This is a genomic window from Actinomadura sp. BRA 177 (genome assembly GCF_013372625.1).
GTDB lineage: Bacteria > Actinomycetota > Actinomycetes > Streptosporangiales > Streptosporangiaceae > Spirillospora.
In genome coordinates this window covers 1-46,340 of sequence record NZ_JABXFD010000358.1, presented here as the reverse complement: position 1 = coordinate 46,340, position 46,340 = coordinate 1, and the positions used below count along the sequence as shown (strand labels likewise).

At 69.6% G+C, this 46,340-nt stretch carries 42 protein-coding genes and 1 pseudogene; 27 read left to right on the top strand and 16 right to left on the bottom strand.

The genetic code is table 11. The features are described 5' to 3' along the window. Positions 1-78: 78 nt before the first annotated feature. Complete coding sequence (locus HUX53_RS20245; protein ID WP_176404785.1) at positions 79-1,071, top strand: hypothetical protein; 993 nt, start codon at positions 79-81, stop codon at positions 1,069-1,071. An 11-nt stretch (positions 1,072-1,082) separates the two neighbouring features. Here the strand turns inward: HUX53_RS20245 and HUX53_RS20240 are convergent, their stop codons facing one another. Continuing rightward, complete coding sequence (locus HUX53_RS20240; protein WP_176404784.1) at positions 1,083-3,464, bottom strand: hypothetical protein; 2,382 nt, start codon at positions 3,462-3,464, stop codon at positions 1,083-1,085. A 55-nt stretch (positions 3,465-3,519) separates the two neighbouring features. Beyond that, positions 3,520-5,139: a hypothetical protein gene (locus tag HUX53_RS20235; RefSeq protein WP_176404783.1), complete on the bottom strand. Its 1,620-nt coding sequence runs from the start codon at positions 5,137-5,139 to the stop codon at positions 3,520-3,522. A 96-nt stretch (positions 5,140-5,235) separates the two neighbouring features. Between HUX53_RS20235 and purS the strand changes: the two genes are divergently transcribed. The 5 genes from purS to HUX53_RS20210 all read left to right on the top strand — a co-directional run bounded on the left by purS (position 5,236) and on the right by HUX53_RS20210 (position 10,752). Beyond that, positions 5,236-5,478 carry a phosphoribosylformylglycinamidine synthase subunit PurS gene (gene purS / locus HUX53_RS20230; protein ID WP_083946837.1) on the top strand — a complete coding sequence of 81 codons (243 nt, stop codon included), beginning with the start codon at positions 5,236-5,238 and terminating at the stop codon, positions 5,476-5,478. Between the two features lie 226 nt (positions 5,479-5,704). Continuing rightward, a complete protein-coding gene (locus HUX53_RS20225; RefSeq protein WP_217919652.1) occupies positions 5,705-6,148 on the top strand; it encodes an ATP-binding protein in 444 nt (147 codons plus the stop codon). Between the two features lie 100 nt (positions 6,149-6,248). After that, on the top strand, positions 6,249-6,929 hold the full coding sequence (gene purQ / locus HUX53_RS20220) for a phosphoribosylformylglycinamidine synthase subunit PurQ (protein WP_176404781.1): 681 nt from the start codon (positions 6,249-6,251) through the stop codon (positions 6,927-6,929). A 1,193-nt stretch (positions 6,930-8,122) separates the two neighbouring features. Beyond that, on the top strand, positions 8,123-10,417 hold the full coding sequence (gene purL, locus HUX53_RS20215; RefSeq protein WP_176404789.1) for a phosphoribosylformylglycinamidine synthase subunit PurL: 2,295 nt from the start codon (positions 8,123-8,125) through the stop codon (positions 10,415-10,417). 113 nt (positions 10,418-10,530) lie between these two features. Next, positions 10,531-10,752 carry a PLD nuclease N-terminal domain-containing protein gene (locus HUX53_RS20210; RefSeq protein WP_176404780.1) on the top strand — a complete coding sequence of 74 codons (222 nt, stop codon included), beginning with the start codon at positions 10,531-10,533 and terminating at the stop codon, positions 10,750-10,752. Between the two features lie 94 nt (positions 10,753-10,846). Here HUX53_RS20210 and HUX53_RS20205 read toward each other — a convergent pair whose 3' ends face one another. The 3 genes from HUX53_RS20205 to HUX53_RS20195 form a co-directional block, all read right to left on the bottom strand. Then, complete coding sequence (locus tag HUX53_RS20205) at positions 10,847-11,821, bottom strand: hypothetical protein (RefSeq protein WP_176404779.1); 975 nt, start codon at positions 11,819-11,821, stop codon at positions 10,847-10,849. A gap of 190 nt (positions 11,822-12,011) precedes the next feature. Further along, positions 12,012-13,172, bottom strand: coding sequence for a S8 family peptidase (locus HUX53_RS20200; protein WP_176404778.1), 1,161 nt, complete (start codon positions 13,170-13,172; stop codon positions 12,012-12,014). Between the two features lie 168 nt (positions 13,173-13,340). Next, on the bottom strand, positions 13,341-15,152 hold the full coding sequence (locus HUX53_RS20195) for a serine/threonine-protein kinase (RefSeq protein WP_176404777.1): 1,812 nt from the start codon (positions 15,150-15,152) through the stop codon (positions 13,341-13,343). 70 nt (positions 15,153-15,222) lie between these two features. On the opposite strand from HUX53_RS20195, the gene HUX53_RS20190 reads away from it, so the two are divergent. The 4 genes from HUX53_RS20190 to purM all read left to right on the top strand — a co-directional run bounded on the left by HUX53_RS20190 (position 15,223) and on the right by purM (position 19,318). After that, complete coding sequence (locus tag HUX53_RS20190; RefSeq protein ID WP_176404776.1) at positions 15,223-15,666, top strand: sterol carrier family protein; 444 nt, start codon at positions 15,223-15,225, stop codon at positions 15,664-15,666. Positions 15,667-15,701: 35 nt separating this feature from the next. Continuing rightward, positions 15,702-16,337 carry a LamG domain-containing protein gene (locus tag HUX53_RS20185; protein WP_309237331.1) on the top strand — a complete coding sequence of 212 codons (636 nt, stop codon included), beginning with the start codon at positions 15,702-15,704 and terminating at the stop codon, positions 16,335-16,337. A 504-nt stretch (positions 16,338-16,841) separates the two neighbouring features. Then, positions 16,842-18,296, top strand: a complete 1,455-nt coding sequence (purF, locus tag HUX53_RS20180) for an amidophosphoribosyltransferase (RefSeq protein ID WP_176404774.1) — start codon at positions 16,842-16,844, stop codon at positions 18,294-18,296. Beyond that, positions 18,293-19,318: a phosphoribosylformylglycinamidine cyclo-ligase gene (gene purM / locus HUX53_RS20175; protein ID WP_176404773.1), complete on the top strand. Its 1,026-nt coding sequence runs from the start codon at positions 18,293-18,295 to the stop codon at positions 19,316-19,318. Before purF ends, purM begins: the two co-directional genes overlap by 4 nt. 408 nt (positions 19,319-19,726) lie before the next feature. Here purM and HUX53_RS20170 read toward each other — a convergent pair whose 3' ends face one another. Together HUX53_RS20170 and HUX53_RS42585 are read right to left on the bottom strand one after the other, a co-directional pair. Continuing rightward, complete coding sequence (locus tag HUX53_RS20170; protein WP_176404772.1) at positions 19,727-19,933, bottom strand: DUF3073 domain-containing protein; 207 nt, start codon at positions 19,931-19,933, stop codon at positions 19,727-19,729. Positions 19,934-20,256: 323 nt separating this feature from the next. Continuing rightward, the gene (locus HUX53_RS42585; RefSeq protein ID WP_176404771.1) at positions 20,257-21,339 is read right to left on the bottom strand and encodes a Glu/Leu/Phe/Val dehydrogenase; all 1,083 of its coding nucleotides are present in this window, start codon (positions 21,337-21,339) and stop codon (positions 20,257-20,259) included. 84 nt (positions 21,340-21,423) lie between these two features. On the opposite strand from HUX53_RS42585, the gene HUX53_RS20160 reads away from it, so the two are divergent. Both HUX53_RS20160 and bldC read left to right on the top strand, forming a co-directional pair. Further along, positions 21,424-22,341 carry a hypothetical protein gene (locus HUX53_RS20160; protein ID WP_176404770.1) on the top strand — a complete coding sequence of 306 codons (918 nt, stop codon included), beginning with the start codon at positions 21,424-21,426 and terminating at the stop codon, positions 22,339-22,341. Positions 22,342-22,614: 273 nt separating this feature from the next. Further along, positions 22,615-22,818, top strand: a complete 204-nt coding sequence (bldC, locus tag HUX53_RS20155; RefSeq protein ID WP_012850682.1) for a developmental transcriptional regulator BldC — start codon at positions 22,615-22,617, stop codon at positions 22,816-22,818. Positions 22,819-23,003: 185 nt separating this feature from the next. Here bldC and HUX53_RS20150 read toward each other — a convergent pair whose 3' ends face one another. Next, positions 23,004-23,693, bottom strand: coding sequence for a TetR/AcrR family transcriptional regulator (locus tag HUX53_RS20150; RefSeq protein ID WP_309237330.1), 690 nt, complete (start codon positions 23,691-23,693; stop codon positions 23,004-23,006). A 378-nt stretch (positions 23,694-24,071) separates the two neighbouring features. Between HUX53_RS20150 and HUX53_RS20145 the strand changes: the two genes are divergently transcribed. From HUX53_RS20145 to HUX53_RS20130, 4 genes are all read left to right on the top strand, one after another. Next, positions 24,072-25,106, top strand: coding sequence for a LacI family DNA-binding transcriptional regulator (locus tag HUX53_RS20145; RefSeq protein ID WP_176404768.1), 1,035 nt, complete (start codon positions 24,072-24,074; stop codon positions 25,104-25,106). A 166-nt stretch (positions 25,107-25,272) separates the two neighbouring features. Further along, positions 25,273-25,524 carry a hypothetical protein gene (locus tag HUX53_RS20140; RefSeq protein ID WP_217919645.1) on the top strand — a complete coding sequence of 84 codons (252 nt, stop codon included), beginning with the start codon at positions 25,273-25,275 and terminating at the stop codon, positions 25,522-25,524. Between the two features lie 85 nt (positions 25,525-25,609). Beyond that, on the top strand, positions 25,610-26,434 hold the full coding sequence (locus HUX53_RS20135; protein WP_309237329.1) for an N-acetylmuramoyl-L-alanine amidase: 825 nt from the start codon (positions 25,610-25,612) through the stop codon (positions 26,432-26,434). A gap of 185 nt (positions 26,435-26,619) precedes the next feature. Then, positions 26,620-28,056, top strand: a complete 1,437-nt coding sequence (locus tag HUX53_RS20130; RefSeq protein WP_176404766.1) for a class I SAM-dependent methyltransferase — start codon at positions 26,620-26,622, stop codon at positions 28,054-28,056. Here the strand turns inward: HUX53_RS20130 and HUX53_RS20125 are convergent. Continuing rightward, on the bottom strand, positions 28,049-29,293 hold the full coding sequence (locus tag HUX53_RS20125) for a sodium:proton exchanger (RefSeq protein ID WP_176404765.1): 1,245 nt from the start codon (positions 29,291-29,293) through the stop codon (positions 28,049-28,051). The genes HUX53_RS20130 and HUX53_RS20125 overlap by 8 nt on opposite strands. Before the next feature lie 105 nt (positions 29,294-29,398). Then, positions 29,399-30,469, bottom strand: a complete 1,071-nt coding sequence (locus tag HUX53_RS20120; protein WP_176404764.1) for a quinone-dependent dihydroorotate dehydrogenase — start codon at positions 30,467-30,469, stop codon at positions 29,399-29,401. Positions 30,470-30,716: 247 nt separating this feature from the next. Here HUX53_RS20120 and HUX53_RS20115 point away from each other — a divergent pair, with 247 nt between their 5' ends. Further along, positions 30,717-30,911, top strand: coding sequence for a DUF6243 family protein (locus HUX53_RS20115; RefSeq protein WP_176404763.1), 195 nt, complete (start codon positions 30,717-30,719; stop codon positions 30,909-30,911). 38 nt (positions 30,912-30,949) lie between these two features. On the opposite strand, the gene HUX53_RS20110 is transcribed toward HUX53_RS20115, so the two are convergent. Further along, positions 30,950-32,131 carry a hypothetical protein gene (locus HUX53_RS20110; RefSeq protein WP_176404762.1) on the bottom strand — a complete coding sequence of 394 codons (1,182 nt, stop codon included), beginning with the start codon at positions 32,129-32,131 and terminating at the stop codon, positions 30,950-30,952. A gap of 186 nt (positions 32,132-32,317) precedes the next feature. On the opposite strand from HUX53_RS20110, the gene HUX53_RS20105 reads away from it, so the two are divergent. The 7 genes from HUX53_RS20105 to HUX53_RS20075 all read left to right on the top strand — a co-directional run bounded on the left by HUX53_RS20105 (position 32,318) and on the right by HUX53_RS20075 (position 40,620). Beyond that, on the top strand, positions 32,318-33,262 hold the full coding sequence (locus HUX53_RS20105; protein WP_176404761.1) for a hypothetical protein: 945 nt from the start codon (positions 32,318-32,320) through the stop codon (positions 33,260-33,262). Positions 33,263-34,234: 972 nt separating this feature from the next. Continuing rightward, on the top strand, positions 34,235-35,602 hold the full coding sequence (locus tag HUX53_RS20100; RefSeq protein ID WP_217919644.1) for an extracellular solute-binding protein: 1,368 nt from the start codon (positions 34,235-34,237) through the stop codon (positions 35,600-35,602). A gap of 11 nt (positions 35,603-35,613) precedes the next feature. After that, positions 35,614-36,552, top strand: a complete 939-nt coding sequence (locus HUX53_RS20095) for a carbohydrate ABC transporter permease (protein ID WP_176404760.1) — start codon at positions 35,614-35,616, stop codon at positions 36,550-36,552. Next, positions 36,552-37,382, top strand: coding sequence for a carbohydrate ABC transporter permease (locus HUX53_RS20090; RefSeq protein WP_176404759.1), 831 nt, complete (start codon positions 36,552-36,554; stop codon positions 37,380-37,382). The genes HUX53_RS20095 and HUX53_RS20090 overlap by 1 nt, the downstream gene beginning before the upstream one ends. A 9-nt stretch (positions 37,383-37,391) precedes the next feature. Beyond that, the gene (locus tag HUX53_RS20085; protein WP_176404758.1) at positions 37,392-38,636 is read left to right on the top strand and encodes an ABC transporter ATP-binding protein; all 1,245 of its coding nucleotides are present in this window, start codon (positions 37,392-37,394) and stop codon (positions 38,634-38,636) included. Beyond that, on the top strand, positions 38,636-39,868 hold the full coding sequence (locus HUX53_RS20080) for a DUF4032 domain-containing protein (protein ID WP_176404757.1): 1,233 nt from the start codon (positions 38,636-38,638) through the stop codon (positions 39,866-39,868). Before HUX53_RS20085 ends, HUX53_RS20080 begins: the two co-directional genes overlap by 1 nt. A gap of 11 nt (positions 39,869-39,879) precedes the next feature. Further along, complete coding sequence (locus HUX53_RS20075) at positions 39,880-40,620, top strand: class I SAM-dependent methyltransferase (protein WP_176404756.1); 741 nt, start codon at positions 39,880-39,882, stop codon at positions 40,618-40,620. On the opposite strand, the gene HUX53_RS20070 is transcribed toward HUX53_RS20075, so the two are convergent. Continuing rightward, the gene (locus HUX53_RS20070) at positions 40,575-41,489 is read right to left on the bottom strand and encodes a helix-turn-helix transcriptional regulator (RefSeq protein WP_176404755.1); all 915 of its coding nucleotides are present in this window, start codon (positions 41,487-41,489) and stop codon (positions 40,575-40,577) included. The genes HUX53_RS20075 and HUX53_RS20070 overlap by 46 nt on opposite strands. 373 nt (positions 41,490-41,862) lie before the next feature. Between HUX53_RS20070 and HUX53_RS20065 the strand changes: the two genes are divergently transcribed. Both HUX53_RS20065 and HUX53_RS20060 read left to right on the top strand, forming a co-directional pair. Continuing rightward, positions 41,863-42,444 (top strand): hypothetical protein, encoded by a 582-nt coding sequence (locus HUX53_RS20065; RefSeq protein ID WP_176404754.1) that lies wholly within the window; start codon positions 41,863-41,865, stop codon positions 42,442-42,444. A gap of 205 nt (positions 42,445-42,649) precedes the next feature. Then, positions 42,650-42,757: pseudogene (locus tag HUX53_RS20060) on the top strand (DUF664 domain-containing protein); the annotation flags it as partial. A 3-nt stretch (positions 42,758-42,760) separates the two neighbouring features. Here HUX53_RS20060 and HUX53_RS20055 read toward each other — a convergent pair. Together HUX53_RS20055 and HUX53_RS20050 are read right to left on the bottom strand one after the other, a co-directional pair. Then, positions 42,761-43,285, bottom strand: coding sequence for a GNAT family N-acetyltransferase (locus HUX53_RS20055; RefSeq protein ID WP_217919648.1), 525 nt, complete (start codon positions 43,283-43,285; stop codon positions 42,761-42,763). A gap of 37 nt (positions 43,286-43,322) precedes the next feature. After that, entirely contained in the window at positions 43,323-43,808 is a 486-nt protein-coding gene (locus tag HUX53_RS20050) for a nuclear transport factor 2 family protein (RefSeq protein ID WP_176404752.1), read from the bottom strand. Positions 43,809-43,907: 99 nt separating this feature from the next. Between HUX53_RS20050 and HUX53_RS20045 the strand changes: the two genes are divergently transcribed. Next, on the top strand, positions 43,908-44,870 hold the full coding sequence (locus HUX53_RS20045; RefSeq protein WP_176404786.1) for an alpha/beta fold hydrolase: 963 nt from the start codon (positions 43,908-43,910) through the stop codon (positions 44,868-44,870). On the opposite strand, the gene HUX53_RS20040 is transcribed toward HUX53_RS20045, so the two are convergent. Beyond that, entirely contained in the window at positions 44,867-45,403 is a 537-nt protein-coding gene (locus HUX53_RS20040) for a TetR/AcrR family transcriptional regulator (protein WP_176404751.1), read from the bottom strand. The genes HUX53_RS20045 and HUX53_RS20040 overlap by 4 nt on opposite strands. 18 nt (positions 45,404-45,421) lie before the next feature. Beyond that, positions 45,422-45,982 carry a hypothetical protein gene (locus HUX53_RS20035; protein ID WP_176404750.1) on the bottom strand — a complete coding sequence of 187 codons (561 nt, stop codon included), beginning with the start codon at positions 45,980-45,982 and terminating at the stop codon, positions 45,422-45,424. Positions 45,983-46,340 lie beyond the last annotated feature (358 nt).

Here is a 46,340-nt window from a genome sequence, read left to right as displayed (position 1 = left end):
GGCCTCACGGGGTTTTAACCTTGCCTTTTCGTCGGCGGCGGCGAATGTGGATAAGAGGCCGGCCCCGGCCAGGTCGTGGTGATCGCCGGGGACCGTGAGACCAGCCGGTCTCCTCGGGACGGCGAGTACGCGGTTCGGGTCAACATTCGCTCTAACGGCGGCCTGACGGTCGACCAGGAGACGGGCAGGATCTACGTTCCGGTCGCCGGAGCCGGTGGGCGGCGAATCGCACGGATTGAGGGCGATGGACGGATCACGATGCTCTCGGTCGGTATGGCCGACGCGCAATTGGCCGTATCGGGCGATCGCCTTTGGCAGCTGGCCTCGTACGCCGGGCTCCAGTTGTCCCGGACGTCGCTTTCCAGCTTGCAAACGACGGACGTGCTGGGCTCGGATGAGGTGACGTACCCTCGGCTCAGGATTCTTGACCGACATGGAAAACCGCTTCCCCGGTCAAAGGTGGATCGGCTTAACAAGTACTGGAAGGGATCCCAGTTCGCCTTGAAAGGTGACGGGGATCCCATCGTGCTCTCTCGGGCCGGAGAGCTGTTCGAAGTCGTCGGGCGAGACGCGTTGAAGCGTTGGGAGCCATCGGGTTATGAGGCTGCTCTGCGAGGATTGGGCGGCGCGGACGACTTTCAAGCGACTGATCTCGTCGCTGACGGCGCACACGGTGTCATCGTCTTGGGCAAGGGGGGCCTTCTCCGTGCGGGCGGCAACGGCGACGTACGCGGCGTAGGGTTTCCCAGTTCGGTAAGGGAGGCGCCGCCATGGACGGCGGCGTTGCCACTGAGCGGCGGTGCCGTCCTCCTCCTGGGCGGGGTGTCCCCGCTCCAGGGAACGCCGCGACCTGCCCTGATCACAGCGGACGGCGAACTGCAAGCGCTGTCGTTCGGCCCGCAGAAGGAGTGCGACGAGTTCGACGGCACGATGGCGGACGTCGCCTCCGCTGACCCGGGCGGTGTCTCCAAGGCGCGTGACGGAAGCTACATCATGCTGAACAAGTTCTGTGGGCTCGTCTACTCGTTCCGGCTGCCCAGCCCTCTCTCCGGCGCTCCCTATCGTCAGTGACCGGGCGGGTGTCACTCATTCGGAGCATTGTGTCCGACAGCTCCTTCTGCCTCGCCGACGAGGTCTTCCCCGCTCAAGTGTGGTTTCACTCCGGGAGGGGTGAGCCAGGCCTCTTTGATCGCTTTCATTACCTGCTTGGAATCACGCCCGGCAAGGGGCCAGAGCAGTAGAGCGGCGTCAAGGTCCTTGTCTCCGGTGTGCGTTCCCTTCCAGAGTTGGACGGCATGTGCGAGGTCAAGGTAAAGCTGGTCGGTGTAGGTCGCGTACTTGCCCCTGATCGCTTCGACATTCTTTTCGTAGTCGCTGTACTTTATCTTGTCCAGAGCGAGGTCGGTACCTATGGCGTACCCATCGGTGGCGCCGGGGACCGCCGCCACCGTCGTGGCGCCGAGCATGCTTCCGGCAACGTCGCGCAGAATGCCGAGGTGCTTCTTGGCATCCTCGAATTCCTGTTGAGTGAGCTGCTCTCGCTTGAGCCTTTCGAGTCCGTAGGCGGCGATGAGGTTACCCTCCACTTGCCCGGCACGTTTTGCGGCGAGCGGCCACTTGTCCGTACGCAGGCCCCAAGCGAAGATGAGTTGGCGATACACCTCGGTGTCGGCGGCGATTTGTGTCCAGGCGCGGTCGTCTGCGGCGAAGGTGCGGAGGAACTGTTGTACATCGTTACCGTCGATGTTCACGTAGGTTCTGCCCGTCGCATGATCCCGGGTCGGCAGGCCAGTGCCGCCGCTCGTGCGGTTGGCGTCGGCGAGAGCCGGGATGTACATGCGTGTCATCGCCAGTAGTCCGGAGTTGAGGCCGGGGCCGAGTTCGAGGGTGTAGTGCTGGCTATGGGTTGTGCCGGGAGGGGCCTGGTCCATTCGCGGCAAGATGTTGAACCATGGAATCAAATCGAGCGGCGCTCCGCTCTTCAGGGGCTTTTCGACCTTCTCGCGGCCTTTGTCGTTCCACCAGCCGACTGACTTCATGATCTCGGCAGCGTTCAATGCGGCCTGGTCCTCGTGGCCCTTTGCTGGAGCGGTCGCCAGCCGGACGACCGAACCGGCGACGGTACCGCCGTCGGGCCAATCGGGGGCTACGAGCAGGGAGGCGTACGTGCCCCCGGTGCCGCGAGTCAACCAGGTGATGGCGGGTGCCTTGTCAGGGTCCTCGATGATGAACGCGTCGTCCAACTTCATCGAGGCCAGGTTGCGGGCGGCGGTGAGATCCTTCTGGCCGGAGATGCGGCTGAGGACGGCGAGTGCGGGGTCGTACTCGCGCAGCGTCTTGGCGTCGGGGTACTTCCCGGAAGGGCCTGAGATGCCCCATGACCTCCACCAGAGTCCATGAGGCTGGTTGAGTACCTTGGTGTGCCCCCGGTCGCCCTCGTCATAAGTATGCGTGATCTCATAGGACGGATGCTTCTGGCGCCAGCGGAGGGCGGCCTTTCCCAGGTCGGTCAGGATGGCGCTGCTCCATTTGATGTTGGGGGCGCTCAGTTTGACCAGGAGGGCTTGGCCGGGCATGTCTGTGCCAGCGGGGCCTAGGGCCTTGGCGGCTATTCCTTCGGTTTCTTTTTTGCGGGATATGGCGGCTACGGCTGTGCCCAGGTTGCCTACTGTCTTCTTGTCTTCCGGGGATAGGCCGCTGGTTTTGGTCAGTTGGTGTAGGCGGTAGGGGAGTTTTCCTGCGGAGCCCGGTGGGATGTTGGCGAAGAAGGTTGCCAGGTAGGTGGTGTTCTTGCTGTTCTCGGCCAGGGTGCGGGCTATCTCCGACATCAGGGCCGGGGTCGCGTTGCCTGGGTGGGTTGTGTGCTTCAGCCAGGCGCGAGCCTGGAGGCGGGCCAGGTCGGTCATTTCCTTGGAGCCGAAGCGTTCCGTGTCTGGGATTTCGATGACCGGGCCCTGGATCAAGGGGGTCGCCGTCACCTCGTTCTCGGCCAGGGCGTACATGGTGCGGGTGCGCATGCGGGTCGCCTGGGTGCGGCACCAGGCAGCGGTGTTGTCGCAGGCCGTGGTGCTCGGGATGTCGGGGTAGGCGAGGGCTAAGTGGCCGCGGATCATTTTGGCGCGGTGGGGGAGGTCGGCGGCGGCGCGGGTCAAGGCCGTTTCGAGGCGTTCCAGGGCGGACGGGGAGACTGAGGCGATGCCCGGTTTGCCGGTCGCGGGTGTTACGCGGGGGATGTCGGGTGGGTCCAGGACGAGGGGGAGCTGGTTGTAGCGGGCGACCGTGCGTTCTACCTCTAGCATCAGGCGGTTCAGTGACCGGTTGTGGCCTTGCAGGTCGGTGGTGAAGGCGGCGGCGGAGCCGCCCTGCCAGGTTTGCGGGCCCATCTGGCGGGTCACTTCGGACATTGCCGTGGAAATCGCCTGGAGTTCGGCGTGTACGGCGCGAGCGTCGATCTTGAGGGTCATGACCCGCCTCCTTTCGCCGTGTGAACGGTAATGAAAGGGAGGCGGGGGCGGGGGGTTATTCGCGGGAGAGGGCCCTCGTGGCGCCGGCGGCTACGGTCAGGCCGAGGACGAGGCCGGCGGCGACGATGAAGTTCGCTATCCACTGGTAGACGCCCTTGGGGGCGAACTCGATCTCCTGGCCGAGGCTGCCGATGGGGAGGAGCAGGTCGAGGGTGTAGAAGAAGGCGTTGAAGTGGGGTTTGTGGCCGTCGTCCAGGACGTCCGGCTGGTGGATGGAGAAGACGATCGTGCCGAAGGCGAGGAGGCCGATCAGCCAGCTGGCGGCGCGGAACGGGCGGTAGCCGTAGCCGACCAGGGCGTCCTGCAGCCAGCCGACGATCTTGCGGGGGAGGCCCTGGGTCTGGCGGCGGTCGCGGGCCTTGGCGAGCAGGACGGAGCGGCCGTCGGCGTCCAGGCCGAGGGTGCGGTAGGTCTGGGCGAGGCGCTCGTAGGGCTGCGGGGCGTAGCCGTCGGTGTCGCGGCGCAGCCAGTCGAGGCGCTCGCGGGCGGTGAGGGGCGGTTCGAGGGTCTCGTACTGGAGGCCGTCGAGCTGGAGGCGCTCCGGCCAGGAAGCGGCGTCGTCGCGGAGCAGGTTGATGCGGGCGTAGGAGAAGTCAGCGGTGCCCCTGATCGGTTCGGCGGTGCGCAGGAGCAGCTCTTCGGCCTGGACGCGCTGGAGGCTGAGGGCCGTCCCGTTGTCGTGGCGCAGGCGGGCGTCGCGCAGGCTGAGCTGGCCGGTGACGCGGGCGCCGGAGAAACTGACGGCGCCGACGGCGGTGAAGCCGTCCGAGCAGTAGATGTCGGTCTCGACGGTGAGGTCGTCCGCGTTGAGGGCGGTGCGTTCCGGTGCGGACAGGTTCGCGCCGACGAAGGAGAGGTAGCCGCCGACGCTGGCGCCGCGGAGGCGGATCTCGCCTTCGGCGGTGAATCCGCCGTCGCAGAACACGTTCGCGGCCACGTCCAGGCGGCTGGCGTACAGGGCGACGCCGGACGGGTTGTAGAGCCGCGCGCCGCGGAAGATCAGCTGTCCGCCGATGTGGGCGCCGGGCAGCCGGACCTCGCCGTTGGCGATGAACCCCTGGTCGCAGTAGACGTTCGCCTCGACGGAGAGGCGGTCGGCGAGCAGCGCGTCCCCGCCCGGGTTGGTCAGCTGGACGCCCGACATGTTCAGGATTCCGGTGATGTTGGCGCCGTCCAGCCAGAGGCCGCCGTTGATCCGGCTGCCCTCCAGCCACAGGTGGCCGTCCACCCGGGTGCCGGACGCGACCAGGCCGGGCAGGCGGCAGCGCATCAGGTGGACGCTGGTCATGCTCGCCCAGTACAGGTGCGGTGCGTCGTCGAACGCGCAGCCGGTGAGGGCGAGGGGGACGGTGACCTCCGCGTGCCCGAGGTTCAGCGAGCCGGTGATGCGGGCGCCGGCGAGCCGGACGGCGGCGACCTGCCCCGGCTCGGGGTCCACCGCGCCGACGAGGAGTGCGACGAGGACCTCGGCTCTGACCACCCGGTCGTGTCCCCACCGGTCGGACTGCCCGATGTCGTCGAGCGCCGGGTCGCCGGTCGACAGGTCGACCGCTTCGCCCTTCGGGAACGCCTTCCACAGGCGGCGTTCCGAGGGCGTCAGGTCCTCGATGTTCATCGGGTGGCTCCGGGGGGATGCGGATGGCTCGTGCAGAGCCATGGTGCCGTACGCTTCAGATCGTAAGGAAAGGTGCAGATCAGTGAGGGGGCGGTCGTGGCGCGTGTCGTCGTGGACGTCATGCTGAAGCCGGAAATCCTTGACCCGCAAGGCCAGGCGATCGCCAGGAAACTGCCGCAGATGGGGTTCGACGGCGTGGTGGCCGTCCGGCAGGGCAAGCGGTTCGAGGTGGAGCTGGAGGGGGACGCCGACGAGGCGGCGCTGGAGCGGGTCGGGAAGATCGCCGAGACGCTGCTGGCCAATCCGGTCATCGAGAACTACGAGGTGCGCGTTCTCTGACCGGCATCGGCCGGAAATAGTGCGGAATACCATTCGGTATCCGTGCGGAGCCGGCTCGTTCCGCACCGTTGCGCGGGCCGTGAGATTTCCCGGAAAGACCCGTGAGTATAGCGATTACGGAGTATTCCGCCGGGGAAGTGTTAGCTCCGTCGAGTCGTCGAGCGCGCTCCGGGACCGGGGGAACGATCGGGAAGCCCGGGGCATGACACGAGGTGTCCGGGTGGATATGAGGTTCTCGCTCGCGCTGCCGCGCGAGGCGCTGACCATCCCGGTGATCCGGCGGGTGGTGGGGGACGCGCTGCGGGGGCTCGGCGTATCCGCCGACTGCGTCGACGACGTCCTGGTCGCCGCGTCCGAGGCGTGCACGAACGTCGTCCAGCACGCCCGCGCGTCCGGGGAGTACGAGGTGACCGGGCACGTCGACGACGGTACGTGCCTGCTCACGATCACCGACTGGGGCCGCGGGCCGCGGCCGGCGCCCGCCGCAGACCGGGGCGCGTTGAGCGAGTCCGGCCGCGGGCTTAAAATCATGCGGGCGCTGGTGGACGAACTGGACATCGACTCCGTCCCCGACCGGGGCACCGTCGTTCACCTGCGGAAGCGGCTGACCTGGAGCGACGGGGCCCTGGTACGCCGCCTCGACGCCCGCCTCATGCACAACGCCGGGTAGATTAGGACGCGCGCGGGGGGTATGCGACGCGCAGCGGGGTGATCGGCGGAGGAGATCCCGACCGTCCCGGCCGCCGCCTTCTTTCGGAGGAACAGAACAGATGGACGCTGCCCGGGTAGGCATCATCACCTTTCCCGGTTCTCTGGACGACAAGGACGCCGCACGTGCCGTCCGGCTGTCCGGCGCCGAGCCGGTCGCCCTCTGGCACGGCGACCACGACCTGCAGGGCGTCGACGCCGTCGTGCTGCCGGGCGGGTTCTCCTACGGGGACTACCTGCGGGCCGGGGCGATCGCCCGGTTCGCGCCACTCATGACCGAACTGGTGGCCGCCGCCGGCAAGGGGCTGCCCGTGCTCGGCATCTGCAACGGCTTCCAGGTGCTGTGCGAGTCGCACCTGCTGCCGGGCGCGCTGCTGCCGAACGCCGGCCTGCACTTCGTGTGCCGCGACCAGCGGCTGCGGGTGGAGAACGCCGACACGGCCTGGACCAGCGAGTACGGAGAGGGCCAGGAGCTGGTGATCCCGATCAAGAACCGGGACGGCCGCTACACCGCCGACCGGGAGACGCTGATCGAACTGGCCGACACCGGCCGGATCGTCGCCCGCTACGTCGACCTGAACCCGAACGGCTCCCTCGACGACATCGCCGGCATCTGCAACGAGGCCGGCAACGTGGTCGGGCTCATGCCCCACCCCGAGCATGCCGTGGAGTCGCTGACCGGACCGTCCACCGACGGGCTCGGTTTCTTCACGTCCATTGTCAAGAGACTGGTCAACGCATGAGTGAGCAACGGCCCCACGCTTCCGGACGAGCCACCCGGGACGCCTCCGACGAGCCGTCGATGGAGTGGCTCGGGGAGCTCAAGTCCGACGCGGACGACCCCGAGCTCCAGCCCGTCAGCCCTTCGGTGACCCAGGGTTTCAAGGCCATCATCGACGAGGACCGGAACGCGGGCCCGGCCGCCCGTCCGGCGCAGCAGGACCCCGCCGCCCCCGCCGCCTCCGGGCCGTTCACGGGCCCCATCCCGGTGCTAGACGGCGAGCAGCCGCCCGCCTCCGCCGGGACCGTCGAAGGGCCCGAGCAGGAGTTCGCCCGTGCCCTGGAAGAAGAGCGCGCTGTCGGTGACCCCTCGTCCACCGTGGTGGACCCCTCTTTGACCATGCCTGACGTGAACGGGCTCGCGGGGCCTCGGCCGCCGGCGCAGCCCGGCGGCTCGGGCACGGGGCCGCAGCCCGCGCTCGGTACCGGTCCGCAACCGGCCGCCGTGACGGGCACCGGCCCGCAGCCCGCCGTCGGTTCCGGGACGGGCCCTCAGCCCGCTGTAGGTGCGGGGACGGGGCCGCAGCTGATCGTCGACCTCAACACGGGGCCGCTGGCGCGCCCAGAGGGCTCTGGGACGGGCCCGCAGCCGACCGTTGGGCCCAGCAGTGGTCCGCAGCCGATCGTTGACTTGAACGGCGGTCCGCTGGCGCGTCCGGAGGGCCCCGGGACGGGTCCGCAGCCGGTTGTCGGGACGGGTACCGGTCCCCAGCCTGCCGTCGGTTCCGGGACGGGCCCGCAGCCGGCCGTAGGGGCGGGTACGGGTCCGCAGCCGATCGTTGACTTGAACAGCGGCCCGCTGGCGCGCCCGGAGGGGCCTGGCACTGGTCCGCAGCCGGTCGTCGGGACGGGCACCGGTCCGCAGCCTGCCGTCGGTTCCGGGACGGGCCCGCAGCCGACCGTCGGGTCCGGCACCGGCCCGCAGCCTGCGGTCGGGCCTGACAGCGGTCCGCAGCCCATCGTGCACACCGGTCCGCTTCTGCCCGTGCGTGCGGAAGGCCCCGGGACGGGCCCGCAGCCGCGCATCGGCACCGGGCCGCAGCCCGCCGTGGGCCCGGGGACGGGTCCGCAGCCCGCGCTCGGTCCGGGCACCGGCCCGCAGCCGACGGTGGAGACCGGCACCGGTCTTCAGCCCCTCCCGCGGGGAACCGGGCCGATGCCGGCCATCGAGGGCGGCGGCCACGGCACGGACACGGTCGCCATCGCCGCCGCGACCCCCGACCGTCCGCAGCCCTATGTCGAGCTTGGGATGAACGACGAGGAGTACCGGCGCGTCCGGCACATCCTCGGACGTCGCCCCACGTCGGCGGAGCTGGCGATCTACTCCGTCATGTGGAGTGAGCACTGCTCCTACAAGAGCTCCAAGGTGCACCTGCGCCAGTTCGGTGACAAGGCCCCGAAGACGGACAAGCTCCTAGTCGGCATGGGCGAGAACGCCGGTGTCGTGGACATCGGCCAAGGCTGGGCGGTCACCTTCAAGGTGGAGTCGCACAACCACCCGTCCTACGTGGAGCCGTACCAGGGCGCCGCTACCGGCGTCGGCGGGATCGTCCGCGACATCATGTCGATGGGTGCGCGCCCCATCGCCGTCATGGACTCGCTCCGTTTCGGCCCGGCGGACGCTCCCGACACGCAGCGCGTCCTGCCCGGTGTGGTGGCCGGTGTGGGCGGCTACGGGAACTCCCTTGGCCTGCCCAACATCGGCGGCGAGACGGTCTTCGACGCCTGCTACGAGCAGAACCCGCTCGTGAACGCCCTGTGCGTCGGCGTGATGAAGCACGAGGACATCCAGCGCGCCATCGCTTCGGGCCCCGGCAACAAGGTGATCCTGTTCGGCGCCCTCACCGGCCCGGACGGCATCGGCGGTGCGTCCGTCCTGGCCTCGGCGACGTTCGATGAGGAGTCGCACCAGAAGCGGCCGTCGGTCCAGGTGGGCGACCCGTTCATGGAGAAGCTGCTCATCGAGTGCTGCCTGGAGCTGTTCAACGAGGACCTCGTGGTCGGCATCCAGGACCTCGGCGCCGCCGGGGTGTCCTGCGCGACGACGGAGCTGGCCGCGGCCGGCACCGGTGGCATGCACGTCGACCTCGACACCGTCCCGCTGCGCGACGAGACGCTCCTCCCCGAGGAGATCCTCATGAGCGAGTCGCAGGAGCGCATGATGGCGGTGGTCTCGCCCGACAAGGTCGACCGCTTCATGGAGATCTGCGGCCGCTGGGAGATCCCGGCGACGGTCATCGGCCAGGTCACCGACACCCGTCGGCTGGTCATGACGTGGCGGGGCGAGACGATCGTCGACATCCCGCCGACCACGGCCGCCGACGAGGGCCCGGTCTACAACCGCCCGCTGGAGCCCCCGCACGACCTCGGAGCCCTACAGGCCGACACCCCCGGGCACCTCACGCGTCCGTCCAACGGCGACGAGCTGCGCCGGACGGTCCTGTGGCTGGCCGGCTCACCGAACCTCGCCGGCAAGACGTGGGTGACCTCGCAGTACGACCGGTACGTGCTGGGCAACACCGTCATGGCGATGCCCGAGAACGCGGGCGTGGTGCGCGTCGACGACGAGTCCGGTCTGGGCATCGCGCTGTCGCTGGACGGCAACGGCCGCTACACGCGCCTCGACCCGTACTCGGGCGCGCAGCTCGCGCTGAGCGAGGCGTACCGCAACGTCGCCGCCACCGGTGCGCGGCCCCTGGCCGTCACGAACTGCCTCAACTTCGGCTCCCCCGAGGACCCGGGCGTCATGTGGCAGTTCGCGCGCGCGGTCGAGGGCCTGGCGGACGGCTGCCAGTACCTGGGCATCCCGGTCACGGGCGGCAACGTCAGCTTCTACAACCAGACGGGCGAGACCCCGATCAACCCGACGCCGGTGATCGGTGTCCTGGGCGTCCACGACGACGTTCGCCGCCGGGTGAACATGTCGCTGACCACCGACGGCGCCACGATCGCGCTGCTCGGCGAGACCCGCGAGGAGTTCGGCGGCTCGGAATGGGCGCACGTCGTCTACAACCACCTGGGCGGCCTGCCGCCGCTGGTGGACCTGAAGGCCGAGGCGGCGCTGGCGTCGGTGATGGTCGCCGCCGGTCGCGAAGGCCTGGTGACGGGCGTCCACGACCTGTCGGACGGCGGCCTGTCGCAGACGCTCGTGGAGTCGTGCCTGCGCGGCGGGCTCGGCGCCCGAATCACGCTGCGGGGGGACCCGTTCACGGCGCTGTTCAGCGAGTCGGTGGCCCGCGCCATGGTCGTGGTCAGGCCGGGCGCTGAGGGACGCCTGCAGGCCCTCTGCGAGTCCGCCGGGGTTCCGGTCGCCCAGCTCGGCGTGGCGGGCGGCGACGCCCTCCACGTGACCGGACGCGGCCCGGACGGCGACCAGCAGGAGCTGTTCAGCATCGGCCTGTCGGAGCTCCGCGAGGCCCACGAGCGCATGCTCCCGAGCTACGCCGACTGATCGACGCGCAGACGTTCAAGCGCAGACGAAAGGGGCGCCCCACACGCGGGGGCGCCCCTTCCGTCTCGTCCGGCCCCGTCTAGCCTGAGAGTGCAACCGGTCTAGGGGGAGGCATGGTGGGTTCCAAGCAGCGCTGGTCCGAGCTCAGCCGAACGGAACGCTCGGTCATCGCGGGCGCCACGACGGTGCAGCTGTCGCTGCTGGCGGCCGCTCTGGTCGACCTTCAGCGCCGTCCCAGCGACCAGGTGAAGGGCTCCAAGCGACTGTGGCGGACGCTCGCCTTCGTCAACTTCGTGGGCCCGATCTCCTACTTCCTCTTCGGCCGCCGGAAGTAGGCGCCCGAGCCGCGTCCGGCCAGAAGACGTCCGGCTAGAAGACGTCCGGCTAGAAGACGTCCGGCTAGAAGACGTCCGGCTAGAAGACGTCCGGCTAGAAGACCGAGACGTGGACGTGGTCGTAGTGGTTGGCGGTCACGCCGCCGCGGTTCTCCATCATGCGCCAGCCGGGGCTGCGCATGTCGTAGATGCGCTGGCGCCAGATGACGTACTTGATGCCGAGGGCGCTCGCGTGGGAGATGGCGTACTCGGCGGTGCGGTCGCCCTGGGCCTTGGCGCTGCCGCCCGCCATCACGCCGCCGGTCGTCACCATGAAGTCGCAGGCGTGGCCGGTGCCGTGGTCCTGCGGGTCGCCGGTGTGCCGGACGCAGCCGATAGTGGGGAAGGGGCCCATCTCCAGGTCGAGAGTGTTCTTGACCTTCAGCATGCGGGGCGTGACGCCGCCCATGCCGATGCTCGGCGACTCGGGCTTGTACTTCTTGACGAGCTGCTGGATCTGGGCCTTGCGGCTCTTCAGGTCCTTGATCTCCTTCTTCAGCTCCGTCATCTTCAGCTGGGCCTTCTTGCGCGCCGCGAGCTGGTCGTCGACGAGCTTCTGGATCTGCGCGACCTTCGCCGCCTTGTTCTGCGCGAGGTGGCTGACCAGGGTGGCGTTGCTGAGCATGTCGCTCGGGTTGGCGTCGGCCAGGAACGAGACGGTGGGGTCCTCCCCGCCGGTCATGTACTGGGTCGCGGCCAGCTGGGCGACGAGGTTGCGGGCCTCGACGAGGTCCTTCTGCAGGTCGTTGGACTTGCTCAGCGCCTTCTGCGCGGCGTACTGGGCGTCCTTCAGCTTGGCGAGGTCGCCGCCGTACTCCTTGTCCAGCTTCTCGATCTGGCGGTTCAGCTTGGCGAACTTGGCGCTGTCGCCCGGGTCCATGGGGACGGACATGGGCGGCGCCGCGCTCGCGGACGGGGTGGCGGTCCCGATCAGCGGCAGTGCGGCGGCGATGGCCACGAGAGCCGTGGCGGTGCGGCGCCCACCTCGCCGGCGCGCGGTGGGCCGACAGGTGGAGGCGGGGGTCTCCACGTGTTCTCCTCTCGTCATGGCCGTAGGTACGTCGTTCGTTGGTACGAAGGTCCAGGGGCCCGAAGGTCAATGAAGGCTAAAGAACGTCTCAGCCTCGCCAAGGGTAGACCCCAAGGGACGGGTGGGACGGTCTGGTACGCGAGAAGCCCGGCCCCCTTGCTGGGAGCCGGGCCATCTTACGTGACAGGTCTCACAGCGTGCCCTTGTAGAGCAACCGGTTGGCCTGCGAGCGCAGCCGCTTGAGGCTGTGCGTGGAGTTGTCGTTCAGCCACTTCTGCACCTGCGGGAAGGTGGCCGTCTTGTGGGTGGACAGGTAGAGCGCCGCGACACCGCTCACGTACGGGGTCGCCATGGACGTCCCGCTGAGCTTCTCGGAACCGCCGCCGGGCCACGTGGACCAGACGCCGTAGCCGGGCGCGTTGATGTCGATGCACTTGCCCCAGTTGGACCACGTCGCGCGGTTGTCGTAGGTGGTGGTCGCGCCGACCGCCATGACCCAGCCCGCGCTGGACGGCGAGAACTTGCAGGCGTCCTTGTTGTCGTTGCCCGCGGCCACGGAGACGAACACACCGGACTTCGACAGGTTCGTCACGGCGGTGTTCAGCGCCGTGGACTTCGGCCCGCCGAGCGACAGGTTCGCGACGGCCGGCTTGGCGGCGTTCGTGCGCACCCAGTTGACGGCGGCGATGACGTCCGACACCGAGCCGTAGCCGTCGCAGTCGAGGACGCGGACGGCGCGCAGGTTCACGCCCTTGGCGGCGCCGTAGGTCTTGGAGCCGAGGATGCCCGCGACGTGGGTGCCGTGGCCGTTGCAGTCGCGCCCGTCGCCGCCGAACGGCGCCGCCCAGGCGACGGTGGCGCGGCCGCCGAAGTCCGGGTGGCCGACGTCGATGCCGCTGTCGATGATGTAGGCGTTGACGCCGCTTCCGGTCGACTTGTAGTAGTAGCTCTTCGAGAGCTTCCTGGACCGCTGGTCGATCCGGTCCAGCCCCCAGGGCAGGGGGTACTTCTGGGTCGTGTTCGCCTTGACGACCTGGTCCTGCTCGATCGCGGCGACACGGTGGTCGTTGCGCAGCTTGTTCAGCTGGTCGCCGCTCAGCTTGGCGGCGAAACCGTTGAGGGCGCCGTCGAAGCGCTTGACGCCCGTGGCCCTCACCTGCTTGGCGGCGGCGTCGGTGGACGCTCCGGGCTTCAGCGTGACGATGTACTGGCCGGGCACCGGGGTGCCCTGTGCCGCCGTCACCTTCACCAGGGACGACGAGTCGTCGGCGAGCACGGGGAGCGCCGCAGCGGCGCCGAGGCACGTCGCGACCGCGCCGGCCAGCAGCAGCCTTCGGTGGACAGCCCGCAAGGCTTCTCCTTCTGCAGGGGGGACCACGCGCGGACGGGCCCCATCACAAGATCGATGATCTCGACCGGAAGGAAACCTTAGCGGAACTGTCCTGATTTGAGGTGACAAATTGGACGTGGTGCCAGATGTGGCTTTTCTGTTGCCAAACCGAGTCTGTCGGGGGCGGGGTCAGGCGCGGCTGAGCCTGCCGCCGTAGCCGAGGCTCGTCCCCGGCCTGCTCCACGTGTACTGCAGCGTCCCGTCCGGCTGCCGGGTGATCTCGACGACCCCGCTCGTGCACGGCTTGCCGATCGCCAGGTTCATCTTCAGCGCGCTCTCCGTGCCCCGGGTCAGCGTCAGCGTGCCGGTGCACTTCTCACGCGGATACACCGCGCGCGCGGTAGTGCCGCCTGCCTCGAACGTGACCTCGACTGGGAAGGACACATTGCGGTTGGTGTTGACCAGATTGCCCTTCCAGGTCCCGGCGAAAGAAGCGGGGATGGTCGTCACCGGACGGTTGTTGGACGCGTTCGCGCTGTCCGGGGGCGCACCGTTGTCGTCCTTGAGCTGGGGCCACAGCACCAGCGCGATGATGGCGATACCGACGCCCACACCGATGAACAGTGAAAGGGCGACACCGAGCACATGGTTGCTGGGGCGCCGCATTCGCGCGATGGACGACAGCGGTGAGGAACGTCGCTCGTCGCCGTCCCGCGCACGGCCGAGCCCAGGGATGAGGTGCGGCTCGGTGAAGTTCGGATGGTCATGCAGGTCGGCGGCGTCGAAAATCGCCGTCGAGTCGTGGCCGACCGCGTCGAACCTCGTGGTCTGGTCCGCCTGGGGATGCTCGTCTCGCTTGCCTGAGGCGCCCGGACGTTCCGCGTCCAGGCCGATCGCGCCGAAGGTCGCCGTCGCCTCGAAGGCCCCCGGGTCCAGATCGGCCGCGATCGGCTCAGGCTCGGACGTGGGCTCGAGGCGGGGCCGGCGGGTGCGGGACAGCTTCCCGAGGAAGGGGAGGGACGGCGGCGACGGGGGGTCGACCGGACCCTCCGCCATAGGGGGCGCTGGGGTTCCCATAGGCGGACGTGGCGGCGGCACCGTCGGGGGGACGTTCTGCTGGGCGGCCGGACCTCCGGCCAAGGCGCGCCCTTCCTCAACCATCGAAGGCGGCATGCGGCTGGGGAGCGGGCTGGACGCCCCCAGAAGCCGGTCAAGAACCTGCGGCGCCGTAGGACGCTCTGCCGGATCCTTGGAAAGAGCACTCGCGAGGACGTCGCGCAAAGAATCCGGGACGGCCGACAGGTCCGCCTGGTCGTAGACGACGCGCCGCATCACCTGCTGCGACGAACCCTCGCCGAACGGCGGCTTGCCCGTTGCGGCGAACACAAGGGTCGACGCCCAGGCGAACACGTCGGCGGCCGGGCCGATGCCCATACCGCTCAGCTGCTCTGGAGCCTTGTAGGACGGGTCTTCGGTCATGTGTCCGGTGAAGGAGACGTTCACCGCCTCCAGAGCGCGCGCGATGCCGAAGTCGCTCATCCTGGGGCCGTCCCGTCCCAGAAGGACGTTTCCGGGCTTCAGATTGTGATGAAGCGCACCCGCCCGATGGACGGCCGCGAGCGCGACCGCCATACCGACGGCCAGACGCTCGACGACGGCGCCGCCGCGCACGCCCTCCTCGTCCACGAGCTGCTGGAGGGAGGGACCGTCCACCCACTGGCTGACCACATAGGGGCGGTCGCCGTCCACGTCAGCGGCCAGGATCGCCGCCGTGCAGAACCCGGACACCTTCCGGGCGGAGGAGAACGCGCCGGCGAACCGGGACCTCGCGACGGGCTCGCCGCTGAGCCGCACATGCAGGACCTTCACGGCGACGTGGCCGCCGGCCTGGTCCCTGCCGAGGAAGACGGCGCCCTGCTCACCGACGCCGAGCCGGCCCGTGATCTCGAACGAGCCGAGTCTCAGCGGGTCACCCGGCTGCAGGGGCAGCGCCTCGGGCATCTGACGAACCTCCGTGTCCTCCGGGACGGCGTCCCATTCTGCCGTGGCCGACGGGGTAGCTTCGTTCGCGATGCCGCGAACTCCGCTTTCCCTGGCCGTCCTGAACGAGCAGCGCGCCGCGCTGGGCCTGCCGCCCCACCCGGGTCCGGACGAGCCCGCCGCGCTCCGTCGCGCGGCTCTGGACACGGTCCTCGCCGCCGCCGAGGCAGGTGGCGCCGAACCGTCCCGTCCGGTGGTCAAGGGCGCGGTGCGGTTCCTGCTCGACCGGCTCGCCGAGCTGGCCCCGGGTCGTTCCGTGGAGGTCCGGGTCCCTCCGCACGCCGCCGTTCAGTGCATCGACGGCCCGCACCATACCCGTGGTACGCCACCGAATGTGGTGGAGATGGACGCCGCGGCCTGGATCGCGCTGGCCACGGGCCGGTTGGCCTGGGCCGACGCGGTCATGGACGGACGGGTAAGGGCCAGCGGCGCGCGCGCGGACCTCTCGGACTATCTTCCACTGCCCATCGACTGAGAGCCTGCTGTGCGGGAGTATCCGCCTTGCTGGAGGTGATCCCCGTGCTGATCGCGCATTGGACGTTCGACGTCGCCACCGTGGACGGCCGCAGGGTCGCGGAGGCGACCGGCGCCGGACCCGCCGCCGAGCTGGACGAGACCGCCGGGATCGTGCCGGGCCGGGACGGTGAGGCGCTGTCGCTCAACGGCCACGACCGTGCCGTGATCCCTGCCACACCCCAACTCGTCCTGAGCCAGGTGTTCGGGTTCAGCCTGGCGTTCTTCGTCCAGGTCTCCGAGCCGCCCACCGGAGAGTGGCGCAGCCTCGTCTACAAGCCGGTCGCGGAGAACGATGCGCGCGGCCTCGGCCTGTGGCTGTATCCCGACGAGATGCGGCTGCGGGTCCAGTTGTTCACGGTCAAGGGGCCGGACTACGTCGACAGCCGCACAAGGCTGACGCTGGGGGAATGGGCACATGTCGTCGTCGGTGTGAACACCCAGGGGATGTTCCTCTACGTCAACGGCAAGCTAGATGTGACCTTCCCGCTGGAACATCCCGTCGTCACACCGGCCGGACCCATCTACCTGGGCAGCGAACCCACCAAGCCGGGATTCGGCGGCCTCATGGACGACTTCCGCGTGTACGCGTCACCGCTCAACGAGGAAGCCGTCCGCGCGCTGTCTGAGTGAACGTCGTCTGAGTGAACGTCCGTCTTGGCGAACGGGAACTCGCGTTCGACGCAGCCCCGGCGGGACGGCTCGTCCGGGTACCGCGCCTCGTCCCCGCAACGCGCGGCCTTGCTCAGCAGCCACAAAAGCGACCCCGCGCCTATGACGAGGGCAAGGGCCGAACAGACGACCCCCACGACGGCGGGCCGCCGGTCAGCGTCGCGCCGGACGAGAGCGACCGTCCCCAGAACGAGCCCCACGACAGCGGGGAGCACGCCCAGGAAGCAGAGCGCGAGCCCCACCAGCCCGACGATTCCGAGCACCTGCGAGGCCCTCGCCAGACCGCTCCGCCGGGGCGGCGCGGGGGGCGAGTAGGTCTGGTACCCGGGCAGCGTCATGTGTCCCTCCACGTGTCGACCCTCAGATTCCCCCGAGCCGTGTGTTGCCTGTGGTTCGGGCGAGTAAAGCTCCGTTAAGACATGCCACCGATCGGAGCAGGTGAACCGGGCATCTAGACTGATTGGCGTGCCTCTCCGTGACGGACGTCTGAGCCACGACATCGATCCCTCCGACCGCGCTCCGCAGGACGCCTGCGGGGTCTTCGGCGTCTGGGTCCCCGCCGACCAGGCGTCGCGGGCCGAGGTGAGCAAGCTCACCTACTACGGCCTGTACGCGCTCCAGCACCGCGGGCAGGAGTCGGCGGGCATCGCCGTCAGCGACGGCTCCCGCATCGTCGTGTTCAAGGACATGGGCCTCGTCGCCCAGGTCTTCAACGAATCGGTGCTGAACACGCTGCGCGGCCACATCGCCGTCGGCCACTGCCGCTACTCCACGACCGGTTCGCCCACATGGGAGAACGCCCAGCCCACGTTCCGGTCGACGGACGCGGGCGGGCTCGCGCTCACCCACAACGGCAACCTCATCAACACGCCGGAACTGGCCGCGAAGCTGGAACCGGGCGTGCTGACCGCGACGAGCGACACCGAGGTCCTCACGGCGCTGTTCGCCCACCACGGCGAGGGCGGCCCGATGGCCGCCGCCCGCGAGATCCTGCCGGCCACGCGCGGCGCGTACTCCCTGGTCTTCATGGACGAGGGGACGCTGTACGCCGCCCGCGACCCGGAGGGCGTCCGGCCGCTCGTCCTCGGCTCCCTGGAGGCCGGCGGCTGGGTGGTCGCGTCCGAGACGGCCGGGCTCGACATCGTCGGCGCCCGCTTCGTCCGGGAGATCGAGCCGGGCGAGATCATCGCGATCGACGACGCGGGCGTGCGGTCCGAGCGGTTCGCCGAGCCGCGCCCGAAGGGCTGCCTGTTCGAGTACGTCTACCTGGCGCGGCCCGACACGGCGATCGCCGGACGCAGCGTCCAGGCGACCCGCGTGGAGGTCGGGCGCCGGCTGGCCCGCGAGCACCCCGTCGAGGCCGACATGGTCATCCCGACTCCCGAGTCGGGCACGCCGGCCGCGATCGGCTACGCGGAGGCCTCCGGCATCCCCTACGGCCAGGGCCTGGTGAAGAACTCCTACGTCGGGCGGACGTTCATCCAGCCGTCCCAGACGATCCGCCAGCTCGGCATCCGGCTCAAGCTCAACCCGCTGCGCGAGGCGATCGAGGGCAAGCGGCTGGTCGTGGTGGACGACTCGATCGTGCGGGGCAACACCCAGCGCGCGATCGTGACGATGCTGCGGGACGCGGGCGCCGCCGAGGTGCACGTGCGCATCTCCAGCCCGCCCGTGGCGTGGCCCTGCTTCTACGGCATCGACTTCGCGACCCGTGCGGAACTGATCGCGGGGAACCTCTCCGTAGAGGAGATCCGCGATTCCATCGGCGCCGACACGCTCGGCTTCGTCTCCCTGGACGAGCTCATCTCCGCTACGCACATCGCCAAGGACAACCTGTGCCGGGCGTGCTTCGACGGCATCTACCCCATCCCGGTGGAGCAGGACGCTCGCGGCAAGCATCTGCTGGAGGTCGGCCGGTGACCTCCTATGAGGCCGCCGGTGTCGACATCGCGGCCGGTGAGCGCGCCGTAGAGCTGATGAAGTCCCGCGTGGCACGTTCACGGCGTCCAGAGGTCGTGGACGACGTCAGCGGTTTCGCGGGCCTGTTCGACGCCTCCGCCCTCGTGAAGTACAGGCGTCCGCTGCTCGCGACGTCCACGGACGGTGTGGGTACCAAGGTCGACCTGGCGCGACGCCTCGGCATCTACGACACGGTCGGGCACGACCTGGTCGGCATGGTCATCGACGACCTCGCCGTGTGCGGGGCCGAACCGCTGTTCATGACCGACTACATCGCCTGCGGGAAGGTCGTCCCGGAACGGATCGCCGACATCGTCGGCGGGATCGCGGACGCCTGCGCCCTGGCCGGATGCGCCCTCATCGGCGGCGAGACCGCCGAACACCCGGGTCTCCTGGAGGCGGACGAGTTCGACCTCGCGGGCGCGGGGACGGGCGTCGTCGAAGCCGACGAGATCCTCGGCCCGGACCGTGTTCAGGTGGGCGACGTCGTGCTCGCCATGGCGTCGTCCGGTATCCACTCGAACGGGTACTCGCTCGTCCGGCACATCCTGGCCACGACCGACCTGACCCTGGAATCCGCGCCGGCCGAACTCGACCGTCCGCTCGGTGAGGAACTTCTCACCCCGACGCGCATCTACGCCAAGGACTGCCTGGCGCTGACCCAGGCCGGTGGTGTGCGCGCCTTCGCGCACATCACGGGCGGCGGACTCGCGGCGAACCTGGCCCGCTCACTGCCGGCGACCATGGACGCCGTCCTGGACCGCTCGTCGTGGGAGATCCCGCCGTTGTTCCGCGTCCTGCAGGCCCACGGCGACGTGCCGCAGGCCGAGATGGACAAGACGTTCAACCTGGGCGTCGGGATGGCCGCGATCGTCGCCCCGGACGCCGCCGACGCGGCCCTTCGCCTGCTGACCGGCCGCGGCGTCCCCGCCTGGCCCCTCGGCGAGATCACCAAGGGCACCGGCCACGCCACCTTCGCCTAGAACCGTGTACTTGACGCACAGAGCCGTGCACCCGGCGGCTGGAGACGTGTGCCTCTGCGACGGCGACCAGAGCCGTATGGCCGGCGGCTGGGGACGTTGTGCGCGGCGACGCGGCGATCGACCGGTGGGACGCGCGGCGGCGAGGCGGCCCGAGGGTGCGGCGGGCGCGGTCATGAAGGCCCCGGAGCGTGACGGGGCGCGTGACGGGCTGAGAGGGGCCGTGGGCGCCTCTCAGCCCTCAGGTGTTACACGGCTAGCGTGAGCCGCCGAAGGCGCCCCAGAGGCGCTCTCGGCGGCCGGCGGAAACCATGACCCACACACCCCCCATAGAGGAAGAACCGCGGCGAACATGCAGAAGTCACGACAAACGCCACCGCCCGTGCGGGGCAGTGGCGTGTTGTCCGCCGGTCAACCGGAGGTGCCGTCCTTGCGGGGCTCCGTACCGTAGTCATCGGCGTAGTCGGCGTACTTCTCGGCGAGCTCGTCGTACGAGTCGTCACCGGAGTCCGGGACTCCCAGTTCGTCCTTCAGGCGGTCGAGGTCCGTGTTGCCGGTGTTGTACTTGAGCTGCCGGGCAACCTTCACCTGCTTGGCCTTGGCTCGGCCGCGACCCATTGGCTCGACCCCCTCGATGGTCAGGGCTTTCGTGGGCCCATCAACGCGCGCGTGTACCACACGAACCGGTGCCTGATGAGCCATGCGTCAGTCACGGGTACAACCGTACCCGTTTTGCGCCTGGCTCGGTACATCGACGGTACGTGGCGGCGCTCCTGTTGCTGATAACAACAGTGTATCCGGTGGTCACGAGTACGTGCCAAGGCCGCCGTGGGACGGTCGTACAGCGCCCCACGGCGGCCCTTACAACGGTCTTGCAACGGTCTAAACGGGTCTAGGAAGCCCCCTGTCCGGACCCGTCGCACAGACCGGCGAAGCGGGTTTCAGAGGAGGATCCCGCGGAGCCTGCCGATCTCGGTCATCCGGCGCTCCGCGAGCCGGTCGGCCGCCGCCGCCGGCGGGACGCCGTCATCGGCGGCCAGCGCGAAGATCTTCTTGGTGGTGTCGTAGATCCCGGTGGCGCGCGCCTTGGCGCGGTCGAAGTTGAAGCCCTCGATCTCGTCCGCGACCTGGATCACACCGCCGGAGTTCACCACGTAGTCGGGCGCGTACAGGACGCCGCGGTCGGCGAGGCTCTTCTCCACGCCCGTGTGGGCGAGCTGGTTGTTCGCGGCGCCGCAGACGACCTTGGCCCGCAGGACGGGCACGGTGTCGTCGTTGAGGGAGCCGCCGAGCGCGCACGGTGCGTACACGTCCAGATCCGCACGGATCATGGCGTCGGCATCCGCGACGACCTTCACCTCGGGGTGCAGTGACCGGACCCGGTCTACCGCGACCTCGTTCACGTCGCAGATCACGACGTCCGCGCCGTCCTCGCGGAGGTGCTCCACCAGCCGGTGGCCGACCTTTCCGACACCCTCTACACCGACCCGCTTGCCGCGCAGCGTGGGTGCGCCCCACACGGTCTCGGCCGTCGCGCGCATGCCCTGGAACACGCCGAACGCCGTGAGGATGGAGGAGTCGCCGGCACCGCCGTGCGCGACCGTCCGTCCGGTGACGAAGCGGCACTCCCGCGCGACGACGTCCATGTCCTCGCTGAACGTGCCGACATCGCACGCCGTGTAGTAGCGGCCGTTCAGCGACTGGACGAACCGTCCGTACGCCCTCAGCATCGCCTCGGACTTGTCGATGGCGGGGTCGCCGATGATGACGGCCTTGCCTCCACCGAGGTCGAGGCCGGCCAAGGCGGTCTTGTAGGCCATCCCCCGGGACAGGTTCAGCACATCGGCGAGTGCCTCCTCCTCGGTGCCGTAGGGGAAGAAGCGGGTTCCTCCCAGGGACGGGCCCAGCGCGGTCGAGTAGATGGCGATGATGGCGCGCAGGCCGCTGGCCTCGTCCTGGCAGAAGACGACCTGCTCGTGTCGGGGTTCGGTGCCCTTGTGGGGCGCCCCGAAGACATTAGGCACGGTAGTGCCCTCCTCTCTGTCTCTAGATCAGACTAGGGCGCCGGATGGCCCACGTCCGCCCCGATCTCGTGTCACGATGCGGTTGTGCTTCCGTACGCCGCGTACCTACGGGTTTATGAACCGGTGACCGCCTTCCCGGAGCCCGCGCGGACCCTGTGGACGGTCTACGCCGACTCCCGGCGGCGCCCGCGGCGGATCCACGCGCTCGGCGTGGAACACCGCGACGCCGCGCTCAGGCTGACCGGTTCGCCGCCCGAGGTCGCGCCGGAGCGGGAGAGCAGGGACGCCTACGTGCGGCGCCTCGACGACATGATCTACATCTGCCCGTGGGCGACGAGGCTGCGCTCCTGGCTGGCCTTCGAGCGGTTCAGGAACGAGCACGCCGCCGGTGTCGCGGCCGCGTTCGTCCCGCCGCCGGTCGCGGAACGGGCGATGAGCGACTTCGAGCAGTGGAAGAACGCCGGCCGGCCGCTGCGCCCGCACATCCTGACGAGCACCTGGCACGTCCCGCTGGACTGGTTCGTGCCGTTCGCGCGCGGTGAGCGGTGCCTGATGCTCGGCACCCCCGGGACCGGGTACCGCAAGTCCGACGACGCGTCCGAGGAGGCCGCCGGCCATGGCTCGGCCACGGCCGCGCCCGCGCGTACGCTCATCTACGTCACCTCCATGGGCGAGGCGCGTCGCCGGGTGGCGGCGGCGCTGCCGGTCGTGCGCGAGAACCTCGGCGACGGGACGGAGGAGGTCTACCTCCTGTCGGCCGGACGGCTGGAGACGCTCGCCCGGTGGCTCGGTGAGTTCCACCCGAGCGCGCTTGTGGAGCTCGACTACGGAGGGCTCGTCCACCTGATGGACGACCGTGCCCTGCGCGCGGACGAGTCGGTCGCCGAGATGACCGTGGCGCTCACCGGGATGGAGCGCGGCGAGGTCGAGCTGACCGTGGCGATGTACAAGCGCCTGCTGGCCCGCTGGCGGCCCGTCCGGGCGCTCGAGGCGGCGAACTAAAACAAATTTCCCGAATCCGCGCGCGATACGACTATACGTGTCGCTAGAATCACGCAGCGTGACCCAGTCGCCATCGCTCGGGTGTGGCACCCCGCGGCCGCGGGGATGTTTGCACGCAACTACCGCCAGGAACTTGCTTGTTGCGCTGAGTGGTGGCAAGGTTACACGTTGTGATGTCATAGTGGCTCTTTCGGGCCATAGGGGACATCAGTGACCACGCGAGGATCAATCGCAGGATCGCTGTCATCGGTCCACGAAGGAGAGGCCGCAAACATGTCAGCACGTACGCCAGAGGCCGAGCCCCTGTTGACGCCGGCGGAGGTGGCGACCATGTTCCGCGTCGACCCCAAGACCGTCACACGGTGGGCGAAGGCGGGAAAGCTCACGTCCATCCGGACGCTGGGGGGGCACCGCCGCTACCGCGAGGCGGAGGTGCGGGCACTGCTCGCGGGAATCCCGCAGCAGCGCTCGGAGTAGGAGCACGACCAAGGGGGGACGGCCGGGGACCACGGTCATCCGAGAACGGTGGGTCCCGGGCCGGTCGCCGTCCGGCCGGCATCCCGCCCGCGGATCCCGCGGGCGGGATCTGGCCTGCGCGGAATTTCGGACACCCTAGGCTCAATCGTCCACAACCGGACAGGTGCCCCCGGCAGCCCCAGGGGTTACTTGCTCAACTCCTCCTGGGAGAGGCGCTCGAACAGGGCGCCGGTGCCCGGATCGTGCCGGCCGGCCGTCTGCATGATGGCCACGAGCTGGTCGACGAGCAGCAGCTCCAGCTCGGGCCGGGGGACGTCCCGGTTCTCCAGCCAGTCCAGGCCGGCGGTCTCCACGACCGCCATCCAGCAGCGCAGCGTGATGCGCAGGACCGGCGGCGGGACCTCCACGTCCAGCGAGTGCAGTATCCGGTCCAGCAGCAGCTGGCGGATGCCGTCGACGATCTCGCCCGCCTCGCCGGAGCGGTCGGCCGGGCCGCCGCGCAGCAGCGCCGCGTAGCCCGCCGCGTGGCTCTCCACGAAGTCGAAGTACCGCTTCAGCGAGATGCGCAGCCGCTCCATCGGCTTGCCCTCGGTGGGCGGTTCCAGCAGCACCGACAGCTTCTTCGCCGCGCTGCCGAGCGCCGCGATGTACAGCTCGTACTTGCCGCCGAAGTAGTGGTAGACGAGCGCCCGGGAGGCGCCCGCCGCGGCCGCGACGTCGTCGATCGAGATGTCCTCGGGCGAGCGCGCGCTGAACAGCTGCAGCGCCGCGTCGATCAGTTCCTCGCGCCGTTCGTCCACGCTGAGCCGGCGACGCCCCCGTCCGCCGCCCTGCCGGCCCTGCGCCTTGTCACCGGCCACCGCACGATCTGCCACGTGGGAAGGGTATCCGAGGCGGACCCGCGGCAGATCCCGCCGACCGGCGCGCAAGCGCGCTTTGCACCGGGTCGTGATCATCCGCGGACACCCCTGTGATCCGGGACACCACAGGCCTGAACCACCATTCGCGGATGCCCGTTACTCCCTGTTGCGACGGCCCGGGGGGAAGGCGCGGCATCATGGCATCTCCTCCCGAGCGGAGGACGGCGCGCCGGCTTCCCCCGGCGGCGCGCCGTCGCGGCAGGTCCTGCAGGTCCCCCCGGACGGAGTGCCATGTCAGCTGATGAACCGAACCCGTACGACAGGCAGGGAGAGGACGCGGTGCCCCGGCCGCGCAGCGGATCCTCTCCCGCCGGGCGCGGCGAGGGGAGGCCGGTGCCCGCGCCGAAACCGACGATCCGCAACGTCGCCGAGCGCGCCGGAGTCTCCAAATCGCTCGTCTCACTGGTGATGCGGGGGTCGCCGCACGTGAGCGAACGCAGGCGGCAGGCCGTCCTGCAGGCCGCCCGCGAGCTCGGCTACCGGCCGAACGCCGTCGCGCGGAGCCTGGTCGAGGGCCGCACCCGGCTGATCGGCGCCATCGTCGCCGACCTGCACAACCCGTTCTTCGCCGAGTTCCTCGACGGGCTGCAGGAGAGCCTGCACGGCGCGGGCCTGCGGATGCTCGTCGGCAGCGGCCGCTGGGACCCGCTGTTCGAGGCGGAGGCCGTCGAGGCGTTCCTGGAGATGCGGGTGGACGGCCTGGTGCTGCTCAGCGTCGTCCCCGAATCGCTGAAGGAGGCCGCGGCGAGCGTCCCGGTCGTGGTCGTCGGCGAACGCGACGTGCACGGCGTCGACATCGTGGTGGACGACGACGAACTCGGCGCCAGCCTCGCCGTCGACCACCTCGTCGATCTCGGGCACCGGCGGATCGCGCACATCGAAGGGGCGCGCTCCACCACCGCCCACTACCGCCGCGCCGGCTACGAGCAGGCGATGCACCGGCACGGGCTCGCCGCCGAGATCGTCGTCGAACCCGGCGACTTCACCGAGGACGGCGGCTACCGCGCCGCCCGCGCGCTGCTGCGCCGCGGTGCCCGGCCCACCGCGATCTTCGCTCCCAACGACCTGGTCGCGACCGGTGCCCTCTCCGCCGCCGACGAGCAGGGCATGCGGGTGCCCGCCGACCTGTCCATCGTCGGGTACGACAACACCCATCTCGCCGCGATCCGCCACATCTCGCTGACCAGCGTGGACCAGCCGCGCCGCGACATGGGACGGGTGGCCGCCGAACTGCTCACCGCGCGCATCGGCGACCCGTCCCGGCACGCCCGGCAGAACCTGGTCGTCCCGCACCTGGTGGTGCGCTCCACGACGGGGCCCGCTCCCGCACGAACACGCCGCACCTGTGGCCGGTTATGGCCGAGGTAGGGAGACGGTTGATCGTTCCTGGAACCGGTGTCCGCCGGGTAAGGGGCCGGCCAAGCCTGCCGCATTCGCCGGCCCCCGGCCCGCCGCCGGGTGGTTAATGGGACTCACCGTCCGACGGGTGGACCCGGGCGGCCTCGGGGGAGGCCGCCCGGGACGAGGCAGTCTTATGGGGGTTCGGCTCGTGCGTGATCCGGAACTGGTGTCGTGCGCGCAGCGCGCGGCGAGCGAATTGGAGCGGGCGTGGTCGGAGTGGCGGCACGCGCGCGGCCTGGCCGAGCAGGTGTCGGAGTCCGTCGCCAGCTACGTGGCCCACTCGATCGACCACCCGTGGGGGCGTCCCCGCGTCGTCCTCGGCCTGGACGCCGACGAGGCGCGGGCCCTCGCCGCGCTGCTCGACAAGGAGGACCCGCTGCGCTGATTTCCCGGACTTCGTTTGACGAACCCGGATGGCCGTGCAAACTGTCAGGGTCCCGGTAACGAAGTCATCACGGAGGAATCGGCCTGTGCGCATCCATCGAGGCGGCCCGGCGGTCGCCGGTCTCGCGCTGTGCCTCGGCGCGCTCACCGCGTGCGGCGGCTCCTCCGGCCCGTCCGCCGGCGACCCCGCGACCCCGCCGGCGGCGCCGACCACGGATTCCGCGCGCACACCGGCGTCCGCCAAGGACGACGCCGCGCCCCTGGACGGCAAGGTCGTCGTCATCGACCCCGGGCACAACGGCGGCAACGCCGACCACCCGTCCGAGATCAACAAGCAGGTCAAGATCGGCAACGGCAGCAAGGCGTGCGACACGACCGGCACCGAGACCAAGGCCGGCTACGCCGAGCACGCCTTCACCTGGGACGTCTCCAAGCGGCTCGCCAAGCTGCTGCGCGCCCGCGGCGCCAAGGTCACCCTGACCCGCGAGGACGACAAGAGCGTCGGCCCCTGCATCACCGAGCGCGCCGCCGTCGGCAACGAGCTCAAGGCCGACGCCGCCATCTCGATCCACGCCGACGGCGCCGCCGCGTCCGGCCACGGCTTCCACATCATCGAGCCGATCTCCATCGGACGGAACGCCGACATGGTCTCCGGCTCCACCAAGCTCGGCAAGGCCCTGCGCGACGCCTACCACGAGGGCACCGGCATCCCGTACTCCAACTACCTCGGCAAGAACGCCATCGACCGCCGCGACGACCTGGGCGGCCTCAACATGTCGAAGGTCCCCAAGGTCTTCATCGAGTGCGGGAACATGCAGAACAAGTCCGACGCGGCCAAACTCTCCAGCTCGTCCTTCCGCCAGCGCATAGCCGACTCCCTCGCCAAGGGCTTCGAGACCTACCTCAGTTAACTGGGGGAGTCCCCGCCGCCGTTGCGGTTCGTCGTGCCCGTGCGGGCGTGTGCGGCGTCGCTGCGGTCGCCTGCGTCGACGGGCATGCCCGCGCTCCGTGGGTGAGGTTCGAACCCAAGAGCGCACTTTCCGTGTGGAGCTGTGTTGGGTGTGTCGTTGTGCGGGGGGAGCGGGAGGATGGGTGGGTGAGTGATCTTCTTCGGGTGCGTGAGTTGTTGGTCGGGGCCGGTTACACGGTCGGCGGGGTGCGGGAACTGCTGGGGCCGGTTGCGGGTGGAGCGTTGGCTCGGGACGAAGTTGTGCCTGCCTTGCGGACTACGCGGGGTGAGTCGGCCCTTGAGGTGCTGACTCGGCTTTTCTGGTTGCAGGTGCCAGTGCCGGTGGACGCCATTCCGGCGGACGAGTTGGTGGCGGCGAGGCTTGTCGAGGTGTCCGGTGGGGAGATGCGGGCGCTTTTGCGCGTGGAGCCGCTGGAGGGCGTTGGCGGAGACGGGCATGTCGGGTATGTCGTTTCCGATCTGAAAGTGCGTCCGGGGGCGGGTATGCCGGCGGGCGATCATGTGGTGGGGACGGGCGGGGCTTCCGGGAATCTGGCACGGCTGGTTGTCCACAGGGCTGTGGATAACGTGCTCGATCTCGGGACCGGGTGCGGGGTGCAGGCCGTGCATATGGCGGACCGGAATCCGCTCGCGAGGATTACCGCGACGGACGTCAATCCGCGGGCGCTGGAGTTGGCCGCCATGAGCTTCGCGCTCTCGGGGGTCGATGGCGCAGAGCTCGTCGAAGGGTCGTTGCTGGAGCCGGTCCGGGGGCGGCGGTTCGATCTGATCGTATCGAATCCGCCGTTCGTCGTGGCGCCGGACGAGGGGCCGCGGTTCACTTACCGGGAGTCCGGGATGGAGGGCGACGACTTCTGCCGGATGCTCGTCGGCGAGGCGCCGAAGTATTTGAACGACGGCGGATACTGCCAGCTCCTGGCGAATTGGCTGCATATCGACGGTGTTCCTTGGGAGGAACGCGTCGGTGGCTGGGTGGACGGATGCGACGCGTGGGTCGTCCAGCGGGACGTCCAGGATCCGGCCGAGTACGCCGAGTTGTGGCTGCGGGATTCGTGCGAGACCGGCACGCCCGAGTATCGGACGAGGTATGAGGCGTGGCTCGACTACTTCGAGCGGCGGAACGTCGTCGGGGTCGGGTTCGGGTGGATCACGTTGCGGCGGAGCGAGCGTCCGGTGGTCCGGGTGGAGGAGTTGCGGCACGCCGTCGAGGAGCCCGTCGGCGCCTACGTTGAGGACGTTCTGGACGGCCTCTCGAAGGGCGCCGAGTTTTCCACAGGCTGTGGACGACTGGTGGCGGCGGCGCCCGGACTCGTCCAGGAACAGGTCGGTCCGCCCGGTGCCGAGGACCCGGAGCGGATCGTCCTGCGGCAGGCGGATCGGCTGCGCCGTGCGGCCGGAGTCGGGACGGTCGAGGCCGGCCTCGCGGGAGTCTGCGACGGCACGTTGCCGCTTGAGCCGCTGCTCGACGCCATCGCCCAGCTGACGGGCATGGACGCGGACCAGGTGCGTGCGCACGCCGATGCCGTCCTGCCGGAGTTGATCGCGGACGGATTCTTCATCTAGAACGGATGACCGTCGCCATCGCCGCCCCCAGGTCGCGGTGCCGCGCGATCAGCACGGAGAACCCGATCGCCAGGTAGACGCCCGAAAGGACCAGCCGGGCGGTCTCGTCCGGCAGGACGAACTGCACCGCGAACAGCACGAACAGCGCCGCCGCCTCCCACCGCTTGAAGACGAGGTCGATGAGGAGGGCGAGGCCGAGGATGGTCTGCGCGGCGGTCAGCAGCACCTCCTCGATCTGCCGGGAGTCGAGCGGCAGCGACCACGCGCCGCCGCCGATCCGGTAGGCGATCGGCAGGGTGCCGATCAGCAGCGTCCACTGGTTGACCTTGCTGGACAGCAGCGTCCCGATCGCGTCGGCGTCCCGCAGCCGCCACGCGAACATGGTGGCGACGAGCAGTTCCGGCGCCTCGGACGCGAGCGGCGCCAGCCACTGCACCAGCAGGAACTCGTCGATGCCGAGGGACACGCCCGCGTCCACCAGCGCGTTCGCGAACGGTTTCGCCGAGAGGAACACGATGACCGCGCCGAGCGCGAATCCGCCCGCGGTGGCCATGCGCCGTCGTCGTTTCGGCAGCGTGACCAGGCGAGCGGGGACGCCGGCGAGTTCCTCGACGTCCTCTTGGCGGTCGCGCGAGATCCGCACGATGTAGAGGACGTACAGCACGATCAGGACGATGGAGATGTACCACCCGATCTCGCCCGTCAGCGCGGGGATGAAGCCGAGGACGGCGGCGAGCGCGAGGAACCCGAGTTCGATGCGGTGCAGCGGGGTCAGCCGGACGTCCCGCCGCTCGGTCGTGCGCGCCGCGTGTCGTCCCCTGCCCGTTCGTCCGGACACGCGGCGGACGCCGAGCGCGAACGCCAGCACCACCAGGGCCCATCCGACCCCGACGAGCAGCCGGTTCGCGCCGGTCATGTTGGCGGCCGCGTACCCGGCGTATTCCGGTCTCGTTCCGGCGGCGTAGGCGTAGTAGAGGTCCACCGCGTACTCGGGCAGCACCGCGATGAGCGCCAGCAGTGCGAGCGCGAGCGCCCCCGACATGTCGGCGCGCGCCGTCTCCGCCGCCCACATGAGCAGGATCGCCGCCGCCAGCACCCCGATGCCGAACACGACCATCGCCGCCACCGCGGGCAGCTCGAACCCGCCCGCCCGTGTCACGATCGCGGGCAGCGCGAGGACCAGCGTCAACGCCACCCGGACGAGCAGCGTCCTGCGGGACATCAACTCGCCGGCCATACCCGCACCGTGCCCCGCACGCCCGAACCGATGCGGCCACGCACTGCAACCAACGGCAAAGCCCCGCCGGCCCAAGCACTGAACAAGCAGGCGTGCGACAGGCGGTCAGCGGCGGGCTTCGGCCAGGGTGCGGAAGGTGCTCGCGCGGAGGCGGCGGGAGAGTTCGCGGTTGACGCGGTGTGCCCAGAACGGGCCGCCGTAGATCATGCCGGTGTAGCCCTGGACGAGCGTCGCGCCCGCGCGGACGCGTTCCCACACATCGTCGGCCGTCTCGACGCCGCCGACGGAAACGAGCGTGAGCCGTCCGCCGGTGCGGGTGTGCAGGCGGCGCAGGACGTCCAGGGACCGCTCCTTCAGCGGGGCGCCGGACAGCCCGCCGGTCTCCTTCACCAGCGCGGGCGGGCTCAGCAGCGCGTCGCGGCCGATGGTGGTGTTGGCCGCGATGATGCCGTCCAGTCCCAGGTCGAGCGCGAGATCGGCGACCGCGTCGATGTCGTCGTCCGCCAGGTCCGGCGCGATCTTGACCAGCAGCGGGACGCGGCGCGTCGTCACCCGGTCGGCGGCCTCGCGGACGGCCCTCAGCAGCGGCCGCAGATGCTCGACGGCCTGCAGGTTTCGCAAGCCGGGCGTGTTGGGGGAGCTGACGTTGACGACGAGGTAGTCCGCGTGCGGGGCGAGACGCTCGGCGCTCGCCACGTAGTCGGCCGCGGCGGACGCCTCCGGGACGACCTTGGTCTTGCCGATGTTGACGCCGACGATCGTCCCGGCGCGGCGGCCGTGCAGCCTGCGTGCGGCGGCCTCGGAGCCCGCGTTGTTGAAGCCCATCCGGTTGATGACCGCCCGGTCGGGCGGGAGCCGGAACAGCCGGGGCTGCGGGTTGCCGGGCTGTTGCCGCCCGGTCACCGTCCCGATCTCGACGTGGCCGAACCCGAACGCGCCGAGCGCCTCGTAGGCGACGGCGTCCTTGTCGAACCCGGCGGCGAGGCCGAGCGGGCTCGGGAAGTCCAGCCCGAGCGCGTGCACGGCGAGCCCCGGGTCGCGGGTCGCGAGCAGCCGGCGCAGCAGCGGCGCCAGCCCGGGCACGGACTGGATCCCGCGCAGCCCCCGCAACGTCAGGTGATGCGCGGTCTCCGCCGGGACGCGGGAGATGACCAGTGAGAACAGGAGTCGATACATCACCGCGAGTATCTCAGGCCCGCCCCGGCGAAAACCCGTTGAGGACCCCCGAAGGCGATGCCTAGCCTGGCCGCATGCTGATCCAATCCGCGGCCACCGCGTGGTGGCCCGCTCTGTGCCTCGTGTACCGCGAGCGTCCCGCCGCCAGGTCCGGCCGGGACGCGATTCGCGTCTGAGCTGCACGCTCCCGTGCGGCCGGGCCTGGGTGCAGGCGAATCGAGCACACCCAGCCGAACGGGAGAACCCCATGTCCAAGAGCCGCGGCCGAAACGGAATGTCGAGCGTGGGCGGCCAGCGCAAGAAGCTGTCGCGAGGCGACCTGCGCGGCAGGCGGGCGCAGGCGCCCAGCGCCGCCGGCGACCCGGCCGCCGAGAAGAAGGAACTGCTCAGGAAGATGCGCGAACGCGCCGAGCAGCGCGCCGCTTCCGACCGCGACGAATAGCGAGGAACCGCGCCGGCTCCCCTGGGGACCGGCGCGGTTCAGCGTCCGCGAAAGGTGCGGCGGAGGGTGAGCCGGACGTCCTGGCTCGCCTGCCGCATCGTCCGGCGCGCGGCACTCAGCGGTTCGCGCACCGACACCCGCCACATGCCCCGGACACCGCTGCCGATGGGACGCAGCACACTCGTCTTCACCCAACGGGCAGGCGCGACGATCACCACCCTTACCGGGACGACGACCAGCGTCCGCCACATGACCGCGATGCCCGCGACGGCCGGAGCCAGCACATACCGCCACAAAGCCTGAGCGGGGAGAACGAACAGCACGCGTCCGAGCCAGCCAAGGCATCGCCCGAGCAGCCGCCACGACCAGACCAGCCCGGCCACGAAGGCCCGCAACCCGGCCGCAAGGACGGCGAGGGTCCGGCGTCCCAACCAGGCAAGGCCAAGCAGGGGCGGCCACAGGACGTACCGCCACAACAACACGGCGGGCATGACCACGAGCACGCCGACCAGCAACCCGATTCCACGCCGGGTGGCGGACAGCAGCCACGCAAGCCCCCACCCCAACGCCCGCAGCGGCCGAAGCAGAACGAACTCCAGCATCCGCCCGAACGGGACGACCAGCACCCGGTACAACCACCGCCCGAACCGCCCCGACCCGCGTCCGAACCAGCGCAGGAACCCCAGGATCACCACGACGCCAAGCCACCGCAGCGGCCGGACGACGACGAGATCGAAGAGCGCGCCCAACTGCCGCAGGAGCCCCCAGATCGCCACGACGGCGAGCCAGCGCAGCGGCCGGACGATGACGAGATTGAGCAGCGCGACCATCTGGCGCAAGAAGCCCAGGATCACCACGACGCCGAGCCAGCGCAGTGGTCTGACAACAACGAGATCGAAGAGCGCGCCGATTCCGTGTCCGATGGCGGTTGCCAGGCGTCCGAGCGGGGCGAGCAGCCATCTGTAGAGCGCGAGCCAGGTAGCGCGCAGTAGCCGTCCGATGAGTCGCGCCAGTCGACCCGGTGCCCGCGTCAGGCGCTGCCAAGCCGTCCGCAAGCCCCGGCCGATCAGCGCGAACAGGTCGTGGACGAGGCGTAGCGGTAGCACGACGATCAGTGCCACGATCCGGGCCGGGACGATGATCCAGGGCGGGCCCGGGCGTGCCGGGTCCGGCTCCTTGTTCAGGTTGATCGTGCCGCCCGCAGGTTCGTCGCCGGTCACCGCTGCCTTCCTCGCACGTCTTCGCCCTGCTTTGACCCGTTCAGCGGGCGTCCGGTTCCGCGGGCTTGAACCCTTCCGCGCGGCTCACCGTACTCCTCGTCGATCCGGCAGAGCGGTGCGGCGGCTCGACCTGGATCGACGTACGGACCCGGACCGGAGACCGGGCCCAGACGACCTGGAGGACAGATGAAATTCCCACGTTGGGCGATTCCCGTCGTGGCCACGTTCGCCGCGACGGGACTCGTGCTGAGCGCGTGCGGGCAGGAGCGGCCCGGGGCGCAGCAGAACACCGCAGCGAAGCCGCCGGCCGCCGCACCGGCCGCCGACGCGCCCGTGCCCGCGGCCGCGCCGACGACGCTGGAGGTCGCGAGCGTCTCCAAGCTCGGCAAGGTCGTCACCGACGGGGACGGCAGGACGCTGTACCGGTTCGACAACGACACCGCGCGCCCGCCCGCGTCCACCTGCGAGGGCGCGTGCGCCAAGGCGTGGCCGCCGGCGGCGGCCGGCGCGGGGGAGACCGAGGTCCAGGGCGTCGAGCAGTCGCTCGTCGGCAAGGTGAAGCGGCCGGACGGTTCATGGCAGGTCACGCTCGGTGGATGGCCGCTGTACCGGTTCGCCAAGGACCAGAGCCCCGGCGACGTGAAGGGGCAGGGCGTCGGCGGCACCTGGTACGCGGCGGCACCGACGGGCAAGAAGGCCGCCCCGGTCAAGCAGTCGAACCGCCTGAAGGGCTGGACGGTCATCACGGCGAAGCAGGACCCGAAACTCGGCCTGATCTTGACCGACGGCGATGGCCGGACGCTTTACCGCTTCGACAAGGACACCAACAAGCCACCCACGACCAACTGCTTCGGCAAGTGCAAGAAAGCGTGGCCGCCGGCCGTCTTCAAGGGCTGGAAGAAGGTCAAACTCGAAGGCGTCAGCAAGAAGGTCGTCAACTTCATCGAGCGCAAGGACGACGGCAAGTGCCAGCTGACCATCAACGGCTGGCCCATGTACTACTACGAGCAGGACCAGCAGCCCGGCGACACGAACGGCCAGGGTGTCGGCGGGGTCTGGTGGGCGACCACGCCGACCGGTAAGAAGGCCGCCGGCACCGGCTCCAACACGGGCTCGGGCGGCGGCTACTAGCCCCGCCCGCAAAGACGAAGGCGCGGAGGCGTCGCGGGTCGGTCGGGGCCCGCGAAACCTCCGCGCCTTCTCCATGCCCACCGGGCTGCGGAGAGGGAAATGTAGCCTGCTGGAAAGGCGTGCATTAACTGTCGTTCTGCCACCTTGCATAACGGCGGGTGCTGGAGGCGTCCAGACCAGCGAACAGGGCCTTCGTCTGCCGTGCTGAAAGGCGTCCTTTAGTTTGGCCGATGGCGTCGTGCCGCATCTCTTCTCGCCATACGTCATTCTGCTTCCCGCCACTGACCAGATGGCTTTTGACAAGCCGGCCCCGGGAATCCTGGCCGTCCCGGTTGCTGGTCGCCGTCGACATCGAGGGCTACAGCGCCCGCACGCCCCGCCTGCAGTTGGCGGCGCAGACGGATCTGCTGGAGGCGGTGGAGGCGGCCGCCGTCACGGCCGGCCTCGACCGGAGCGGATGGTTCCGGCAGGTCAGCGGGGACGGCTTGCTGGCCGTTCTGCCCGCGGACGCCGACGGCGTCATGGTGGTCGGCGTGTTCACCCGGGCGTTCGAGCGCGCGCTGCACCACAAGGCCCTGGTCACGGGGCGGTCCGCGCTGCTCGGCCCGGCTGGGCCCGCGCCGGTCGTGGTGAGGCGCCTCCTGGACGCGCGTCCCGTGCGGCGGTATCTGACGCTGCGTCCGGAGCGGAATGTCGCGCTGATCGTCTCCGAGCGGATATTCCGGGATGTGGTGGACAGCGGCTTGTGCGCTTTTTCGCACCACCTACCGGGGGCGCCTTTACGATCCCGATCGGACGGAAGTAGTGGAGTGGCTTCTGTGATCGGGGATGCTGCTGTGACGGGAATTTCGCGCCGGTCGAAAGTTGGATCTCGACAGCCTTCGGGTGCGATGTTCGAATGGAGGTCCGTTCCCGCCGGGGTGCGGCCCGCGGAAGTGCTCGCAGCCTGGTGGGAGGCTTCGGGAGGCCCGCATGGTCGAGCGAGTCGGACGAGTGGAGGCGGACGCGCCGGGGCGTGCTCGGCGGCGGGGCAGGGTGACCGGGCGGCACGGCCCGCCGGGCCTCATGCGGACGGCGGTGGCGCTGACCCTGCTTGCGGGGGGACTCGCGGGGTGCGGGAGCAGTGGTGGGACGCCCACGCTCAGGTGGTACATCAACCCTGATGACGGCGGGCAGGCCAAGCTTGCCGCGGCGTGCTCCAAGGCGTCCGGTGGGAAGTACACGATCTCGACGTCGGTGCTGCCGAACGACGCGACGCAGCAGCGCGAGCAGTTGATCCGGCGGCTGGCCGCCAAGGACTCCGGGATCGATTTGATGAGCCTCGATCCGGTGTTCGTGGCGGAGGCCGCCAACGCCGGTTTTCTGCGTCCGTTCCCGGCGAATGAGGCGGGGCAGTTCACCGAGGGCGTGTTCCCGCCGGCTGTGGAGAACTCCACGTGGGAGGGCAGGCTCTACGCGGCGCCGTTCTGGGCCAATACGCAGGTGCTCTGGTACCGCAAGTCGGTGGCGCAGAAGGCGGGGGTCGATCCGGCGGCGCCCGACTTCACCTGGGACAAGATGATCGACGCGGCCGTCCGGACGGGGACGACCGTCGGCGTCCAGGCCAACAAGTACGAGGGCTACATGGTGTGGATCAACGCCCTCGTCGAGTCGGCCGGCGGGCAGATCATCAGCAATGCGGAGAAGGGCGACAACGCGACCATCGAGATCGACTCGCCGGCCGGACGGCAGGCCGCGGCGATCATCTCGAAGCTGGCGCACTCCAAGGCGGCGAGCCCCAGCATGTCGAACGACGACGAGGAGGCGACCCGGTCGCTGCTGAACAGCGCGCGGGGCGGCTTCATGGTCAACTGGGGCTACATCTGGCGGGCGGAGAACTCCGACGCCGACTCCGGGGTGATCTCGAAGGACATCGTGTCCGACCTGGCCTGGGCCAGGTATCCGCGGGTGAACCCCGGGCAGGAGAGCAAGCCCCCGTTCGGCGGCATCGAGATCGGCGTCGGCGCGTACGGGAAGTACAAGGACACCCTGGCCGTGGACGCGGTCAAGTGCATCACGTCCACCGAGCACATGAAGCAGTACATGATCGACTCGGGTAACCCGGCGGCCCGCGCGTCCGTCTACGACGACCCGGAGATCAAGAAGGAGTTCCCGATGGCCGGGCTGATCCGGGACTCCATCGACGCGGCGGCGCCCCGTCCGATCACGCCGTACTACACCGACGTGTCCGGCGCCGTGCAGAGCCGCTGGCATCCGCCGGGCGACGTGAACCCGAACACGACGCCGCGCGAGTCCGAGACGTTCATCCGCCAGGTCCTGCGCGACCAGGCGCTCCTCTGAAGGGACGGGCGATGACCGCAGTGGAGACCGCCCCGGCGAGCGGGCGGCGCGGGACGAGGCGCGCGGAGATCTCCGACCGGAGCCGGGCCGAGCGGCGCCTGGGGCTGATCCTGTCCGTCCCGGCAGTGCTCGTCATGCTGGTGGTGACCGCGTATCCGCTGGTGAACGCGCTGTACCTGTCGCTGTTCCGGTACCGGATCACCGCGCCGGACGACCGCGAGTTCGTTGGCCTCGCCAACTACTGGACGGCGCTGTCCGACCCGCTGTTCTGGCAGGACACCCTCACCACGTTCCTCATCACGTTCATCACGGTCGCGGTGGAACTCGTCATCGGGTTCGCGCTGGCGATGGTGATGCACCGGGCGCTGTTCATGCGGCGGACGGTCCGCACCGCGATCCTGCTGCCGTACGGGATCGTCACCGTCATCTCGGCGTTCGCGTGGCTGTACGCGTTCGACCTGCAGTCGGGGTTCGTGAACTCGTGGTTCGGGCTCGGCGACTACGCCTGGTTCGGCGGCCGCTGGTCGTCCCTCTTCGTGATCATCCTGTCGGAGATCTGGAAGACGACGCCGTTCGTGTCGCTGCTGCTGCTCGCCGGCCTGGCGCAGGTGCCGCGCGACCTCGGCGAGGCGGCCACGGTGGACGGCGCGACGGCGTGGCAGCGGCTGAAGCGGGTGACGATCCCGAACATGAAGGCCGCGATCCTCGTCGCGGTGCTGTTTCGCACGCTGGACGCGTGGCGGATCTTCGACAACGTGTTCATCATGACGTCCGGCCAGAACCAGACCGAGACGCTGTCGTTCCTCACCTACCGGCAGACGATCACCCGGACCGCGATCGGGCTCGGGGACGCCGTCGGGGTGCTGCTGTTCCTTTCCGTGGTGCTGATCGCGGTCGTGTTCATCAAGGGATTCCGCGTGGACCTGTCCCAGGTGAGGGGTGACAAGTGATGGAGAGCGCCCGCTCGAAAGCGCTGTGGGGCGTCGCGACGCTGCTCATTCTCGTCTGGACGGTCTTCCCGATCCTGTGGATCGTGATGCTGTCGTTCAAGCAGCCCGGCGAGGTCGGCAACAAGAAGGGCTTCCTGCCCGCCGACTGGACGTGGGTGAACTACAAGACGGTGTTCAAGACCGACCTGTTCACGTCCGCGCTGATCAACTCGATCGGCATCTCCATCATCGCGACGTTCATCGGCGTGGTCTTCGCGACGCTGGTCGCGTACGCGATCGCACGGCTCGAATTCCCCGGCAAGAAAATCATCCTGTCGTTCGCGCTCGCCATCGCGATGTTCCCTGTGGTCTCGCTCGTCGGGCCGTTGTTCAACCTGTGGCGCGACATCGGCCTGTACGACACCTGGCCGGGGCTGATCATCCCGTACATCTCGTTCGCGCTGCCGCTCGCCATCTGGACGCTGTCGGCGTTCTTCCGCGAGATCCCGTGGGAAATGGAGCAGGCCGCGCAGGTGGACGGCGCCACGACCTGGCAGGCGTTCCGGAAGGTGATCGTCCCGCTGGCCGCGCCCGGCGTTTTCACCGCCGCGATCCTCACGTTCTTCTTCTGCTGGAACGACTTCGTGTTCGGGATCTCGCTGACGTCGTCCGACAGTGCCCGTCCCGTCCCGGCCGCGCTGGCGTTCTTCACCGGCGCGTCGCAGTTCGAGCAGCCCACCACCGCCATCTGCGCGGCGGCGGTCGTGGTGACCATTCCCGTCGTCGTCATCGTCCTGGCGTTCCAGCGCCGCATCGTGGCCGGGCTGACGTCCGGCGCCGTCAAGGGTTGAGGGGAAGCCATGGCCGCCATCACCATGAAGAACATCGTCAAGCGGTACGGCGACGGATTCCCGGCCGTGAACGACGTGTCCCTGGACGTGCGGGACGGCGAGTTCGTGATTCTCGTCGGGCCGTCCGGCTGCGGGAAGTCGACGCTGCTGCGGATGATCGTCGGGCTGGAGGACATCACGTCCGGCGAGATGCTCATCGGCGACAAGGTCGTCAACAGGGTCGCGCCGAGGCAGCGGAATCTGTCGATGGTGTTCCAGAACTACGCCCTGTACCCGCACCTCACGGTCTTCGAGAACATCGCGTTTCCGCTGCGTCTCGCGAAGGTGGCGGACGACGAGGTGGAGCGCCGCGTCAAGGAGACCGCCGACCTGCTGGAGCTGACCGAGCATCTGGACCGGAAACCGGCGAACCTGTCCGGTGGCCAGCGGCAACGCGTCGCGATGGGGCGGGCGATCGTCCGGCAGGCGGATGCGTTCCTGTTCGACGAGCCATTGTCGAACCTGGACGCGAAACTGCGCGGGCAGATGCGCACCGAGATCTCGCGGCTCCAGCGGCGCCTCGGCGTCACGACCGTTTACGTCACCCACGACCAGACGGAGGCGATGACGCTCGGCGACCGCGTCGCGGTGCTGCGCAAGGGTGTTCTGCAGCAGGTCGGAAGCCCGCGCGAACTGTACGAGGAGCCCGTCAACCTGTTCGTGGCGGGGTTCATCGGGTCGCCGTCAATGAACTTCCTGCCCGCGTCGGTGGACGACGGATTCCTCGAAACGCCGCTGGGGCGCTTCGAACTGCGCGACTCGCGCAAGGTCACTGCGATCGGCGACCGTTCGGTGGTGCTGGTGGGCATCCGCCCAGAGCATTTCGAGGACGCTTCACTGGTCGGCGAGGAGAAGAAGGCGAAAGGCAGCATCGTCCGAGCCCGGGTGGACGTCACCGAATGGCTGGGTAACGAGCAGTACGCCTACGTCCCTTACGAGGCGCCCGAGGAACTCGCCGCACAACTGCGGGATCTGTCGCGCGAACTCGACAGCGACCAGCTCCGAACGCAGGCCGTCGTCGCGCTGGACGCCGCCAGCCTCATCACGCCGGGTGGTGAGTCGGAACTGTGGATCGACACGTCGAAGGTGCACATCTTCGACCCCGCCACCGGCGACAACCTGACCCGGGACGAGGAACGCGTCGAGCAGCTCGCCAGAGTCGCCGAGGAATCGCGCGCCGCGCAGCGCGAGGCCCAGCGCGAACCCGCGGGCTGATGCATTTCGTCTTCACCCCGCCCGGCGAATCGGCGGCCGGCCTGCTGGACCTGCCGTGGACGTCGCCGCTCGACGCCTGGGACGACGAACGGCTCGTGGAGATCCGGCAGCGCGGCCTTTCCCGGCACACGGTCCGCTTCATCGCCGAGGGCGGGGTCGTCTACGCGCTGAAAGAGCTGGACACGCGGCTGGCCCGCCGCGAGTACCGGCTGCTGCGGCGCCTCCGCTCGCTCGGCCTCCCCGCCGTCGAGGTCATCGGCGTGGTGGTCGACCGTCCCGACCTCGACGCCATTCTCGTCACGCGGTTCCTGGACTACTCGTCGTCCTATCGAGCCCTGTTCGCCAACGCTCGCTACGGGCATCCGACCGACCGTTTGCTGGACGCGCTGGTGGAACTGCTCGTCCGGCTTCACCTGGCGGGCTTCATGTGGGGTGACTGCTCGCTGTCGAACGTCCTGTTCCGGATGGACGCGGGCGCGTTCGCCGCCTATCTGGTGGACGCCGAAACCGCCGAAATGCACCCGTCCCTCACCGAAGGGCAGCGCGGCTACGACATTTCCCTGGCCCGCGAGCGGATCGCCGGGGAACTGTTCGACCTCTCCGCCGCGGGCACGCTCCCGGAGACGGTCGACCCGATCGACGTCGCGGACGACACCGTCCGCCGGTACCGGGCACTGTGGGACGAACTGACCCGCGAGGAGATCCTGCACGCCGCCGACCAGCGCCACCGCATCGCCGAACGGCTCCGCCGGATCAACTCCCTGGGCTTCGACGTCGACGAGGTGGAACTCGTGGACGCCGGGCCGGACGGCTCGCGGCTCCGCGTCCGCACCCGCGTGGCCGAGCCCGGTCACCACCGCCGCATCCTGATGGCCCGCACCGGGCTGGACGCGCAGGAGAACCAGGCCCGCCGCCTCCTCAACGACATCGCCGGGTATCGCGGGCATCTCGAACGTCTTCGCGGCGGGCCCGTCCCCGAGGTCGTCGCCTCGAACCGGTGGCTCGCCGAGGTGTACGAACCGGTGATCACCGCCGTCCCGCCCGGCCTCCGCGACCGCCTGGACGACGTTGAACTGTTCCACGAGGTGCTCGAACACCGCTGGTTCCTGTCCGAGAAGTCCGGCCGGGACGTCGGGACGTCGGCCGCCGCGCGCGACTACTTCGCGTCCGTGCTGCCCGCCGTCCCGGAGGACCTGACCGAGACCGGCCGTCCACCTGACAGGACGAGTTGATCGTTTCTGGCATGATCAACAACATGTATGAGCATTTCGCCCACGAGTATGCAATCCACGCCGAGGAGAGCGCCTACAACGCCCTCTACGACCGTCCCGCCGTGCTGGGCCTCGCCGGCGACGTGGCCGGACTGTCCGTCTTCGACGCCGCCTGCGGCCCCGGCCTGTACGCCGCCGAATTGCTGAACCGCGGGGCGCGCGTGACCGGCTGCGACGCGAGCCCGACCTTCGTCGAAATGGCCGTCGCCCGCACCGACGGCCGCGCCGATCTGCGCGTCCACGACCTGTCCCAGCCGTTGGCCTGGGTTCCGGACGGTTCATGCGATCTGGTCGTCCTCGCCCTGGCCCTGCACTACTTCGACGACCGTGTGGCGCTCCTGTCGGAACTTCGGCGAATCCTGACTTCCGACGGCGCGCTCGTCCTTTCCACGGAGCACCCGACCATGGACTGGGTGCGCCTGGGCGGCTCCTACTTCACGCAAGAACCCGTAGAGGAGTCGTTGAGCCCCGACCGGGACTGGCCGATCCGGTCGTGGCGCCGTCCGCTGACGTCGATCTGCGCCGAGTTCCGCGCGGCCGGCTTCCTCATCGAGGAACTGCTGGAGCCGCGTCCCGTCCCCGAAATGGCCGACCGCTACCCGGAGGACCACGCCAAGCTGGAAGCCCTCCCGGCCTTCATCGACTTCCGGCTGATCCCCGCCCCGGCTCAGCCGACCGGGTCCTCGCGGAGGTTGTACGGGCGGCAGCCGTGATGGCCGCTGGCCGGGGCGAGCCCCTCGCGACTGACCAGGTGGTCGGTGCCGTAGCCGCGCCGCTGCTGGTAGGCCCAGTAGGCGGTGTGCCTCCCACTGGTCCACTTCTCGAAGATCAGCACCTCGCGGACGTCCGCGCCGCCGCTCGCCTTGATGACGAGATCGCCCGGCCGCAGCGCCGACTGCCGGACATGGCGGCAGTACGACGCCTCCAGGAGCGCTGAGTTGGGACCGGGCTTCGGCAGCCCCAGCACCATCGACGCATAGCCGGACCCATCGGCGCGATAGCCCTGATAGCTGGCCGTCTGGTCGTACGGGACGCGGTTCGGAGCGTGCGGATGCCACGCCCGCGTCCGCGCCATGGCCTCCCGCCGGGTGATCACCGCGACCTGCGGCCGCGCCGCCCCGGCGGACGAAACGGCACCGCCGTCCGACGACAACGTCGCCCCGAGCGCCACCCCGGCCGTCCCGGCGACGAGCGTGCACCCGACAACCGCCCCAAGAAAGAGCAACCGCCTACGCCGCCCCGCGCCATGCGGAAGCTCCGTGTTGTGCGAGGGCGTCGCGTTGGACGAAGACCCCATGCGGGACGGCGGGCGCCGTGCCTGGTCCGCCACCTCCCAGAGAATCTCCAGACGGCGGCGGTCCGCACCGCACAGGTCGGCGAGCGAGCCGACGGCGTCCACCGGAATCCACGTCTCGCCACTGAGCCAGCGGCCCCAGGACGACCGGCTCGCGTGCGTCTTGCGTTCGAGGGCGCGGAGGTCGTATCCCGACTCCTCCTTCAGCTCGCGCAGCTCGGTGAGCAGGGTGCGCACCGCCTCCGGCAGGCCGTCCGGCAACGGAGTCGGTGGTCGGCTTCGGCTCATTCGCGATTCTCCCGCAGGTCACACCGCCGATGCGAAAGTCGCCCGGCGCTTATGCGCGCATCGGAAACTCGGTCAGCGCTGGCCCATTATGCCCGCTGCGCAGCCGTCCGGACGCCTTCCATGCATGATCACCGAACGTCTGCCATTGTGCACCCAAGGTGATCGCCAGATGTGTCCCACTGTCCCACTCGAACCGGCCGTGGGACGGCATATTCCCAGCTCACGGCCGTCCCACGCGCGGCGTGTCCCAAGTTTCCGGCGGAGCCCGCGAATGCGGCGGCGAGGTCCCTAATGTGTGCCGGGTCGATCGACGAAACCCCCGCCCAACGCTCCCAGCAGGGGGCAATTACCAGCCATTCAAGGAGGATTTCCAATGGCTTCCCCCCGAACTCTTCTGATCGGCGTCAGCTCGCTGGCGCTGGCCGGCGGCACCGTCTTCGGCCTCACCGGGGTGTCCACGTCCGCCGCGCCGGCGGCGCCCGCGCAGGGCGTCCAGCTGCAGGCGGCGGACGCCCAGGTGGCGGCGGCCGCCGTCCCGAAGGTCACCCGCGCCCAGGTCATCACGCGGGCCAAGACCTGGCACCCGCACACCAGCAGCCGGGTGCCCTACAGCCAGTCCAAGACCCACGGCGGCTACCGCACCGACTGCTCGGGCTACGCGTCCATGACCCTTCGGCTGCCCAAGCCCGGCCCCAACACGGTCGGCCTGGCGTCGTCGACGTACAGCACGCGCATCAAGATGTCCCAGCTCAAGAAGGGCGACCTGATCATCGACGCGATCGGGAGCAACACCACCCGGCACGTCGTCATCTTCGAGAAGTGGACGTCCAGCAAGCACACCGCCTACTGGGCGTACGAGCAGCGCGGCGGCTACGGCACCGACCACCGCACCCGCACCTACGGCCTGGCCAGCGGCAGCCAGTACAAGGCGTACCGACCGAAGAACATCACCTGATCTGACCCCGCAAGAACGCCCGGCCGGGCTTCCCGGCCGGGCGTTCTCACGCGACGATGTCCGGCTGGCTGCAGCTGACCTGGGACGGCGCTGGAAACCAGGCTCCCCCTGACCGCGCTGGCGCAACACCTCACCGCGCGGGGCCGGCAGAGGCGGTCGGCCGGCTGGAGGCCGCAGCGGAGGCGGGTTCAATCCGCCCGACAACCACCCTTCGCTGAGCTGGATCCTGTTTCATCTGCTTCAGGAGTACGCGCGCCATGTTGGGCAGCTCGACGTCGTCCGTGAACTTGCCGACGGCGCTACCGGTGAGTAGCGCTCACGTCAGGGTTTTGGTCAGGAGTTCGAACTCCAGGTCGTCCCGCTTGGGGAGGCCGAAGCGTTCGTCGCCGTAAGGGAAGGGGGACGTTTCGCCGGTGCGGGTGTAGCCGCGGCGGATGTACCAGGCGATCAGGTCTTCGCGGACACTGATCACCGTCATGTGCATCTCCTTCGCGCCCCACTCGTCGCGCGCGACGCGTTCGGCTTCGGCGAGGAGCTGCCTGCCGAGACCGCCGCCCTGACGGGTCGGGCTGACGGCGAACATGCCGAAGTAGGCGTGGCCGTCGCGGTTCTCCAGCTGGCAGCAGCCGGTCGGGACGCCGTCGGTCTCGGCGATCAGCATGCGGGCGTCGGCGCTGGTCACGACGGCCGCGACGGCGTCGGGGTCGGTGCGCCGGCCGTCCAGGAGGTCGGCCTCCGTGGTCCACCCTGCGCGGCTGGAGTCGCCGCGGTAAGCGCTCTGGATGAGCGTGACGAGCGCGGGGATGTCGGCCGGCGTCGCTGTGCGAAAAGTGAGGTTCATGCTGTTCACCAGCGCGACTCTAACGCCGCGCCCTGGGCTACTGGTCGATGCGGCAGTCATCGGTGAGCGGGCGCGTGATCGACCAGTAGCGGTGGAAGTGGCACTTCGACATCTTCCAGCGGCCGTCCTCGATGACGTACTCGTCGTCGTACTCGCCGGTGCTCACGGTCTCGGTGTTGTCGAACAGGTTGACCTGGCGGAATTTCAGCGTCCAACGGCCGGACGCGGTCGTCTCGGTGTGGACGGTGATGTCCGGGTGCGTCGCGTGGTGCATGTCGAGGATGGCGTTCTTGCCGTCGATCTGCTGGAGGGCGATGCGTTCGAAGACCTGCGCGATGCCGTCGGCGTCGTCGAAGGCGCCGAGCCGGCCGTAGTCGATCGAGGCGCCGGAGGCGATGAAGCACGCCCGGAACTCCGCCGGGTCCTTGGCGTCGCAGGCGCGCAGGTAGCGGTGCTTGAGGGCCTTGATGTCCTCGATGGCCTCCAGCCGGGCGATGCGCGCGGCGATGTCGGGGCTCGGCATGGTCGGTGACTCTGGCCTGTGGGTGACGTGCCGTCCAGTGGAGTCCCGTTGAACGGGAGGACGGGCGACCGTGGCGAGGTGGCGGCCGAAGATCGCTGTATGAGCCTCAGTGAAGCCATGGTGGACGTCGGTGACATCGCTCTTCATGTGGTCGAGCAGGGGCACGGGCTTCCGGTGGTGATGTGCCATGGGTTTCCGGGGCTCTGGTACAGCTGGCGTCATCAACTTCCGGTATTGGCGGAGGCCGGGTACCGGGCTATCGCGGTTGATATGCGTGGGTATGGACGGAGTGGTCGTCCTGCCTCACCGGCGAGCTATGACCGGCGCCATACGGTGGCCGACATGGTCGGGCTCCTGGACGGGCTAGGCATTGAAGAGGCCGTCTTCGTCGGGCACGACTTCGGGGCCGCTCTCGTCTGGGACCTGCCTCAGTGGGCCCCTGGACGGGTCAAGGCGCTGATGCAGTTGAGCGTCCCGCGCATGCCCGTTTCGAAGCGTCCGCCTACCGAGCTCTATGCGCGGATGGCTGAGCAGCACTTCGTCCATGTGCACTACTTCCAGGAGCAGGGGCCTGCGGACGAGGAACTGGGAGCCGCACCGGAGCGCTTCCTGGCGAACGTGTTCTGGGCGCTCAGCGGCGGATACCGATACCTCGACATCTGGCAGCACCCCAGCGAAGGCAACGGTTACCTCGATGTGCTGCCCGAAGCGCCGTCCCTGCCGTGGTCATGGTTGTCGCAGGAGGAGTTCGCCTACTACGTCGAAGAATTCCGCCGGACGGGCTTCACCGGTGGGCTCAACTGGTATCGGGCCTACGACCACGTCTGGAACGAGAAGCAGAGCCGTCCGGACGAGCCCGTCACCGTTCCCACCATGTTCCTCGTAGGGGAGCGTGACCCCGTCCTACAGATGATGGGATCGGACGCACTGAAGCAGATGGAGGGACACGTGCCTGGCCTCCGCGACGTCCACATCGTTGAAGGGGCGGGGCACTTCGTGCAGATGGAGGCGGCCGGCGAGGTCAACGAAGCGATGCTCGCCTTCCTCGCCGGCCTCGGCTAGGGCCGCGCCAGCAGGATCTCCAGCGTGCGTTCATACAGGTCGGAGCCGCTCTCGCCCGGCATCAGGTAGCCGCCGACCCACGAGCGCAGCATCAGCCGCGCCCGCAGCCCCGCGTCCTCGGCGCCGAACCCGAGATCCTCCAGGCAGCCGGCGATATGGCCGAGCAGCGCCCGGTCGGCGTGCCGCACCGCCTCCTCGGCCGCGGGCTCGTGCTGCGCCCACAGGCGCATCGCCCGGTCGATCGGCGCGACCTCGCGTCCGAGCGCCTGGATGCGGCGCAGCCGTTCGCGCGGATCGGTGGTGCTGCCCAGGGACAGGCCGAGCACCTCGTCCGTCCGCTCGTGCGCCCACCGGTCGAGCAGCGCCCGCATCAGCTCGGGACGATCCGTGAAATGCCAGTAGAAACTGCCCTTCGTGACGCCGAGCCGCCGGGCGAGCGCGTTGATCGTCACGCCGCGCTCGCCGGCGCGGGCCAGCTCCTGGTAGGCGGCCTCGATCCAGTCGCGCCGCGCCACCTTCGTCCGGGTCGTCATGCCCCCGCCCACCGCCCGTCAGACGAGGACGACCGGGCCGGGATCCAGGCCGAGCCCGATCCTGCCGTAGAGGGCGTAGGCCGCGTCCGGGTCGAACACCACATGCCCGGAGATCGTATTCACATCCCGCTGCGCCCGCTGGAACGGGGAGGACGTGAACTGCGCGCTCGCCCCCGCTGCGGAGCACAACTCGTTCACGACCCGGCGGGCGGTCGCGGCCACGTGCGCCGCGACCAGCCGGGCCCGCGCCCGGTCGGTCATGTCGAGGGTCCGTCCCGTCGCCACGTCCCGGACTGTTTCCTCCAGGAGCAGCCGGGCGGCGGCCAGATCCGCGGTCGCCGCCGCGAACCGGATCTGCCCGCTCATCAGGTCGCGCTGCCGCTCCCCGCTGTAGGCCATCACGCGCGTCGTCATGCGCTCCTCGAACCGCTTCAGCACGCCTTCGGCCGCGCCGAGGACGGGCGCCGCGCCGGTCAGCGCGAACACCGGCACCAGCGGCGTCCGGTAGAGCGGACCTGGGTGGACGCGTGACCCGGGCGACCGTCCACCGGTCAGATCGAGCATCGGTACCGACCGCACCAGCATCATTCTCGACCCGACCCCCTGCGCCTATCTCGGCACTCGAGAAGACGTCGCACGCGCCCACACGTGGAAGGCTAAGAATGGCAAGCCACTTACAACAAAGCCGGGCAGGGTCCTTTCTTGGTACGCCGAACTGGTCCAAGAAATAGTCAACACTGCTGGCGCAGGCCCCTAACGCGGCATCGTCCGACCGCGTGGCTTGTCGTGTCAGGTGGAGTACGTGCCGTCCCAGGGGGCGCAGAACCCGAGACGGTCGGGATATAGCTCGGCCCAGTCGTCTTCGTCCTCGTTCTCACCGTGCCGCTCGATGACCAGGCCGAACAGTACATCGTCGAAAGTCAGCCGGAACGGACGG

Coding starts and splice junctions, on each gene's coding strand:
- HUX53_RS20100 (WP_217919644.1), top strand. CDS start 34,235: ATGGTCGAGCGAGTCGGACGAGTGGAGGCGGACGCGCCGGGGCGTGCT.
- HUX53_RS20095 (WP_176404760.1), top strand. CDS start 35,614: ATGACCGCAGTGGAGACCGCCCCGGCGAGCGGGCGGCGCGGGACGAGG.
- HUX53_RS20090 (WP_176404759.1), top strand. CDS start 36,552: ATGGAGAGCGCCCGCTCGAAAGCGCTGTGGGGCGTCGCGACGCTGCTC.
- HUX53_RS20050 (WP_176404752.1), bottom strand. CDS start 43,808: ATGCCGAGCCCCGACATCGCCGCGCGCATCGCCCGGCTGGAGGCCATC.
- HUX53_RS20065 (WP_176404754.1), top strand. CDS start 41,863: ATGGCTTCCCCCCGAACTCTTCTGATCGGCGTCAGCTCGCTGGCGCTG.
- purQ (WP_176404781.1), top strand. CDS start 6,249: ATGGACGCTGCCCGGGTAGGCATCATCACCTTTCCCGGTTCTCTGGAC.
- HUX53_RS20225 (WP_217919652.1), top strand. CDS start 5,705: ATGAGGTTCTCGCTCGCGCTGCCGCGCGAGGCGCTGACCATCCCGGTG.
- HUX53_RS20170 (WP_176404772.1), bottom strand. CDS start 19,933: ATGGGTCGCGGCCGAGCCAAGGCCAAGCAGGTGAAGGTTGCCCGGCAG.
- HUX53_RS20115 (WP_176404763.1), top strand. CDS start 30,717: ATGTCCAAGAGCCGCGGCCGAAACGGAATGTCGAGCGTGGGCGGCCAG.
- bldC (WP_012850682.1), top strand. CDS start 22,615: ATGTCAGCACGTACGCCAGAGGCCGAGCCCCTGTTGACGCCGGCGGAG.
- HUX53_RS20075 (WP_176404756.1), top strand. CDS start 39,880: ATGATCAACAACATGTATGAGCATTTCGCCCACGAGTATGCAATCCAC.
- HUX53_RS20070 (WP_176404755.1), bottom strand. CDS start 41,489: ATGAGCCGAAGCCGACCACCGACTCCGTTGCCGGACGGCCTGCCGGAG.
- HUX53_RS20190 (WP_176404776.1), top strand. CDS start 15,223: ATGCCGCGAACTCCGCTTTCCCTGGCCGTCCTGAACGAGCAGCGCGCC.
- HUX53_RS20195 (WP_176404777.1), bottom strand. CDS start 15,152: ATGCCCGAGGCGCTGCCCCTGCAGCCGGGTGACCCGCTGAGACTCGGC.
- HUX53_RS20045 (WP_176404786.1), top strand. CDS start 43,908: ATGAGCCTCAGTGAAGCCATGGTGGACGTCGGTGACATCGCTCTTCAT.
- HUX53_RS20080 (WP_176404757.1), top strand. CDS start 38,636: ATGCATTTCGTCTTCACCCCGCCCGGCGAATCGGCGGCCGGCCTGCTG.
- HUX53_RS20105 (WP_176404761.1), top strand. CDS start 32,318: ATGAAATTCCCACGTTGGGCGATTCCCGTCGTGGCCACGTTCGCCGCG.
- HUX53_RS20240 (WP_176404784.1), bottom strand. CDS start 3,464: ATGACCCTCAAGATCGACGCTCGCGCCGTACACGCCGAACTCCAGGCG.
- HUX53_RS20210 (WP_176404780.1), top strand. CDS start 10,531: ATGGTGGGTTCCAAGCAGCGCTGGTCCGAGCTCAGCCGAACGGAACGC.
- HUX53_RS20125 (WP_176404765.1), bottom strand. CDS start 29,293: ATGGCCGGCGAGTTGATGTCCCGCAGGACGCTGCTCGTCCGGGTGGCG.
- HUX53_RS20055 (WP_217919648.1), bottom strand. CDS start 43,285: ATGAACCTCACTTTTCGCACAGCGACGCCGGCCGACATCCCCGCGCTC.
- HUX53_RS20235 (WP_176404783.1), bottom strand. CDS start 5,139: ATGAACATCGAGGACCTGACGCCCTCGGAACGCCGCCTGTGGAAGGCG.
- HUX53_RS20040 (WP_176404751.1), bottom strand. CDS start 45,403: ATGACGACCCGGACGAAGGTGGCGCGGCGCGACTGGATCGAGGCCGCC.
- HUX53_RS20085 (WP_176404758.1), top strand. CDS start 37,392: ATGGCCGCCATCACCATGAAGAACATCGTCAAGCGGTACGGCGACGGA.
- HUX53_RS20120 (WP_176404764.1), bottom strand. CDS start 30,469: ATGTATCGACTCCTGTTCTCACTGGTCATCTCCCGCGTCCCGGCGGAG.
- HUX53_RS20140 (WP_217919645.1), top strand. CDS start 25,273: ATGGGGGTTCGGCTCGTGCGTGATCCGGAACTGGTGTCGTGCGCGCAG.
- purL (WP_176404789.1), top strand. CDS start 8,123: ATGCCGGCCATCGAGGGCGGCGGCCACGGCACGGACACGGTCGCCATC.